This is a genomic window from Cupriavidus sp. 8B (genome assembly GCF_054589115.1).
This window is the reverse complement of sequence record NZ_BAAILO010000623.1, coordinates 1-57,671: the sequence shown is the minus strand read 5'-3', so window position 1 is coordinate 57,671 and position 57,671 is coordinate 1. Positions and strand designations below refer to the sequence as shown.

The 57,671-nt window shown below is 58.5% G+C and carries 41 protein-coding genes, 1 tRNA gene and 4 pseudogenes (1 of these 46 running past the window's edge); 22 read left to right on the top strand and 24 right to left on the bottom strand.

Going from position 1 to position 57,671, the window contains the following annotated elements:
- The 3 genes in view from imuA to ACYP5B_RS51225 are tightly spaced (at most 5 nt apart) and all read left to right on the top strand, a layout consistent with a single transcriptional unit that may run on beyond the window.
- A protein-coding gene (gene imuA / locus ACYP5B_RS51235) for a translesion DNA synthesis-associated protein ImuA (protein ID WP_459575172.1) crosses the window boundary here: on the top strand, nucleotides 1–282 show its final stretch. Its footprint begins 423 nt before the window's first position; the window shows 282 of its 705 coding nt (coding positions 424–705); its start codon lies off the left edge, out of view; it ends in the stop codon at nucleotides 280–282.
- A complete protein-coding gene (locus ACYP5B_RS51230; protein WP_459575171.1) occupies nucleotides 209–1,672 on the top strand; it encodes a Y-family DNA polymerase in 1,464 nt (487 codons plus the stop codon). Before imuA ends, ACYP5B_RS51230 begins: the two co-directional genes overlap by 74 nt.
- 5 nt (nucleotides 1,673–1,677) lie before the next feature.
- On the top strand, nucleotides 1,678–4,827 hold the full coding sequence (locus ACYP5B_RS51225; RefSeq protein ID WP_459575169.1) for an error-prone DNA polymerase: 3,150 nt from the start codon (nucleotides 1,678–1,680) through the stop codon (nucleotides 4,825–4,827).
- A 20-nt stretch (nucleotides 4,828–4,847) separates the two neighbouring features.
- Here ACYP5B_RS51225 and ACYP5B_RS51220 read toward each other — a convergent pair whose 3' ends face one another.
- Complete coding sequence (locus ACYP5B_RS51220) at nucleotides 4,848–5,300, bottom strand: zinc-finger-containing protein (RefSeq protein ID WP_459575168.1); 453 nt, start codon at nucleotides 5,298–5,300, stop codon at nucleotides 4,848–4,850.
- A gap of 64 nt (nucleotides 5,301–5,364) precedes the next feature.
- Nucleotides 5,365–6,330 (bottom strand): SOS response-associated peptidase family protein, encoded by a 966-nt coding sequence (locus ACYP5B_RS51215; RefSeq protein ID WP_459575167.1) that lies wholly within the window; start codon nucleotides 6,328–6,330, stop codon nucleotides 5,365–5,367.
- A gap of 369 nt (nucleotides 6,331–6,699) precedes the next feature.
- On the opposite strand from ACYP5B_RS51215, the gene ligD reads away from it, so the two are divergent.
- Genes ligD through ACYP5B_RS51200 form a run of 3 tightly spaced genes read left to right on the top strand, consistent with a single transcriptional unit; the run spans nucleotide 6,700 to nucleotide 10,956 of the window.
- Nucleotides 6,700–9,222 carry a DNA ligase D gene (ligD, locus tag ACYP5B_RS51210; RefSeq protein ID WP_459575166.1) on the top strand — a complete coding sequence of 841 codons (2,523 nt, stop codon included), beginning with the start codon at nucleotides 6,700–6,702 and terminating at the stop codon, nucleotides 9,220–9,222.
- A 31-nt stretch (nucleotides 9,223–9,253) separates the two neighbouring features.
- Nucleotides 9,254–10,144 (top strand): non-homologous end joining protein Ku, encoded by an 891-nt coding sequence (gene ku / locus ACYP5B_RS51205; protein WP_459575165.1) that lies wholly within the window; start codon nucleotides 9,254–9,256, stop codon nucleotides 10,142–10,144.
- On the top strand, nucleotides 10,141–10,956 hold the full coding sequence (locus ACYP5B_RS51200) for a tetratricopeptide repeat protein (protein ID WP_459575164.1): 816 nt from the start codon (nucleotides 10,141–10,143) through the stop codon (nucleotides 10,954–10,956). The genes ku and ACYP5B_RS51200 overlap by 4 nt, the downstream gene beginning before the upstream one ends.
- Before the next feature lie 531 nt (nucleotides 10,957–11,487).
- Here ACYP5B_RS51200 and ACYP5B_RS51195 read toward each other — a convergent pair.
- From ACYP5B_RS51195 to ACYP5B_RS51185, 3 genes are all read right to left on the bottom strand, one after another.
- Nucleotides 11,488–11,802: an H-NS histone family protein gene (locus ACYP5B_RS51195; protein ID WP_459575163.1), complete on the bottom strand. Its 315-nt coding sequence runs from the start codon at nucleotides 11,800–11,802 to the stop codon at nucleotides 11,488–11,490.
- Between the two features lie 336 nt (nucleotides 11,803–12,138).
- Nucleotides 12,139–12,217 (bottom strand) — tRNA-Ile (locus tag ACYP5B_RS51190).
- 119 nt (nucleotides 12,218–12,336) lie between these two features.
- A complete protein-coding gene (locus ACYP5B_RS51185) occupies nucleotides 12,337–12,807 on the bottom strand; it encodes a fumarate hydratase (protein ID WP_459575161.1) in 471 nt (156 codons plus the stop codon).
- A gap of 650 nt (nucleotides 12,808–13,457) precedes the next feature.
- On the opposite strand from ACYP5B_RS51185, the gene ACYP5B_RS51180 reads away from it, so the two are divergent.
- The 3 genes from ACYP5B_RS51180 to rpoD all read left to right on the top strand — a co-directional run bounded on the left by ACYP5B_RS51180 (nucleotide 13,458) and on the right by rpoD (nucleotide 17,091).
- Nucleotides 13,458–13,658 (top strand): hypothetical protein, encoded by a 201-nt coding sequence (locus ACYP5B_RS51180; RefSeq protein WP_459575160.1) that lies wholly within the window; start codon nucleotides 13,458–13,460, stop codon nucleotides 13,656–13,658.
- A 371-nt stretch (nucleotides 13,659–14,029) separates the two neighbouring features.
- The gene (locus ACYP5B_RS51175) at nucleotides 14,030–14,404 is read left to right on the top strand and encodes a PHA-granule associated protein 4 (protein ID WP_459575159.1); all 375 of its coding nucleotides are present in this window, start codon (nucleotides 14,030–14,032) and stop codon (nucleotides 14,402–14,404) included.
- Between the two features lie 656 nt (nucleotides 14,405–15,060).
- Nucleotides 15,061–17,091, top strand: a complete 2,031-nt coding sequence (rpoD, locus tag ACYP5B_RS51170) for an RNA polymerase sigma factor RpoD (protein WP_459575157.1) — start codon at nucleotides 15,061–15,063, stop codon at nucleotides 17,089–17,091.
- 109 nt (nucleotides 17,092–17,200) lie between these two features.
- On the opposite strand, the gene ACYP5B_RS51165 is transcribed toward rpoD, so the two are convergent.
- Complete coding sequence (locus tag ACYP5B_RS51165; protein ID WP_013954359.1) at nucleotides 17,201–17,404, bottom strand: cold-shock protein; 204 nt, start codon at nucleotides 17,402–17,404, stop codon at nucleotides 17,201–17,203.
- Nucleotides 17,405–18,342: 938 nt separating this feature from the next.
- Between ACYP5B_RS51165 and ACYP5B_RS51160 the strand changes: the two genes are divergently transcribed.
- Nucleotides 18,343–19,740, top strand: coding sequence for a hypothetical protein (locus tag ACYP5B_RS51160; protein WP_459575155.1), 1,398 nt, complete (start codon nucleotides 18,343–18,345; stop codon nucleotides 19,738–19,740).
- Between the two features lie 1,170 nt (nucleotides 19,741–20,910).
- Here ACYP5B_RS51160 and ACYP5B_RS51155 read toward each other — a convergent pair.
- From ACYP5B_RS51155 to ACYP5B_RS51145, 3 genes are read right to left on the bottom strand one after another with little or no spacing between them, the layout of a single operon-like run.
- Entirely contained in the window at nucleotides 20,911–21,306 is a 396-nt protein-coding gene (locus ACYP5B_RS51155) for a hypothetical protein (RefSeq protein WP_459575154.1), read from the bottom strand.
- 48 nt (nucleotides 21,307–21,354) lie between these two features.
- Nucleotides 21,355–22,569: a hypothetical protein gene (locus ACYP5B_RS51150; RefSeq protein ID WP_459575152.1), complete on the bottom strand. Its 1,215-nt coding sequence runs from the start codon at nucleotides 22,567–22,569 to the stop codon at nucleotides 21,355–21,357.
- The gene (locus ACYP5B_RS51145) at nucleotides 22,529–23,038 is read right to left on the bottom strand and encodes a hypothetical protein (RefSeq protein ID WP_459575151.1); all 510 of its coding nucleotides are present in this window, start codon (nucleotides 23,036–23,038) and stop codon (nucleotides 22,529–22,531) included. The genes ACYP5B_RS51150 and ACYP5B_RS51145 overlap by 41 nt, the downstream gene beginning before the upstream one ends.
- A 937-nt stretch (nucleotides 23,039–23,975) precedes the next feature.
- Between ACYP5B_RS51145 and ACYP5B_RS51140 the strand changes: the two genes are divergently transcribed.
- A complete protein-coding gene (locus ACYP5B_RS51140) occupies nucleotides 23,976–24,098 on the top strand; it encodes a hypothetical protein (protein ID WP_459575150.1) in 123 nt (40 codons plus the stop codon).
- 79 nt (nucleotides 24,099–24,177) lie between these two features.
- Nucleotides 24,178–25,059, top strand: coding sequence for a hypothetical protein (locus ACYP5B_RS51135; protein WP_459575149.1), 882 nt, complete (start codon nucleotides 24,178–24,180; stop codon nucleotides 25,057–25,059).
- Nucleotides 25,060–26,065: 1,006 nt separating this feature from the next.
- Here ACYP5B_RS51135 and ACYP5B_RS51130 read toward each other — a convergent pair.
- Together ACYP5B_RS51130 and ACYP5B_RS51125 are read right to left on the bottom strand one after the other, a co-directional pair.
- Nucleotides 26,066–28,063: a RiPP maturation radical SAM C-methyltransferase gene (locus tag ACYP5B_RS51130; RefSeq protein WP_459575147.1), complete on the bottom strand. Its 1,998-nt coding sequence runs from the start codon at nucleotides 28,061–28,063 to the stop codon at nucleotides 26,066–26,068.
- A gap of 171 nt (nucleotides 28,064–28,234) precedes the next feature.
- Nucleotides 28,235–28,684, bottom strand: a complete 450-nt coding sequence (locus ACYP5B_RS51125; RefSeq protein WP_459575146.1) for a hypothetical protein — start codon at nucleotides 28,682–28,684, stop codon at nucleotides 28,235–28,237.
- Nucleotides 28,685–29,171: 487 nt separating this feature from the next.
- On the opposite strand from ACYP5B_RS51125, the gene ACYP5B_RS51120 reads away from it, so the two are divergent.
- Nucleotides 29,172–29,573 carry a hypothetical protein gene (locus ACYP5B_RS51120; RefSeq protein WP_459575177.1) on the top strand — a complete coding sequence of 134 codons (402 nt, stop codon included), beginning with the start codon at nucleotides 29,172–29,174 and terminating at the stop codon, nucleotides 29,571–29,573.
- Here ACYP5B_RS51120 and ACYP5B_RS51115 read toward each other — a convergent pair.
- Nucleotides 29,468–30,106: pseudogene (locus tag ACYP5B_RS51115) on the bottom strand (Tn3 family transposase); the annotation flags it as partial. The gene ACYP5B_RS51120 and the pseudogene ACYP5B_RS51115 sit on opposite strands and share 106 nt — an antisense overlap.
- Nucleotides 30,107–30,399: 293 nt before the next feature.
- Here ACYP5B_RS51115 and ACYP5B_RS51110 point away from each other — a divergent pair.
- Nucleotides 30,400–31,872, top strand: coding sequence for a hypothetical protein (locus tag ACYP5B_RS51110; protein ID WP_459575144.1), 1,473 nt, complete (start codon nucleotides 30,400–30,402; stop codon nucleotides 31,870–31,872).
- Nucleotides 31,845–32,689, top strand: a pseudogene (locus ACYP5B_RS51105) (ISL3 family transposase). Before ACYP5B_RS51110 ends, ACYP5B_RS51105 begins: the two are co-directional and overlap by 28 nt.
- A gap of 30 nt (nucleotides 32,690–32,719) precedes the next feature.
- Here the strand turns inward: ACYP5B_RS51105 and ACYP5B_RS51100 are convergent.
- The 3 genes from ACYP5B_RS51100 to ACYP5B_RS51090 form a co-directional block, all read right to left on the bottom strand.
- Nucleotides 32,720–34,033 (bottom strand): trypsin-like peptidase domain-containing protein, encoded by a 1,314-nt coding sequence (locus tag ACYP5B_RS51100; protein WP_459575143.1) that lies wholly within the window; start codon nucleotides 34,031–34,033, stop codon nucleotides 32,720–32,722.
- 18 nt (nucleotides 34,034–34,051) lie between these two features.
- Nucleotides 34,052–35,056, bottom strand: coding sequence for a hypothetical protein (locus ACYP5B_RS51095; RefSeq protein ID WP_459575142.1), 1,005 nt, complete (start codon nucleotides 35,054–35,056; stop codon nucleotides 34,052–34,054).
- A gap of 494 nt (nucleotides 35,057–35,550) precedes the next feature.
- Nucleotides 35,551–36,741, bottom strand: coding sequence for a SpvB/TcaC N-terminal domain-containing protein (locus tag ACYP5B_RS51090; protein WP_459575140.1), 1,191 nt, complete (start codon nucleotides 36,739–36,741; stop codon nucleotides 35,551–35,553).
- 1,535 nt (nucleotides 36,742–38,276) lie between these two features.
- On the opposite strand from ACYP5B_RS51090, the pseudogene ACYP5B_RS51085 reads away from it, so the two are divergent.
- A pseudogene (locus tag ACYP5B_RS51085) lies at nucleotides 38,277–39,802 on the top strand (IS3 family transposase).
- Between the two features lie 267 nt (nucleotides 39,803–40,069).
- Here ACYP5B_RS51085 and ACYP5B_RS51080 read toward each other — a convergent pair.
- The 3 genes from ACYP5B_RS51080 to ACYP5B_RS51070 form a co-directional block, all read right to left on the bottom strand.
- Complete coding sequence (locus tag ACYP5B_RS51080; protein WP_459575139.1) at nucleotides 40,070–40,528, bottom strand: DUF262 domain-containing protein; 459 nt, start codon at nucleotides 40,526–40,528, stop codon at nucleotides 40,070–40,072.
- Nucleotides 40,529–40,739: 211 nt separating this feature from the next.
- Nucleotides 40,740–41,366 carry a CFI-box-CTERM domain-containing protein gene (locus tag ACYP5B_RS51075; protein WP_459575137.1) on the bottom strand — a complete coding sequence of 209 codons (627 nt, stop codon included), beginning with the start codon at nucleotides 41,364–41,366 and terminating at the stop codon, nucleotides 40,740–40,742.
- A 61-nt stretch (nucleotides 41,367–41,427) separates the two neighbouring features.
- Nucleotides 41,428–42,408 carry a CFI-box-CTERM domain-containing protein gene (locus ACYP5B_RS51070; protein ID WP_459575136.1) on the bottom strand — a complete coding sequence of 327 codons (981 nt, stop codon included), beginning with the start codon at nucleotides 42,406–42,408 and terminating at the stop codon, nucleotides 41,428–41,430.
- A 912-nt stretch (nucleotides 42,409–43,320) separates the two neighbouring features.
- Here ACYP5B_RS51070 and ACYP5B_RS51065 point away from each other — a divergent pair.
- The 5 genes from ACYP5B_RS51065 (at nucleotide 43,321) to ACYP5B_RS51045 (ending at nucleotide 48,072) form a co-directional block, all read left to right on the top strand.
- A complete protein-coding gene (locus tag ACYP5B_RS51065; protein WP_459575134.1) occupies nucleotides 43,321–43,767 on the top strand; it encodes a hypothetical protein in 447 nt (148 codons plus the stop codon).
- A gap of 46 nt (nucleotides 43,768–43,813) precedes the next feature.
- A complete protein-coding gene (locus tag ACYP5B_RS51060) occupies nucleotides 43,814–44,368 on the top strand; it encodes a hypothetical protein (RefSeq protein ID WP_459575133.1) in 555 nt (184 codons plus the stop codon).
- A 497-nt stretch (nucleotides 44,369–44,865) separates the two neighbouring features.
- Nucleotides 44,866–46,092: a tetratricopeptide repeat protein gene (locus tag ACYP5B_RS51055; protein ID WP_459575131.1), complete on the top strand. Its 1,227-nt coding sequence runs from the start codon at nucleotides 44,866–44,868 to the stop codon at nucleotides 46,090–46,092.
- A gap of 443 nt (nucleotides 46,093–46,535) precedes the next feature.
- Nucleotides 46,536–47,480, top strand: coding sequence for a hypothetical protein (locus ACYP5B_RS51050; protein WP_459575129.1), 945 nt, complete (start codon nucleotides 46,536–46,538; stop codon nucleotides 47,478–47,480).
- 178 nt (nucleotides 47,481–47,658) lie between these two features.
- Nucleotides 47,659–48,072 carry a hypothetical protein gene (locus ACYP5B_RS51045; RefSeq protein WP_459575128.1) on the top strand — a complete coding sequence of 138 codons (414 nt, stop codon included), beginning with the start codon at nucleotides 47,659–47,661 and terminating at the stop codon, nucleotides 48,070–48,072.
- Between the two features lie 784 nt (nucleotides 48,073–48,856).
- Here the strand turns inward: ACYP5B_RS51045 and ACYP5B_RS51040 are convergent.
- The 3 genes from ACYP5B_RS51040 to ACYP5B_RS51030 form a co-directional block, all read right to left on the bottom strand.
- Complete coding sequence (locus ACYP5B_RS51040) at nucleotides 48,857–49,450, bottom strand: hypothetical protein (protein ID WP_459575127.1); 594 nt, start codon at nucleotides 49,448–49,450, stop codon at nucleotides 48,857–48,859.
- A 243-nt stretch (nucleotides 49,451–49,693) separates the two neighbouring features.
- Complete coding sequence (locus ACYP5B_RS51035; RefSeq protein WP_459575126.1) at nucleotides 49,694–50,683, bottom strand: hypothetical protein; 990 nt, start codon at nucleotides 50,681–50,683, stop codon at nucleotides 49,694–49,696.
- A 358-nt stretch (nucleotides 50,684–51,041) separates the two neighbouring features.
- Complete coding sequence (locus ACYP5B_RS51030; protein WP_459575124.1) at nucleotides 51,042–51,674, bottom strand: hypothetical protein; 633 nt, start codon at nucleotides 51,672–51,674, stop codon at nucleotides 51,042–51,044.
- A gap of 176 nt (nucleotides 51,675–51,850) precedes the next feature.
- Between ACYP5B_RS51030 and ACYP5B_RS51025 the strand changes: the two genes are divergently transcribed.
- Nucleotides 51,851–53,032, top strand: a complete 1,182-nt coding sequence (locus ACYP5B_RS51025) for a hypothetical protein (protein ID WP_459575123.1) — start codon at nucleotides 51,851–51,853, stop codon at nucleotides 53,030–53,032.
- A 516-nt stretch (nucleotides 53,033–53,548) separates the two neighbouring features.
- On the opposite strand, the pseudogene ACYP5B_RS51020 reads toward ACYP5B_RS51025, so the two are convergent.
- The 3 genes and pseudogenes from ACYP5B_RS51020 to ACYP5B_RS51010 form a co-directional block, all read right to left on the bottom strand.
- Nucleotides 53,549–54,232, bottom strand: a pseudogene (locus ACYP5B_RS51020) (Tn3 family transposase); the annotation flags it as partial.
- A 52-nt stretch (nucleotides 54,233–54,284) separates the two neighbouring features.
- Nucleotides 54,285–56,189 (bottom strand): tyrosine-type recombinase/integrase, encoded by a 1,905-nt coding sequence (locus tag ACYP5B_RS51015; protein ID WP_459575120.1) that lies wholly within the window; start codon nucleotides 56,187–56,189, stop codon nucleotides 54,285–54,287.
- A gap of 158 nt (nucleotides 56,190–56,347) precedes the next feature.
- Nucleotides 56,348–57,517: a tyrosine-type recombinase/integrase gene (locus tag ACYP5B_RS51010; protein ID WP_459575119.1), complete on the bottom strand. Its 1,170-nt coding sequence runs from the start codon at nucleotides 57,515–57,517 to the stop codon at nucleotides 56,348–56,350.
- Between the last annotated feature and the right edge of the window lie 154 nt (nucleotides 57,518–57,671).

Below are 57,671 nucleotides of genomic sequence, written 5' to 3'. Positions count from 1 at the left end.
CTGCATCTTGCCGCCCAAGCCTCCGATGTCCTTTTCTTCGTTGTTCGTCCGACGGCCTGTGCACGCGATGCCTCGCCGGCGCCGCTGCGCCTGACATTGGAGCCCGCATCGGACGGAATTCGTGTGCAGTTCGTTAAGCGTCGAGGCCCGCAGCAGGAATCGCCGCTTAACGTAGCCCTGCAGCCCTCCCCCATTCTGTTGTATCGCCATGCTGCGCCTGTGGATCTGCCTGCGCCTGTCGTCCCTGCCCCTCGAAGTCTTCCGGCCGAACTGGTCCACTGAGCTGGCGGTTGCTGTCCTGGACAAGGAGCGCGTGCATTTGGCGTCGCCGCTGGCCATGGCGGCCGGCGTGAAGCCGGCAATGCGCCGCGGAGGCGTGCAGACGATCGCACCGCAGACCATTCTCTTTGACCGCGATGGTTGCGCAGAACTGGCGGCGCTCGAGCGTGTCACGATGGCGATGCTGCAGTTCTCACCCAATGTCGCTGCGTCCGAGGAGGCGGCGGTGCTTGTCGACATCAGCACCACGCTGCGACTCTTCGGCGGCGTCCGCAAGCTGCGGCAACGGATGCTGGCGGCCGTCAGGGCAATGGGGTTTAGCGCTGTCGCGGGATGCGCACCAACCGCAGAAGGCGCCTGGCTGCTTGCGCGCTCTGGCGGCGGCACTGCACTACGTCTGCCCACATTGGTGCGAACGCTGGCCGGCATGCCCGTTGCTATCCTGCCGGCGGCGCGCCCGTTTGATGAGTGGCTGGACGGCCTCGGCTGCCGGACGCTAGGAGACCTGCGCCGGCTGCCGCGCGCAGGCCTGCAGCGCCGATGCGGCGGCGCCATCCTTGAAGCGTTGGATCGCGCGCATGGGGAAGCACCGGAAGTCTTCGAATGGGTCGAAGCTCCCCCATCGTTTGACGCCGCTGTGGATCTTCCGGATAGGATGGAGAACGCTGAGTCCGCCCTTGCCTACCTTCGCGGCTTGCTGGTACAGATGGTCGGCTGGCTAACCGCCCGGCACCTGGCCATCAAGCGGTTTGCGGTCGAACTTCGCCACGAGCGCGGCCGCGCTGCCATCGCACCAACGAAGATTGAGATTGCGCTGGCCGAGCCCAACTGGCATGAAGAGCATTTGGTTCGCCTGCTCAAAGAGCGTCTGACGCGGCTGACTGTCGAGTCGCCGATGATCGCCGTCGCGGTGTCTGCCGTCGAGACCGAGCCGGTGGCACCGCCCAGCGATTCGTTGTTCCCTGAGCCTGGCGGCACACCAGAAGACCATGCACGCCTGCTCGAGTTGCTGGTTGCACGCCTTGGCGCTGACAATGTCCGCCAACCGTGCTTGCGTGCCGACTACCGCCCAGAAGTCGCCAACGGCTGGCAGCCGGCCACTGACAAGCCGGCCAGCGCAACGTTGCCCGCTGGCCTGCCACGTCCCGTTTGGCTGCTCGGCAAGCCGGTGCCGCTGATTGAACGCGACCACCGCCCCTTCTACGGCTCGCCACTGCGTATCGTCTCACCGCCCGAGCGCATAGAGTCGGGCTGGTGGGGAGGCCAGTTGGTGACACGCGACTATTTCGTTGCGGAGGCGAAGGACCACACCTGTTATTGGATCTTTCAGGAACGCATGGGCAGCCGCGAAGGCGACGAGGCCCGGTGGTATCTGCATGGCCTCTTCGGCTGAAAGCCATGGACATCAATGCCACGACGGGTCTGCCCGCCTACGCGGAACTGCACTGCCGCTCCAACTTCTCTTTCCTCGCCGGCGCCTCACGACCGGAAGAACTCGCTGAACGCGCCGCCCAGTTGGGCTACCACGCACTAGCCATCACCGACGAGTGCTCGCTCGCGGGCATCGTTCGCGCCCACACGGAGGCCAAGAATGCCGGCCTACGCCTGGTGGTCGGCGCGTGGTTCCGACTGCAGAACGCCGATGGCTCTCCCGCCCTCTCCTTCCTGGCGCTCGCCCGGAACCGTGAAGGCTATGGCAACCTGTGCGAACTGATCACGCTCGCGCGCATGCGTGCCGCCAAGGGATCCTATGTGCTGACCCCACGCGATCTGGCAGCGCCCGAAGCGCCGAACCAGCACCTGAAGGGGCTGCCAGACTGTCTGGTCGTGTTCACGCCGGACTATGGCGTGGCAGCCGAGAAGCTGGAGGCGCAATCGGCGTGGGTGAGCACGACCTTTGCAGGCAGGTCGTGGATGGGATTGAGTCTGCTCTACAAGCCGATGGACGATATTCACCGCGGTACCGTCGAAGCGGCCGCGGCGCGGCATCACCTGCGCATCGTCGCCACCGGCAACGTGACCATGCACGTCCGCTCGCGCAAGCCCATGCATGACGTGCTGACCGCCATCCGTGTGCATCGCCCGGTTCCCGAATGTGGGTATGACCTGCTGCCTAATGCCGAGCAGCACCTGCGCGCTCGATTGCGGCTCGCCAACATTTACCCGCATCGCTACCTGACCGAGTCGGTCCACATCGCAAACCTGTGCCAATTCTCGCTGGACGAGCTCCGTTACGAGTATCCCGAAGAAGTCGTGCCGGACGGCGTTATGCCATCCGACTACTTGCGGGAAGAGACCTATGTCGGCGCGCACCGCCGCTACCCGGCCGGCATCCCCCTTGCCGTTCAGCAGCAGCTCGAGCATGAACTCGCGCTGATCCGCGACATGGCGTACGAGCGATACTTTCTAACGGTCTACGATATCGTGAGTTTTGCCCGCTCCAACGGCATCCTCTGCCAGGGGCGCGGGTCCGCAGCCAATTCCGCCGTCTGCTACTGTCTGGGCATCACCGAAGTTGACCCGGCACGAGGAAACCTGCTGTTTGAGCGGTTCATTTCAAAGGAACGTGCCGAGCCGCCCGATATCGACGTCGACTTCGAACACCAGCGCCGCGAGGAAGTAATCCAGTACCTGTATCGGAAGTACGGACGCGATCGTGCCGCACTGGCTGCCGCGGTGACAACCTACCGCCCTCGCAGCGCACTGCGCGACACCGGCAAGGCGCTCGGCGTGGACCCTGCCATCGTCGACTTGGTCGCGAAGTCCCACCATTGGTTCGACAGCAAAGCGGATCTGCTCAAGCGTTTTGGCGAAAGCGGCGTGGATCCGGAAGCGGAGCTGTCCCAACGCTGGGCGCACATGGCCGTGGCGCTGCTTGGCTTCCCCCGGCACCTGTCCCAGCACACGGGCGGATTCGTGCTCGCCCGTGGCAAGCTTTCCAGGCTGGTGCCGATCGAAAACGCGGCCATGGCTGACCGCAGCGTGATCCAGTGGGACAAGGACGACCTTGACGCGCTGGGCCTGCTCAAGGTCGACGTCCTTGCGCTGGGGATGCTGTCTGCGATCCGACGGGCGTTGGATCTGGTATCGCAGCAGCGTGGCGAGGTCTTCGAGCTGCAGGACATCCCAGCGGAAGACCCGAAGACCTACGAGATGATCTCGCGAGCGGATACGGTCGGCGTGTTCCAGATCGAATCGCGCGCCCAGATGTCGATGCTGCCCCGCTTGAAACCACGTACGTTCTACGACCTCGTCGTCGAAGTGGCGATCGTTCGGCCCGGGCCGGTTCAAGGTGGCATGGTGCATCCCTACCTGCGCCGCCGGCAGGGGTTGGAGCCGGTCAGCTATCCGAGCCCTCAGATGCAGCAAGCCCTGTCCCGAACACTCGGTGTGCCGATCTTTCAGGAACAGGTGATGCAGGTAGCCATGCTGGCGGCTGGCTTCTCAGCTGGGGAAGCGGATCAACTGCGTCGCGCCATGGCGGCCTGGAAGCGAAAAGGTGGCTTGGAGCGATACCACGAACGCATTGTGACGGGCATGCTCGAGCGCGGCTACGATCCGGAGTTCGCGGAGAGCATCTTCCGGCAGATCCAGGGCTTTGGCGAGTACGGCTTTCCGGAAAGCCATGCGGCAAGCTTCGCACTTCTCGTCTACGCGAGTGCCTGGCTCAAGTGCCACGAACCTGCCGCCTTCCTCTGCGCCATGCTGAATAGCCAGCCGATGGGCTTCTACACGCCATCCCAGCTGGTGCAGGACGCAAAGCGCCATGGCGTCACGGTTCTTCCGGTTGATGTGACAGTGAGTGGCTGGGACGCCAGCCTGGAAAGTCACGAAGGCTCGGTGCTGGCCGTACGCCTGGGGCTCTCGCAGCTGAGGGGCATGCGCCGCGAAGCGGCCGAACGCATCGAAACGGCACGCGCACTCCGGCCCTTCGCCTCCGTCAAGGATCTCGCTCGCAGAGCGTCGCTAGACCGGCACGATGTCAATGTACTGGCCGCTGGCAATGCGTTGATTGGCCTTACGGGTAGTCGACGCCAGGCGATGTGGCAGGCGGCTGCAGCAGTCCCTGACAAGGATCTGCTGCGGCCCGCGGATCTGGACGAGCCAATGCCCGAACTCTCACAGCCAACGGAAGGCGAGGAGATCGTCAGCGACTATCGCTCGCTCGGCCTCACGCTGAACCGACATCCGCTTGCCCTGCTCCGCCACAAGCTTGCCGGGTTGCGCTTTGTGCCCGCCGATGTCCTTGCCACCTATGCCACGCGGCAAATTGCCCGTGGCTGCGGAATCGTGACGGTACGGCAGCGCCCGAGCACGGCTAATGGCGTGGTCTTCTTGTCATTGGAGGACGAGACTGGTACCGTCAGCGTCATCGTCTGGCCGTCCGTGATGGAGAAGTACCGACGCGAGGTATTGACGGCCTCCCTGCTCGGTGTCTATGGCCAGTGGCAATGCGAAGGCGAGGTGCGACACCTGATCGCGCAACGCTTTGTCGACTTGTCGCCCATGCTTGGATCCCTGGACACCGCGAGCAGGAATTTCTGCTAACGGTATCCTCGTTGCCCTCATCAGGAACCCGAAGGCTCTCGCCCACGTGAGGCCTGGAATTCGGCGATGAATTGGATTGCCTGTTCGCACTGATCAAGCGAAAGGGCATGGATGCTGGGGCTGTCGACTGGAATGTGGAGCGATGCAATCAGCCACTTCATTGCCTTGCCCCGCGCCTCAAAGGCATTGACACCGTCGCGCCGCATCTTCGCAGTGACCAAAGGCTCGAGGGCATCGTGCAGTCGGCTCTTCTTTTCGCGCAATGCCGCGTCGGCCAACTTTCCAAGCGGGGTGTGTTGCTTGCTTCGCGCACGCACGCCGATCCACGCCTGGCACGAGGAGCAGATCCACACAGGCCCGTGGTCCTCCAAATAGGGGTATGCCTCTTCTCCCACGCGGGCAAGAACCGCCTTCCCGCCGCAGTAATCACAGAGGGGCTGAGGAGGAGCAGGTATCGGTCGGCCAACACGCATCAATTACCCTGAGTGGCGCAATGCAGGAACGATTCTACGACATGGAATCGGGATCCTTCGTTCCCTACGCTGCCAACTGGTGCTCGTAGTAAGGCTGGTTCCGGTCGTCCAGGATTGCATCGAGCGCGGCCAAGTTCTTCGCGTCGGGATTCAACCAGGCTTCCACATGCTCGGGCTTGACTGGCACGATACAACGATCATGCCCTGTGGCCGACACCTCAGCGGGCGGCTCATCGGTAATGGCAGCGAAGGAATAGAGATCGGCCTCGCCCTCTCCTCCTTTGCTGATCGACCATAGACACGCCACCAACATGTCCTGCTGCGGCTCGGGCCTGAACTCCAAAACCACGTTCTCTTCCTGCTCGCCAGGCGCCAGCTCTCGCTGCTCCATCCGATGCCGTGCGACATTTTCGTAGAAAGCATTGACGATCATGATGCCGTGTCGATAGCCATATAGCTGTCGCCATGCCTTCTTCAAATTGTCGCGTCTGGCATTGTATGTACCAGGTTTCTGTCGCTCCATCGCGGGCGTCCACCCCGGCAGCCTGCATTGATAGCGCATCGGGATCACAACTCGCTGGCCATCCTGCACCACCATCACGGGCGCGTAATGGCCCGGGAAAATACGCGAGTCTCGATCCAGCAAATCAGTTCGCTGCAGGTCTGCAAGATTGCGCTGTGCCCTCGCGATCTTGTCAGTCGCGATGCGTTGATCGTTCTCCGCCTTCTTTGTCGGCTTGCCTGCCAATGTGCGCTCGGCGGTAGTCAGCCGGGTCTTCTGCTGGAACAGCTCCGTCTCCAAGGCTATCGCCTGATCTTTGTTACCCGCCGCAACAAGGTCGGCGACAGCGCGCTCCTTGTCGTTCGTGGCAGAAAGGAATGCGGCACGCATTTCTTTAGGCAGTTTGGACCAGCCGCCGTCTCTGCGCTTCTCCCAGAAGAGCTCGACAAAATGCTCAAAACTGACAGAGGCCCCGAATTCCCGAACGTACTTTCGATAGCTGGCGTGAATCTGTGCGGAATAGCACATCGCTGTCACCGTGGCGTTGTGGCTAAAGAAGCCATTCTAGTGGCGGCGGCCTGACCCTGCAGGGGCAGGCCCTTAACGGGTGAGCATGCCGGTTGCAAGGCAGGCCTTCCGGGCAGACGTGTAAGACGCTGCCTTCTACAGCGCATTGAGATAGCGGCCTAGACTGCAGAAAGATGGCAACCCGAGGAGCCGACATGTCAAACGTTTATGTAGTGCCACGCGGCGAACGACGGAATGTGAAGGTGGCGTATAGTGCACGTGTGCATTTCGACGGCTAGGACGCAGCGATTGCTCCGGGACGATGCTGGCAAGAGACAGAGGGGCCAGCTGATCGTCCATGGAAGGGAGCGATCCAGATGCGACACTCCTATGGCAACGACCCCGGGGACGTCAAAGGTTAGAGCTCGCACCGCGGAGCGGTTGCCTGATCTCGACCGCTATCAGAAGAAGCGCAACTTCAGCGTCACCCCAGAGCCAGCGGGAAGACGACAACGGCGTAAGAATGCCGATCCGTTACGCTTCGTGATCCAGAAGCATTGGGCGCGGCGGCTGCACTACGATTTCCGGCTCGAACTCGATGGCGTGCTGCTCAGCTGGGCGGTGCCCAAGGGACCTAGCTACGATCCCGGCGAAAAGCGCATCGCCGTCCATGTGGAGGAGCACCCGCTCGACTATATCAACTTCGAGGGTGAAATTCCGGCCAGACAGTATGGCGCCGGCTCGGTGATTGTCTGGGACCGTGGCACGTGGGAGCCGATCGGCGATCCGCGTGACGGTATGGCAGCAGGCAAGTTGCTCTTTGAACTTTACGGTGAAAAGTTGGCTGGCCGTTGGGAACTGGTACGCATCGCCAAGCCCGGCGACAGATCAGAGCAGTGGATCCTCTTCAAGAAGCGAGATGCCTGGGCGCGCCCGCTGGCAGAGTTTGACGTGTTGGCAGCTTTCCCGGATAGCGTCATCACAAAACCGCTGGGTGCGCTGACCCAGGCGTCAACGGGCTCTACCGAAATGGCGTCCGATACCGCCATCGCGAACGCCCCGCTCGTCCCCTTGCCGGCTAAGCTCGGGCCGCAGCTCGCCACCCCGGCACCCGCACTTCCGACTGGTACCGGGTGGGTCATCGAAACCAAGTTCGATGGCTACAGAATCTTGGCCAGAATCGAGGATGCCCGAGCGGCGCTCTTTACTCGTAATGGCCATGACTGGACGCGCAAGCTGGGATCCCTGGCGGCGGAGATCGAGAAGCTAGACATCTCGGAAGGCTGGCTGGATGGCGAGATTGTCGTGCTTCGCGATGGCATGCCGGATTTCAATGCCTTGCAGAACGCAATCGATGGGCATCGCAACGACGCAATCGTCTTTTTCGGCTTCGACCTACCCTTCTGGGAAGGCCGTGATTTGCGCAACGTGCCCCTGAGCCAGCGGCGCGCGAAGCTGGCGGGGCTTGTAGGAGATCGCTCCGAACGCGTGCGCTTCAGCAAGGCCTTCGATGCCCCCCCGGCGCAGATCTTCCAGGCGGCGTGCCAGCTCGGTCTCGAAGGCTTGATCTTCAAGCGGGCGGACTCCCCCTATGTTTCCGCGCGCACGCAGACGTGGCTGAAGGCCAAATGCAAACTGCGTCAGGAGTTTGTGATTGGCGGGTTCTCGGACCGCAGTGGTGCAGCAGCCGAGGTAGGCAAGCTCCTTCTTGGCGTGTACGCGGACGGGGAACTCCATTACGTCGGCGGCGTTGGAACCGGCTGGGACAGCGCGACGGCAACAGAACTCAAAAGGCGCTTGGCCGCCTTGGAAATGGAGCGAAGTCCATTTTCGACGGAGGCGCGTTCCAGCCGGCGATGGGGAGGAGGCCGAGAAACCGCTGTGCGTTGGGTGAAACCTACCCTCGTGGCAGAAGTCGAGTTTTCCGAGTGGACCCCTGAAGGCCAGGTACGCCAAGCCTCGTTCAAAGGCCTGCGCGCCGATCATCCGGCTAAGTCGATCCGGCGAGAAGCGATCCAGACTGCCGTGACGCCGCACGGCGTCAGCGCCATCAAGGTCACCAATCCCGACCGTGTCATCGACAAATCCACAGGCATCACGAAGGTCGAGCTGGTTCGCTACTACGCGAGCGTGGCGGAGCGGATGCTGCCCCACCTCAAGGATCGGCCGCTATCCTTGGTGCGCGCGCCGGAGGGCATCGATGCCCCGACGTTCTTTCAGAAGCACGCGGAAACGGCGATACCCGGCCTCACCGAGCAGCTCCCGTCCCTTTGGCCCGGCCATGCCGCATTACTCACTGCTGATTCGGCAGACGCAATCGTCGCCGCTGCCCAGATGAATGTGGTCGAGTTTCATACGTGGAATTCGACGGCCCACCACATAGATCGTCCCGATCGAGTCATTTTCGACCTGGATCCCGGCGAAGGGATTGCATGGGAGACGATGGTCGAAGCCGCCATGCTGGTGCGCACGCTGCTGGATGAACTGGGGCTAGAGTCCTGGTTGAAAACGAGCGGCGGCAAGGGGCTGCATGTCGTCGTGCCACTGGCGCCGCAGCGTTCCTACGACGAAGTAAAGGCGTTTTCGCGGGCCGCTGTGCAACACTTGGCTGCCACCCTGCCCCAGCGCTTCACCGCCCGCTCTGGGGCGTCCAACCGCAAGGGGCGGATCTTCGTGGATTATCTGCGCAACGGATTCTCCCAAACCACCGCAGCCGCGTTCTCGGCTCGAGCGAGGCCAGGACTCGGTGTCTCCATGCCGGTGTCCTGGGAGCAGCTTACAAAGTTGAAAAGTGGCGCACAGTGGACTATCCGCGATGCCCGGGAATACCTCAGTTTCCAAGTGGCGGATCCCTGGCACTCTTACTGGGAGGCACGCCAAAGTTTGACCGCCGCCATCGAACGATTAAGCTGAATTCTGGCGCATCTGCACTGTGGAGTATCCAATGCCTGCACGATCCCTCGCCTCTTTGTCCCTGTCTTTCGGCCTGGTGTCCATTCCCGTCAAGCTTTACACCGCCACCGAGACAAGCTCTGCTGTGCGCTTCAACTTACTGAGCAAAGAAGGCGAGCGGCTGAAACAACAGTACGTTTCCGAGCAGACCCAAAAGGTAGTCGAGCGTGCAGACATGGTGAAGGGCTACGAGTTTGAGAAAGACCGCTTCGTGACGTTCTCCCCCGATGAACTGAAAGCCTTGGAAGAGAGCGCCAGCCACATGGTCGATATCGTTGCGTTCATTCCCGAGCGCAGCGTGGATCCGCTGTATTACGACAAGGCGTACTTCATCGCTCCAGATAAGCGCGGCGGTAAGCCGTACAGCCTTTTACGCGACGCCATGTCGAAGACTGGCCGCTGTGCCATTGCGAAGTGGGCCTCGAAAGGCAAATCGCATATCGTGCAGATCCGGCCGGTCGAGGGCGGCCTGGTGTTCCAGCAACTGTTGTTCGCAGATGAAGTTCGCAACATCGCCGAACTGCATATCGAGGAAGTGGCAGTCTCGGATGCGGAGCTAAAGCTGGCGATCCAGCTGATCGAGCAAGCCTCGGAAGACCAATACGATCCGGCCCAGTACAAGGACGAGGAGAAAGTCAGGATTCTCGCCGCCATCGACGCAAAGATCGCCGGCAAGCAGATCGTATCGCCCGAACCGGTTGAAGTCACCGCCGGCGGGCAGGTCATCGATCTGATGGATGCACTTCGCGCGAGTCTGGCCAAGAAAGGGCCGCCCGCGACAAAAGCCAAAGCCGCCGAGCCATCAACTCGCAGAGCCGGTAAGCGGGGCACAGCGCCTTCCGAGCCAACACCGATCCGACGCACCACCAAGAAGTCGGCATGAGCCACGGCGAAGGGTTGACCACGCGCGAGCTGGAGACGCGCCTGGACGCTTCGCGCCGACTCATCTCCAGCCTGGTAGCCGCCGGGCTGGTCACGCCTGCACGAGGCCCACGCGGCCAGTATGTCTTCTCCTTTCGGGACGTGGTTCTGATTCGTACCGCCGAATCCCTGCACAGGTCGAGCGTTGCGCCCGCACGGATTCTGCGGGCGCTGCGTCGTCTCGAATGGCTCACACCAAACCGGCACCTATCGGCCCTGCGAATCTCCGCAAGCAGCGGAAAAGTATCGGCAAGGGACCGGCACGGCACGTGGCTTGTTGAGAGCGGCCAACGTCTGATCGAGTTCGGACCGGATGAAGCCGATGTGCGAGTCGTTGATCTAACGCGAACGCGTGCCAACGAAGCGACCGTCGAGGAAGCCTTTGCGCGAGGCTATGCACTTGAACCTGTCGACGCGGATGCAGCTGAAGCGGCGTACCGACGCGCCTTGGAGATCTCGCCAGGAATGCTGAACGCCTACCTGAACCTTGGGTGCATGTTGGCAGACCAAGAGCGCTTCGACGAAGCCATCATGCTCTATGAAGGAGCGTTGTCCGTCCTTCCGAACGCGCCGCAGTTGCATTTCAACTTGGGGGTTGCACGCGAGGATGTCGGCGCTCCGCAGTCAGCTCTGGCAGCGTACGAGCGATGCATCGAACTTGCACCGGGCGACGCCGATGCCCACTACAACGCAGCGCGTTTGCATCAGGAACTGGGCCGCTTCCAGAAGGCGCTGCGACACTTCAACGCATTCCGGAAGCTCGACCGACCGTAAAGCCAAGGCGCGGCATTATTCGGCGACCAACCAACCTGATGCGCCGCCTCAAGAGGGCCGCATAAGGCACTTGTCGTAAGAGGCTCAATCGATCACTTCCACGTGCAAAAGTGATGACCGCTCCATCCTAATAAGACGCGGAAGCCTTCTGCTGAAAAATAGCGCGTTAAATTCGGTCTAATTCAGACTTAAGCGTTTCTTGCGACGTCATATCATGCCTGGGTAGTCCTGCTACCGCCCGCTTCGCCGCCCTGGTGACGCGGGCTCTTTTTTGGGTAAAGCGAGCCTTTGCGCAACAGTGGGCAGGCCGATTGCCTGGCGCGGGGCGACTGGGCGATACTGGGCGCGGGAAACTCCACAAGTTGCCCGATTTCTTCATGGACGTTCTGCGGCTCTCTGCTACCGGTCGAGAGCCGTCTTTTTTCGGTCATCGCCCGATTTGACCGCGTGTGTTGCGCGGTCCGCCGCGGGGTGGCCATTCCCATGATGAGTTGCCTGCCCCGACCCGCTCACATTGGCGTTGCAAATAGCTCATTCCTGCTGGATAAGGAAACGCTCGGGCCGCTTGCCCAGCCAAGCCGGCGTCCGGCCACGTCCCGACCAGGTCTTGCCGGATTTGGGATCCATGTACTTCGGCGGCAGCGGCGCTTTCTCGGTGGCCGCGGACGCTGTACCGGCAGGCCGGCCCCGACGGCGCCGCGGCGCCACGTCTTCCGGCGACAGCTCATACCGAGTCATCAGCTCGCGAATCTGCTCGATGACGCCAGCGACCTCAGTCGAACGCGTCTCTTCGATCTGGGCTTCCAACGCTTGCTTCCGCGCCATCAGTTCTTGATACGTTGCCATCTTCGCCTCCAATTTTTCAGTCGCTTTTGACTTATACGCATTCTAAAGTCGGCCTGCAAGGTATTCGTTCTCTACCTTCATACGGAATTTAGCATTCCATTCACTTTAATGAATATTCGTATGGGCCAGTGACTTAGCCGTCGGCGGCGAATAAAGTGCCACGAAGATATCGCTCTCCCCAGGAATGGCCGACATTCGCCCTAAAGCCGTAGCTCGCAGAAACGGGTACGCTCGGCGGGCTGAAGTCCCACTGGGCGATGTAATGGGTCGGTGCAAACGATCCGCATACAGCGAAGGCTTCACGACAAAGTACGCTGCTTCGCATCTGCGGTTGAATGGTGGGCCTCCCGTGAGTCGAACACGGCACCAACGGATTATGGGTCCGCTGCTCGAACCAGGCATGAGCTAGAGGCCCAATTGGAAGCGGGGAACACCGCCAGCACAAAGTTCGTCGGCGTCAGCTTTCCTCAGCAGTGCCCCCATCTTGCATCAATCGGCTGGTTGGCGATATCGCGTTACCAGCCGAAGCAACGATCACGCCGACGCTTCAGGCGAAGCTACAGCCGGAACCACCTTCTTCGCCGAAGCCCGTTTCTTCGTCACGGAGTTCACTGCTGCCGCCTTCGGCGCTGCTTTCGCGGCGACCTTGCCCTTGGTACCGGGTGCGGCCTTTTTCGCGGCCCCTTTCGTTGCGGCAGCTTTGTTGCTCGTCGCCTTCTTGGCGCCTGCAGCCTTGGCCTTCTTCGCCGCGAGCTTGTCCTTTGCGGCTTGCTTTTCAAAGCGGGCCGCGGCCTTTGCGGCTTCCACGGCCTGGGCAATTTCGCGCTTTGCCGCTTCAATTGCCTTCTTCGTGTCGGCGCGCAATTTCAGCAAGCGCTTCTTCGCTGCCTGCGCCTCACGGGCGAGCACGCTGGCCTTTTTCGTCGGCACTGTCATCTTCTTCGCGGCAGACCTTTTCTTCGTGACTGCCTCTGCAAGAACAGTTCTTTTAGTTGCTGCGACCATTTTGATTACCCGTTAGTTGTGGAGAGCGGAGTATAACCGCAGGGCTGCCGTACCTAATAGCGGTCTGGCTCGTCCTTATGTCGCGACGCCTTTGGCAGCCGGCGCAATTAGCGGCGGCAAAAAAGCGGCTTCACGATCTAGCCAATACGGCTCTCTGGCGCAATTGGCGGGAACGACTCATCGTTCGCACCGGCTTCTCACGTGGCCCACCCCTTCCTCTGCTGCTAGCCTGCGCGACCGGCACCGCTACTCTCGATCATTTCGGCGCCGCCTTCCGGCGTTCAGCCGGGGGCATCACGAGGTAGCCAATCGCGTGACGCTCGAGTTGAGCGAGGGGTCACCATGATCAGGCCGTAGTGGCGTGCCTGACGCTCTTCCACATAGGCTCCGATCAGAGGGTCGGAGATGAGCAGCAGGCCGCCGATGGTAGGTGCCGCCTCGTTGCGTTGCGTCATGCTGCTGCGTTGCCGCATTCTTTTGGCTTGATGCCGGCGACAAAGAAGTTTATTGTGGCCGCTCGGTGTACGCTTCCCCGCCCTCCTCGCACCAATCCACCATTGCCCCGGCCACTGTCCACACTGTCGACTGGGGAATAGATCTCGCAGCAGCAGTAGTTCGTTTTTCCAAACCACGACAACGGAGGCCGACATATGCTAAGCCCGCATGAGATCGCCGCGCTACTGCTGCTCGGCGACGAGGAAGAGATCGACGACCTCGAACCTGAGCAATTGGACACCTTGTTGGTTCACAAGCTGGTCACGATGGAACATGGTCATGCCAGCGGCAATGCCTATCCTCGCCTGACAAGTCAGGGGCATTCCATTCTCGAAGCGGTGCGTCGAATTCGGTAGTCAGTCAGCTTGAGCCCAAAAGCAGACGACCGTCGCGGGCGAAGCCGCGAACTGGTTGATAAGCTGTGGCTCCCTCGCGTATGGCGCATGTGGCGGGATCCTGGTGCATTGTTCGGTGTCACATTGCCGTGGCCGTGGCCGCGGCTGGCGCGGGCGGCTGCGTGTTGCGCCTATGATCTTTCCCCCGCTTCCCCCGTTCCGCGGCTCCCGTGCCTAGACGCGGACCTCCAGCATTTTGCTCGGTTCAACCTGCTCCTGTGACGGGACCTGACAAAGACGGCCGCTCCCCGCTTACAATGCTGCTATGCAATATCGATCAGGGCTGAAGAAGCGCGAATAGCCACACGCCCTGCATGTAGTGGAGGAGAAAAATGGCGACAGCTCTGGCTGGGACCAAAAGCGAGGCGCTGAGGCTCCTGGAAACAGAGGGAGTAACGGTCGTGGATTTGAACTACGAGTCTGGTTGGCAAGATGCGATTGAACTTGGCAGGCTGGGCGAAAAGCTCGGCGTGCACGTCCAGTATCGCGGCCATGAGAGCATTGCCGTTAGCTCCCCGGCGGCACTCGTTGGCGGGCTGAGTCGTCCGAAGTTGACCTTCCGTCAGCGCAATCTTTACTGCCAATTTGAGCTCAGCAAGCTGCCAGCGGGTGAGCTAGAGCGCCTGGAGGCAAAGGCGGCGAGGCTTGGCGATTACATCCTCGCGGGACACCTAACGACGGGTGTAGATGCGGTGTGGACGGAGTAACGCATCGCCAGGCAGCCTTCGTGAAGCCGAAATCAGATTCAGCTCCCCGACACGCCTTGGTGCTCTGCCCCGCCCCAACAGACCCGCATGGGGCCGAGCACGGCCAGCGTAGTCGTACCTAGCCATGGGCCTTTCGAGCACGCTCAAAAATCTCTTTCGCGTGCTCAAGGTAGTGCCTTCTGCTCGGACAGCGTCGATGCCTTCGATTTGATCGCAGCCGGAGAAGGCCTGAGCCTCGGCAGCCTGCCGCTAGCGCTGAAAACGCGGGAGGATGCTGAGCTCGCCGAGTGCTTGTGTCCGAAGATGCACACTGCCGGTCCGGACGATTTCCGGACGTGCCCTTCGCAGAAACAGGTGATGGTATCGCCCGTGAGCGCCGGTACGGGATAGGCGCCTCGTCGAGCGAGCGCGGTGGCAACGAGCTCGAGCATGCTGGTGAACTGCGAGAACAGAACAGGAGATTCTTTCGGCCTTCCTCGACGAGTTCGGGCAACATCTCTACCCACCGCATATTGCGTCGCACAACGTCGTCCGGTATGATATACAGTTCGCCATTCTGCACACACCGGATTCCGCGAGAGGCATCCCGGCCTCGACTGTCCGTGCATCATTCCACGATTTCGTTCGCACCCCGACAGGCAAATTGACCTGCCGTCATGTCCGCGACGATCGTCGGCCAACCTGTCGAGGAGAGTGTATTGGCAAATCCAGTTCGCGACGATTCAGCATCCCGCACGAGCGCGGTCACGTCAAAGACCGGCCGCCGCTCTCCAAAAGGAAAGATCCAGGCGGTCGCAACACCGCTGGACATCGCGTCAATGGCGCGCCAGGACGAAGAGCGTCAACGCCAGATGCGCGCGCTGATCGCGCTTGGCCGTGAGCGCGGCTATCTCACCCACGCGGACATCAACGATCACCTGCCCGACAACTTTACGCAAACTGCTGCGATGGAGACGATCGTCAGCACATTCAGCGACATGGGGGTGGCCGTGTACGAGCAGGCGCCGGACGCGGAGACGCTCCTGTTAAGCAACGCCGCGCCTGCCGCGGCATCCGACGATCAGGCGGACGAGGAAGCGGAAGCTGCACTGTCGACCGTCGATTCCGAATTCGGCCGCACTACTGATCCGGTCCGGATGTACATGCGCGAAATGGGCGCCAGTGAACTGCTGACTCGCGCCGGCGAAATCGAGATCGCAAAACGCGTCGAAGGCGGCCTGCAGGACATGATTCAGGCAATCGCCGCGTGTCCGTCAGTCGTGTCCACGATTCTTGCCGATGTGGACCGCATCGTTGCCGGCGAACTGCGTATCGACGAACTGGTCGATGGCATCAGCGACGACGTGAACGAAAGCGAAATGGCGCTAGAGTCCGATGACGTTCAAGTGGAAGCAGACGCCTCCGACGATGACCCGGACGGTGATGACGCTGAAACGGACGCCGCGGATCCGGAGAAAGCGAACGCAGCCCGCCTCGAACAACTCACGATCGACAGTCTTGCGATTTTCGCGCGCGTGCGTGTACTGTTCGAGCAGTTGCCGGATGCACCCGTTACTGGAAAAGCCCGTTCCGCAGCCGTTGCGCATTTGCGCTCGGAGATCCAGCGCGAACTGGCTCCGATCCGCTTTACGGCCAAGACTATTGACCGCCTGTGTGCAAGTGTGCACGAACAGGTTGCCGAGGTTCGTGCAATCGAGCGCAGCATCCTGGAGATCGCCGTCGACCGTTGCGGCATGCCACGCGAGGCGTTTGTCGAGTCGTTCCTGGGCCACGAGACCGACCTTGAGTGGACCAGCCATCTGGCGGCGACTTCGCGGCAGTTTGGCGCAGCGCTCGAGCGACATCTGCCGGCCATTCAGGCCGGCCAGCAGAAACTCATAGACATCGAGGCCGGGGTCTCGCTGCCGCTGCAGCAGCTCAAGCGGATCAACCGCCAGATGAGTGCCGCGGAGTTGAAAATGCGGCAGGCCAAGCGAGAGCTGATCGAAGCGAATCTTCGTCTTGTCATTTCAATCGCCAAGAAATACGTGAACCGCGGCATGCAGTTCCTGGATCTAATCCAGGAAGGCAATATCGGCCTGATGAAGGCGGTGGACAAGTTCGAATACCGGCGCGGCTGGAAGTTTTCGACGTACGCCACTTGGTGGGTCCGGCAGGCTGTCACGCGTGCGCTTGCCGATCAGGCGCGGACCATTCGTGTGCCGGTCCACATGATCGAGATGATCAACAAGCTGAATCGGATTTCGCGCGAATTCCTGCAACAGACGGGACAGGAAGCGCATCCCTCCGTCCTCGCCGAGCGCATGGAGATGTCCGAGGAAAAAGTGCGCAGTATCCTCAGGATCGCGAGGCAACCTGTCTCGCTCGAGACCCCTGTGGGCGACGATGCCGACGCGACGCTGGGCGACATGATTGAGGATGTCTCTGCGAGTTCACCGACTGAGGCCGCGATTCACGCGAACATGCGCGCCGCGATCGAAGAGGCACTCGACGGGTTATCGCCGCGCGAGGCCAAGGTCCTGCGGATGCGATTCGGGCTCGATACGACCTCGGATCACACGCTTGAAGAGGTCGGCAAGCAGTTCGACGTGACCCGCGAGCGGATCCGTCAGATTGAGAGCAAGGCGATGCGCAAGCTGATGCATCCCAGTCGCGCTGACAAGTTGAGGCCCTTTCTCGAGCGCTGAGCAAAGGCGAGGAGTACGCGCCCGCTTTCGACGCCCTACTCCAGACCCACAGCGATCACGCATCGGCCCGATCGCTGCCTTGGCAGGACGCGTTTGCGGCGCGGAAAACTTACAGCGGTTTGATGTTCGCTGCCTGTTTCCCCTTGGGGCCTTGCTTGACTTCAAAACTGACCTTCTGGCCCTCCTGAAGTGATTTGAAGCCGTTTCCCTGAACCTCGGAGAAGTGCGCGAACAGGTCATCGCCGCCGTCGTCCGGCGTGATGAACCCAAAACCCTTCGCATCGTTAAACCACTTGACGGTACCTGTTGCCATGTTCTGAATGTTCCAAGGAAGACTAGATGTAGATGACGCCGCTGGCCTGCGCCAGACGTGCGGCTATTTGTATCACAGGTGAGCCGTCGCGGACAATCCAGGTTTTCTCGAACGGCTCCGACGCGCTGAACCATGACGTTGTGCGCGAAGGCTTGCGTCAACTCGCCGGTCAGCGTGGTTTCGACTTCCCTGGCCACCTGAACGACCAGTTGCCGCAGCGTGCGATCGCGCTGCAGCAGGATGCGATGTTCGTACAGCCACCCTTTGAGGTCCTGCCGCAAGCCATTGCGATCCTGTTTGCCCGAGATCGGGCGGCTAAATGCCCAGTTGCTCGTCCAGGTGTTGCCAGAGATTGCGCGGTAGGTACCGGCAGGCATCGAGTGTGTGCCCCGTCATGGAGGACTGAAGCCATGGCGACACAAGGGGATTCCGCCAATAGGAGGCCGCCACACAGAACAGTGGTCTGGGGGCAAGCGAACTGGTGGCGCGCGAGGCATCTGCGTGCTGATCACGGACAACAAGGCACCGGTTATCGTGCCCTATCGCAGCGTCCCGACTCGCCGTCCTCATGTTCTTTCTGACCCCCGTGCCAGGGCAACAGTTGCTGACAGGAATGGCGGATGCACAACGGCAGTAGCCAGCCATGAACGGACGCTCACGAATGTCAGCTTTTCCGTCTGATCTATACACCCCGGGGATCCTCCGATCGACAAGTGCGTGTTATCGCTACGTGGCTGCGCGCATGGCTGGCCGAACACTACTTCGCGGCTTCAGGTATTCGCGTCTTGATGAGCATCCGGTACCCGTTCGAGCGAGGCGGGTGGATTGCGTCGCTGCTCACGCACTATCGCATTCAGTAAAATCTCTGGTGCATCCCCGACTGCGTCAAGGGCCACCTAATGGACCAACAAATATCAAACGTACTTCTGGAGGACACGATGGAACAGCAAGAGTCTGACGAGCTGCAATCGGCTATTGCCACTTACATGCCCGACCGACAGATCATCACCTTTTCGGCGGCCATGCAGGTAGCGCCGCGCGAAAGCAGCGGGCCGGGGCACTTTACAGGCACGCATATCGGCTACTTCTTCCACGAGTGGATGCACTACCTCCACAATGTTTCTACAGGACACGGCATAACCGCTTTTGCCAATCTCGTCGAGCTATGGAGCGCATTCCGCTCGACCGCGGACAGCCATGGCTTCGGCCAAGGAGAGAGCCCCTCGGCACCTGTGGAGGAGTTCATGGTGAAGCAACGCTTGGAGTTATTGGTAACAACACGGGGAAGCAGGGGGGGAAAGTTGCCGGCCTGGGCGACTCCCGACCGCTGCAAAGTCATTTCGCATGCTCCTGCTTCCAGGGAAGGCTATGGCAGAGATCACATATCCATGACCGTGGAAGTCTCAAATGCGGAGGGTGCCGTCACCACGCTTTCGACGAGCCTCGGCGCACATGAGATCCTGGAGTCTGTTGCCTATCTCTTGGAAAAGCGACTCGTCAATGCGCTTGACGGCGAGCCTTCCCCCGTACCCGTTGTGCCTTACCACGCGCTTGTCCTACTGGCGAAGCACGTAGCCCCGGCGCTGACCGAGGAAGAGGTCCTAATCTGCGGACTGGGCAGCCTTCAATACACGTTCCCGGCCGACGCGATAGGACACCTGTTCTCGGAGTGCAATGCGGCGGCGGACGGTGCGCCGGTTCGGCCGCGTATGCACGAACTCATCGTCGATCATCTCAATGAACACCAGATGGGAATTCAGCGCTGCCTTGACGACATGGAGGTCACCTTTCCCTCGGATGCCGGATTTGGGAGAGCCGCGAGGGAGGTCGTCTCAACCATGCGTCGCAATATTAACGCTCGTCTGGTGAGCCCGTTCTTTGAATTTGACCTGATCGACAAGGTCAAAGCGGGTGGCATTCAAGGGTTTCACGTCCTGATGGACGAGTTCATGAAAGCGCACGGTGTGTGTAGTTGCAAACAGGAGCGGCCCGGGTTTCCAGACGATCTGGGCCGAGACGATCTGTTCGAATTTGCTGTCGCTGCTCGCGACGACGACTTGAACCAAGCTCGCCGCATCATGCAGGCATCATTCGAGTTCCTGGCGCGTCACTTCTCGATGGATGGGACACTTCGGTCCACGCAAGCCGCTAGGCTTGGACCATGCTTGTTCTATACGTCGTGTCGCGAATCCGTGCGACATGAGCGCGGGGACGACTGCCGCAACCAGCCCTGGCTGGCTGCAATAGCGGAAGGACACAAGTGCTGGTACGCACAAGGTGTGTTGCAGCTCAGGCCCGATCATCCTGCGCCTTCAACATGCTCAACAACGGCATAGGATCGGGACACCTATTTCTCTCCGGTAGTTGGCGTGGAACCTCGCTGACTAGCCTCATCCGGATCTAGCGCCGATGGCTGCTCGCAACTTGCGGCAATCATCGGCCGTGCTGACTATCGAAACTGTGGCTTGTTGATAGGAAGAGCTCCTGTCCGAATGGCTGCTATCGAATCCTAAACTAAAGATTTCGGCTGACTGCAAGGGGTCGGAAAATGCCGATCGGGGCAGCTGCGAAACTTTGCCGTCTGACGCATCGCCCTGCTCGACCCACCTCCGGTTTGTAACCCATGTCGCCGGCGGCAACCGTGGGAGACGGTCCCGGCTTGCTGCTGCAGACGGCAGCTTATGTCTAAGCCTTTCGTTGGGGCCGGGCCGTTGCACGCCACAGCAGCCACCGCCGCCTCTTAATTTCGTGATCGTGAAATTATCGGTTGGGCCCTGCTCGTCTGCCGAACTGTTGCTGGCCGGCCATATCGATGACTGCTATACCTTGGAAGCAACCTCTTTGGGGACCCGAACTCAACGCGTACGCGTCGTGTCCGGAAGAAACGGCCGGGAAGCGGCCTAGATTTCTTGCATCCAGGGGCAATCTGCAAGAATTTTTGCAAGGGTTTATACTCATCAACGTCTCCTCCCTCTCCGAAGGCGTTGGTTTGCATAAAATTGTTCCCGATTTTTGCAGAATTTTGTTCCCAGTGCTGAACTCGGAACTCCGCGCTGCGCAAATAGGGACGCCGTTTGCTACTCTGCCACCTTCGCTCGCTTCATGCTGCTTTGCTTCCACCTGAAGAGTGCCAGCCCGTGATCAGCTTCGCAAAGTCGGACGCAGTATTTTGGATCGTCGCGCTCAGAGGGTTTCGAGCCCCGGTCTATATCGTCCAGCCACGTCGTTAGTGCGTCAAGCGCGGATTCAATCTCCCATTCGGCCACGTAGTTCAATAATTCTAGCAGCGGACAGCGCTGGTGGAACTTGCGCCGGGCACCGCTGGCAAGCATCTTGAATTTCCAATGCAACACGTCGCCAAGGCAACCGAGGCAATCCTATTCCAGCTGGCCAGCGGTGGAGACTGGGAAGAAGTGACATGCTATAGGAACTGGCTGTGTGAACTTGCAAAAGCCAACTTCTCCGACCATATGAGGATTATCTCAGTCAGTAGCTGAAATGGTGGATTACCCGTCAGTCAACTGGTGGCCAGGAAATCTAAGGCCATACGAATCGAGACTTTCATTCCTGGCGCGATTCGCCGAACTGAATGGGCTCAGCGCTCGCGCCTGCTTCGGATGGGCAAACTCGAAGCGTGACGCCAGCAAGATCTGGTGCCAGAACCCCGCTTCGCTGGTCTGGCTGTCGGGACGCCGATTCCACCGATTCCACACCACCAAGGGCACCGCAGCGTTGAAGCGCTCTTCCAGCACCTTGGCAACGTACCACTGCACACAACGCGTCTTTCCCAGCCGAGAAGCGCCATAGACGTAGCCGCCGGGGCGCTGCTGTTCGATCCAGTCGCCCACCTGTTTAATCATCTCGTGCATCGGCGGCGTGTACACGGCGTACTGCTTGGTCACGATGCAGTGTCGGGGATCGATGCGTTCGGGCAGTGAGAATGTCATGGCCTATTTGGACTGAGCCATTCGGCGCGGAGGCAGCGTGGATTCGGACTCGTGGCCCCGCGCCGCGGGCCCAGCCTCTTGTGGAGAGCGCCGGCCGGTAACTTTTCCTCCAGACGGGCTATCGGTTCCCGGGGCACGGCCGGCGACGTCGCCCCGTGCCGCCGCGGCGTCAAACATGGTTGCCCCGATCGAGCTGTTTGCTGCTGCGGCCAGGATGCGCCTCGCCTCGAGGTAGGCGGGGTGGACCGGCAATCTGTGGTTCGTCTGGCTTTCCACATAGCGCAGGAATACTTCGATGGCGTCAGCGCCGGCAGGAATCGTGAACTGCCCACGGGCGCAGGCTTGGCAAACCGCAGCACGGACTGCCAGGCTGTGTGGCGACAAGTTCCAAGGCGGCGCTGCCCGCAGCACACCTAGCGACATGCCATCCAGGGTGGAAGCCAGTGCGATGCGACAGTCATCCTCCTGGTGACAGGTCACCCAGATCTCTGCGCCGACCAGGTCCTGCCGGTTGTGAAGCACCTCGTTGGTATAGCGGCTGTAATAGAACTCAACGAAAGGGGCACGCCCTACCTCCGCGCCACCTCGCACGCGACAGCGTTTGCGGACGCTAAACAGGGCTTGCACGACCGCGGGGTCGGCGTGACGGGGATTGCGCTCCCCATGTTGGGCTAGGAACCGGGCATAGGCTAGCGGCGTACGGTTAGCGATTCCCCGATGGGGCGTCGCGTTATAGTTGGCGATGAGCACGTCCAGCAATTCTTCCGCATACTCGTACTGGAAACGACTGGCAAGCGCGACCGCTTCCGGTTCTTTGCCCTTGCGATCGTGTGGTTTGGCGCCAGTCGTGCTGGATAGGCGCTGGAATCCCTGGCCGGCCAAGTTGCGGAAAAACGCCTCAATGAAGGGACGATCATCCTTGCTTCTCCGTTTCGAGAAAGAGGTTTTCGGATCCAGCAATGCCGAGCCGACCGCGTCTCGCAGCGCATCGCGAACATGTTGACAGGTCTCCGCCAGGGCGCCATCTACGCTGGTCTCGTCCCAGCACAGGCCCACGAAATCCTCGCCCGCTGCGGCAAGGAGTCCTGCATCGGGCAGATACGGCGTATCGCTGAAACTCACCGGACGGGGAGACCATCGCCCCAACGCCCGTTTGATGGCGCGCAGCACGTCGTCGCTAGAGACCTCGCGTCTTATGCTGAAGTAGTAGCCGACCACGGCGCGCGAGACGACCTCCAGGATAGTCGATGACCCAGAGGCGATGAACGATATTCTCCTGAAAGCCGCCACCCATCAGAGGCAGCGAGACGCAGAAGCGACCATCGAGCTTGTGCGCATCCATCTCGACGCGTTGCATGAATTTCAGGGCTGGTCGGCCGGTTCCGTCCCCTGTCTTGAGTTTGGAGACTAGATCCGGACCCCCCGTTGCCGCGGCCAGAGATCTGGGGTCAGTTGCCAGCAAACTGTCGATATACCGGCAAACCGAAAAGTAGCCCTGGCTGGATGTGTTGAATGGCCACTCGCTTCGCGCCTCGTATCCGAGCCCGCGAAGTTGCTCCAGAAACCATGCGCAATGCCGCCGTCGCGACCGCCTGGTTTCCACCAACCGCTTGCCCGAGACGCCGGCACGGATGCGGGCATCGAACGCTTCGCGCAAATCCGGATGGCAATCCAAGAGCGCCTGCATCGCCCCTACGGCCCCCCTACCAAACCGGTCCACTTGAATCTTTACGCGGCGCCGATAAGGCCGTACCCGGAACCAAGGTACGAGCCCACGCCAACCATATGGTCTTCCATCGGGGTGAGTTTCAAGGCAACGCTCCCGAATCAGTCGGTAGGCCTGTTTGGCTCCGAGGGATGTCTGCTGCTTCAGGACGCGTGTCGTAGCGCCGCTAAGGTACAGCTCCACTGCGAGCTTTCTCGCAAAGTAAAGGGCACGCCTATTGCCCTCAAGTGCCCCCTCGTCCGGGGTCGGCCACTGTGACGTGTCGATAGTGTTGCCGCCAACTATCCGGCGGGCGCAAGAGTCGCCGTGTCCAATATCGCCTGCTTCCATGGCAAATCCTCGAGTGGGGGCCGTTGAAACAACGAGAGGATCACAAGGAACGATAGAGCGGCAACGGTAGAGAGAGCAAGCCCGTGATCGGCCGATGCGTTGGGAAAGGAACAAAATTACTCAAAACGTCGACCGGAGGAACAATGTTCTGCAAAATTTCTTGACATAAAATTGTTCCCGGCGCCTCGGAAACGGCCAGCTGGAGAGCGCCCAGCAGGAACAAAATTATGCAAACCGACGACACCGGTTGCGCCCAAGGTCGTTGTACGGAACCGGAATTGACTGGACTAGATGCGCTCGCGCTGAACTGGAAATCCGAAATTGGCTGGATTGCCGCGCAACTGATGTGGATGCGTGCTGCTACAGGTGAGGAACACAGTCTCGTTTTCGACCCTTATCCACCGCTTGGACTGTGTGGCCGAAACGGCTGTATGGGCTTGGGTGCGCGCCGGGACAGCGCACGACTGTCGGCGAGGTCGGCGCAAGCGAGACGCCGGCGACGAACTCTTCAGATGCCACAAACAGCTAAGTTAGTATCGGAGGATCAAGACAAAGGATGAGGGATGGCATGGAAGCACTCGTAAAGATGCCGGACGACTTCCCAATGCAGGGGGTCATGGACATCGGAGACCACCTCCAGCAGATAGACGTGCTGGTGGCGGACTATCCCGATCCAAACTCTGAAGTCTAACGCTGGGCACCACCTCGGTGTCGGGCGACTGAACGGGATACAGACGACCCTCCTACCAGATCGCAATGTCGTCTCCAGGATGGCCCAGGCTGCCAAGGGGCAGTCCCTGGATAAGCACGGCAGGAATGCGGCGGCGATTCTCGCGTTCGCGCTGTGCTTGGACATCCAAATTGAGCCGTCGATTGCGTTCCACGAGATGGCCTTCAACGAAGGGAATCAGGCGGCCCTCGACGAGTTGGGCTGGTTCCGGGTGGCGGACAAGGGAAATCCGCACGAGTGGGTGGCTGCGGGGCTGGGGCAGCTAGACAGAATCCCCACCGTCGGCACACCGCCAGCGGTGGAACAACTGGATCTTGCGAAGCCGCTAAAGCGCTGGCGACGAAACTACATCGTCGCGATGAAGATGGGTGAGCTAGAACTCAATGAGAAGCTCAACGCCATCCAGAAAGTGACGGCGCTGATGGAGTGGATGCGGGATGACTTCATCCTAGCCGGCCCTGCGGCCATACTGGCATTTCTCTACTTTGCGCCCAACTCTCCTCCTCGGAAACGGCTGCTAAAGAGTCTCAAGTCGAACGACAGGCAAGAGGCCCTGGCCGGGGCCAGGAACGCAGCTTGGGACATCACCTATCTCAGCGACTTCGCACGACGCATCAACGAGGGGAGCGAGGGTCAGCAGACGCGATATATATTTGCGACCTTCGATAAGAGGCTCCGAGACCTTGCCCGATTTGTCATCGGCGAGGACGAAGAAATGGGCGTCGATGAGAATCTGGCGAAGTCCTTCGAGCGATGGTGGCCAACTAAGGATGCTCAAAGGATCGCCGACCTGTGGGCCAGTTGCGTGAAACGGTCCCGCTTCCCGGACTGGTGGGCTCAATACAAAGATCGGCCGGACTACGTGGGCGAGTTAATTACGCGGGGCGAGGCGGTGCTCTTGAACTGGAAACGCTCAGATTAGGGAGGGGGCTCCCGAAGCCAGCAAAGCATGACCTAGTGCTTCGAAGCTCTTCAACTTGGGGAACGCGATCAACTCGTACCGGCTGTCTTGCGTGCGACGTTGGGGCACGACCACGGGCGTGATCGGCGTTACCTTGGCGGTCATGTACTCCTCATCAAGGGCAATGTTTGCGTCGATGGGCGCAGAGCGCTTGTGATCGGTGCTGGTCCAAATTCCGGACAACATTCGAGCATGGCAGCTGAGTGTCCAGTAACCCGTGACGCGTCCTGCCAGATCCACCTCGTTCCAGTGGAGCGAATGCCTGCTGTCCGGCACCAATAGCAAGTCCTGCCACTGATCGCCCTAGTAATATCGCCCAATCGGCACGACGGGTTGATCGGCACTGAACCCTGTTAGCTCGCTAACTTCTGCGACTTCGAACGATAATGTCACCGGTGCATTGCCGATGTGTTCCCTCCAAGCACCCCCGCGAAAGCAGGCAAAAGGATCGTCTTCAGCCAAAGCGCAAGGCTGCCAGACCAATAGCACCAGAAACAGAGAGCAAACCAAAACAGACCGCCAGCGAGGAAACGGACACGATTTAGGAATAATGGGAAGTGGACGCACGGTGGCATAGATCTTCTCCTATCCCCCGTGGTAAGAGCGCATCACGCAGCAAGTGAGAATCTGCAACCGATGCGAATGGCGCCGAAGGGACAGCGTGCTCGTCCTACCACATAGTCATTCATGGCAACCGCTCTTGGCCGGGAGCGGTTGAAACAATCGTTCACGCGCGATCCGAAGTGAGGTAAGGCCGACCAACTGCCGGGGCGATTGTTTGCGCGGATGACCGTTGGACCCGGATAGCGGCCGTAGAGGTTGCGAAGACTTGAACGGCTAGAACGACCGATTTTCGGGTGTATGGGGAACTAACCGACACCGCCGGCTACGACCGATGGCTTCGCACGTCTGCCAGTCTCCCTTTCTCACACGATGTCGATCCCACCGGGGAGGCCGGATGAGCTACTCACGATACATAAAGTGACATCCATGAACGCGGCCATTGTGTATCACGGTGAGCGTCACATACGGATCTTGGAACGGCCAAGCCAAACACGAGATCCCCTTCCTTGAAAATTATTCGCCTTTCGTTGAGCTCGTCGATACACTCGGAAACCTGCATCGCGGACACTGCAAGATCCGAGGAGATGCGTGATACGATTCGATTGATGTTCACCGGAGCGCTGTCGCAGGCTAAATAAACCAAGGCAGCCGGCCCCGTGATGTTGTACGATACAGGTGCCCCAAATCGTGAATCTTCGATTTCAAGCCCGTCGTCTGTCTCTAAGTAGGAGAGCTCGACAAATCGATTCCGGTGCTGTGCTTTCCAATAGTCCATTTGATAAATTATTTCAGAATAAATCGTTTCAAGATCCGGCGCATACGAAAAATTTCGATCAAAATAATAGGCATAATCATCAAGCGAAAACCCGGTCTGGTTTCGCAACGCCCGTGAAAAAAGAACATCATAACAGCGATGATGCCGCGCCTCCGACATTATTCCGAAGCGTTCTGGATGGATTTGCAATGGAGCAAATCGCGTAATAACGGTTTCTGTCCTCGCGATCGGTGGCGTCAAGTGATATAACCGCGGAATGCTTTCGGCCATCTTTAGGTAGTCTTGATAATTGTCGTCCGGCAACCCGTAAAGGAAGTTATAGTTTATGATGATGCGATTGATGTAGCCCGCCTTAAGAAGACTTACATTATCGATAGCCCGAACCCCCTTATCCATGGACTTCAGAACACGAGTGGAAAATGACTCAATGCCTGGCTGAACTTCGATAAATCCTGCCTCGGAAAGTAGCTTCACGCGTTCTGGTGGATGATTCGCCTTTATCTCAGCTTCCAAGCGGAACTTGGCATTGTGCCCTGAAAGAAGTGGAAGTAGATCTGTGTAGTAATCCTTAGGCATAATATAGTCCGCAAAACGAAACACGTGATCCCCGTGGCATCCACGAATTTCCTCCAGCATGTCAAGTGTCCTGCGTGCAGACTTGTACCTATAATTCAGAGCGCCTTCGTCGATCCCACAGAAGACGCAGTGCTTGTGCTGCCCCCACCAGCAGCCACGCGAACTCTCTACAGGAAGTACTCGCGTGTGGATGGCAATCTTGTCATTAATCCGAAGGGCATTCAGGTCCTCGAACCAATCGTCATAGTTCGGAGTGGGTGACCAATTGAGATCGATGTTAGGCGCTCGCATGATCTTCTTAATAGGCAAATTTTCTATTTCAATTACCGAAGAATTAGAAACAGAGAATTCACCATCAATCTTCTTCAATTTAATGTATTGATTTTGCGCTAAGTTTCGACAATTTGCATCAAGCGGCAGCCCCGCGAGCGCAGCACGCGCCAAATCAATAATTACTTCTTCACCGTCGCCAAGCACTACAAGGTCAATCCAAGGAAACGACTTAGTGATTGTGACTCCGGCTCGCCCCTCAAGCGCATATCCACCTAGCGCTATGGGAAGATTAGAATTGTGCTTCTTCAAAATCTTCGCGAGAGCGACCGACGGGATCGTTTGATCGAACATGCACGTAAAACCGACAAGAGTGGGTGAATACTCGATTATTCTGTTGGCGCAGTGCTCTAGGAACTCGGGTACCACATCATCCCGCATCTTCAAGATCAATTCGCACATAGCCTCGACCGTCGGATATTTTGAATGTCCTCCGGCGGCGACATACTCCATGGCTCGTTCCACAATGCACTCCAACTGAGCATCATCGCACAGTGGTTCGAGTGGTGCGGTAAAGACGAATTCATCTATTCCCCAGCAGGAGGCGAGAAACTGATATGTCTCAAGGGAAATCCAATTCAGGAGCTTCGGTGCGAAGTGTAAGACCCTCGCATTAATGCCATTTCTTTCCAAGGATGCCTTGAGAATCCCTAGCCCAAGCGAGGGTTCGGTCGGTGCCGTCCACGGCATGCTGACTAAAATTACATCGGCGTGAGCCATATGGCCCCCGGTTGCGTAACGGTTGGCGACGCTGCCTACGGCACCGACAATCTGTGGCCGCTTTCGATAATGCCGTAGCACAAGCCGCGACGTAGCGGGACCCAATGCCGAACTCCGGCAAATGGGCGTGTGGAGTCGGGAAGTTGTTCCCTTGACAGAGTGGCAGAGTTCCTAGAGCTTGAGAGCGCCAGATTGATCCACGACGACGCGTTGGTTAGGATTGTGCGCAAGTACGAGAACGATGACTGCAACGGCAACAAGTTCGACACCATCCGAAGCGGCCGCCCCTCTAAATCCAGACGCCGTCTTCACAGCTTGGACGGCTGCAGGTGATAAAGTGAGGTTGAGCTTTTTAGCTACTCCATCAGGGTCGGATTTGAAGTCGTTGATAAATCGGCCGTCAGCAATGACAGCGTTGTAAACTTTCAGCGCCTCGTCGGCGACCGGCTTTGCTACAGTGAAATTTGCGGCGTGAGCCTCATCAGACGCTAATTTAACCGCAGCAGCCAGCTTGCTCGGTGACGTGATTAATTTATGCAAATTCGCAAAGTTTGCACCAAGATGATCGTGCGGGAACAGGTGCTGCTCGACACTGACATTGGGTGTTGTGGGGCCAGGCATGATTCTCTCCCGGTATCGCCGCGAGCGCACCTCGCAGACCATGATCAATTGACGCTGGTGATCTACGACGATGGGAAAGCCAAACTTTGTCTCTACAGTTGGGCGCGCCGTGATCCAGTGCCTTAAAAAATAGTCTATCGACTAAATTTTTCAAGGCATCTTTTAGTTTGTTTCTTCGGGAATCGGCTGATGATTATAGAAATAGAGATTTGTTATATCTGTTTTTAATTATATTTGTTACATGTGTGTAACGTTCGCGGTGCCTATGAGAATCAAACGCTACTCGCTGTGGAGAAAGTGTAATTCCTGGCAGTATTGGCAGTTCACTACAAGCAGCTTAACCGGCTGCTGAAATACGTCCTGCGCAACGCGCGAGTTTTCCCGCTCGCGATTCGACTCGGCAGCGCCTGGCAACTCGCTCTGGAGGGACAGAACCGTCAGCGGGCTCTGGCCGCTTTCGAGTGGGGCACGAAGCCAAGCGACCCTCTTGATCGGCGCCATCGATTGGAAGGCCAAACGCAACCACTTCTATGGCCATCTCAAGCTGCCGCAGGATGGTCAGGCATTCCTGGCGCCCGTGATCGCGCATCTGGACGAATGCCTCGCCAAGCTGAGGGACGCCGTCTTGTGTGGGAAGCTCAAGATTGACGATGCGATCCGCATCGATCCCTTGATGGCAAGCGCTCCGCCCGCATCTGTGGAGACATTACTCGCGCACTGGTCCTCTGCGCGCATCGTCTCGCCTCCGATCCTTTCAATGATGTCCCACCTGCGTTGCATTTACATCGTATTCCAAACCATTACTGCATTGGATAGCAAGGTCAAGGCTGACGACACGGCCGCCAGAGACTCGTCATGTCGCGCCAGTTCGAGCGGTATCTTGCCGTAATGGATCGCCCGCTGGACAATGTGCACCGCTTCACCGCGATTCAGCGCGTGCTGCATCTCATGGCGAAATGCGGTATTCGTGAAATAGTCGATCAGGAAGATCGTACGAAATAGCCGATCGAGATTCACGCCGGCCTCATAGACGAGCTGTCCGCGCGCCGCCACACCAAAGCGCCGTGAGTGCCTGGACTGCACCGCACTGCATCGCCCACTTTGCACGGATGCGGCAATCCGTACCAGTTCGTCCCAGGCGCGCTCAATGAGGCTCCGTCGAACATCGGCATCTGACGGCAGCCAGCTGGCTAGGCACGTCATGATCCCTGGGAACATGCAGGCGCCGGTCACACAGGTGGGAGAGTCGCGGACAGAGATCGAAACCCAATAGCCGCGAAAGGCTCATCGCGAAATCTGTAAGCCGTGCATATCCACTGCAAGTTGTGCCACGGCCTCCGAGCTACCTTGTCGGATCACGCCCTCGATAGCTGCGCCGGCCTGCCGCGCATTGAGCAGAATAGGTTGGTCATAGAAAACGCCCCCACCGATCGGCCCCGCCCCCGCCACCAGGCCCCTCCTGTGATCGGCATATCGGAGGATGCAGGACGATAGGCCAATCAGCAAGTGCTTGATTTTATGTGAATTTCGTGTGGATGCCAGCCGGAAAGCCGCACGAATGCTAGAGGCCGCTACCCCGGTAGATTGCATCGAAATATCAAACGGATACCGGATGAATACCCCACCTTAGTAGGGCGGGCGTTGATGCCAAAACGCACTATCACGGAAATGTCGTGCCGGTCGGACACCGGTGACCACATAGAGGACATCAACCCATGGCGCACCGATTCTCTGCCTGCCCTTTCGCGCGCGCGATCGCGATATGCACGCTGTTGGCAACCGTTACGGGCTGCGGCCATACCGTCACGGTGATGGGGGCGAATGATACCCCAGACAAGCCACAGGGCTACGTGCCACCACTCAGCGACCTGATCAAGCAGGCGGGGCGCGACGCGAACGTGTCCAAGGTAAAAGTGATATTCATTCACGGCGTAGGTGACCATTGCCCCGGCTACGCACTTGGTACTCCAGACAATAGGGATCATATCTGGTTGTCGCCGCAGAATATGTTAGCTATGAGATTGGAGCCCGCCGCGGGAGACAGCGGGACCACTGTTCACTGGTACAAGATCCCGGCACTCACACGCCGGCCAGAGCCGACCACGCCAGACGCTGCGTCGTGGTTTACCGTGGCAACGCGCGCTTACGCATATACTGTGGAGCCCGGACAAACGTTGCAGGTTGATGCGACCGAAATCACTTGGTCTGGGCTGACGCAATGGATCAAGTCCGAATATCTCGGCTACGACACGACAAACCAGGCGGCGTCCACTACACAGTGCGAAACGCGCAGACAGTCCGGTCCCGGCAGTCCGCCGGGTAGTCGGGAAATTCTTAACAAAGCCATCAAAGAAACGCTCTTTGACACAGCTCTTGCTGATGCGGTGCTGTACATGGGTCCATATCGCTCGCCTATGCAACTGGCCGTTGCATATGGACTGTGTCAGGCTATTGGTCACACGAATTCCGGCTGCTCCTGGCCCAGCCCTCTCCTCTCCCCAAAAGACAACGACACGCGCTACATCTTTGTCACACACAGCCTCGGTAGCCGGATACTCTACGATGTCCTACGCGGTCTGCACGGTGAAGGCGAGGTCTCGGCTCTAATGGAAAAATCTGGCGTACCGAAACCGCAGACGAGCACCATCGACCAAGTGCTGGATGCCACTCCGGCAATTTACATGATGGCGAATCAAGTTGCCCTCCTGGGACTCGCCAATCTTGACGCAACCCTGCAGCCGGGGCAGCAGCCTATTCCGTTTGATCTGCGAATTCCCTTGGACCTTAATACTTCTGGGCTGGCCTCATTGCCAGCACTGGTGCCGCAATCACAGAACGAAAGGCCGGCCGAAAAAGGGGGGCTGCAAGCGTTCTTGCGCTCGGAGCTCGTGCAACGTCGCTCCAACACTCTGAATATCATCGCCTTCAATGACGTCAACGATGTGTTGAGTTGGGGCATTCCCCCTCAATATCAACACGACGCCACGAGTCCAGACAGCATTGCCAGAGTCAGAATTACAAATGTCTACGTGCGCAACGAACCGCTGCTGCCATGGCTACTTGAAATGCCAGTCACAGCGCATACTGGGTATTTCGACAACAAGGAGGTGTGGCGCGTGATCAGTCAAGGCGCCTGCGGCCAGAACAAGTCACTGGCAAAATGCCAGAGGCAGGGTGTAGCCCCCTAGGAATCTCGAAATTGTCGGCCGAGATCGGCATCGACGAGACCAGTATCAGACGCGGCCATGATTACGCCATGGTGGTACATAACCTGGAAGCGAAACGCCTGCTATTCATGGCCGAGGGCAGCGACCACAAGACCGTCACCGAATTCAAGGCCGACCTGGTCGCACACGGCGGCAATCCTGACGAGATCAGGCACGTCCGCATGGATATGGGGGCAGCTTATATCAAGGGCGTCACCGAAGCCTTGCCGCACGCGCAGATCAGCTTCGACGGTTCCACGTGATCGCCCTGGCCAACGAGGCGATGGACGAGGTGCGGCGTGAAGAGATGCGAGAACAGCCGGACGTCGTGCGGGCTGCGCTGGCACGCAGCGCAAGACGATCAAAGGCTTGATGGGGGGCATGTGCCGGGATCACGCTGACTGGAACAGGGATCAAATCAATGCGATGCACCGGTTGCAGCGCTCAAACCTGAAGAGCGCCCGGGGCCTGGCGCCTGAAGGAGGGGTTGCGCACGACCTACAGCGTGGCGGTGAAGAGCAACTGCGGGCACAAAGCCCAGGAGATACTGAAGAGCTGGATCTCTTGGGCGAAACGTTGTCGGCTTGAGCCGTTTAAGCGGCTGGCCACCACGCTCAAGGAGTGCCTGTCTGGCGTCGTGCGCGGCATGCTCGACGGCCGCACCAATGCCTATGTCGAGGCGATGAATGGCATGCTCCAACAAATCAAGCGGGCGGCGCGCGGATTTCGATCCGTGACGCGTGATCAAGGGATTAAACGCTATCGCGCTGGCCGTCAAGTTCCACTCAAAACCGCATAGAGCCGTCGTGCGTACACCAATAGCATGCTCCTACAACCCGGAATCATTAAGCAAACTTATTACCCTATCGCTCACAATTGCCTTATTATAGCCTAAGGTATCCTCAAATCGATTAACACCCATCACGTGTAATCCAACCACACGCCCCGTATCCAAATCGATAATCGGGCTGCCTGAGTTCCCGCCCGCGGTATTTGCCCTGTGAACGAAATATCCGTCGGAAACTGGGTCCGTTCCGGTATACCCTTCTGATAATCGCTTATATCCGAATTGAGGCGATTTCGCAGTGGGGGTGTGGAAAAATTCAATTTGCTCTGCAACAGTCATATCCTCTGGCGGACCTGGATAGCCAATCAGAGCAACAATCAAATTCCCCTCATATTCTCGTGGATTAAGTTTGGAAAAACTTACTTTTTGTGGAAAATTAGAATCAGAAGATGTAATTAATATGGCAAGATCGTCGGAATTATTTGGTGTCGCGTAGACGGCGTTAATGAAATATGACGTTGGATTATTCGGCTCACTACACTTGTTGGCTACGCCTAACGCGTATTCTTTATCAAACGTCACTTTCGCGCTCTGGCGAATTTTCCACATCTTCGAGTCCGAATCATAATCTGACACCAACCGTAAGACGTGAATATTAGTAAGTATATGATGGGGTCCCACGGCGACGCCCGTCCCCGCTGGCCTATCTCCAAGGGTAATTAGTCCAACACTTCTCCCTAAGGTTGTTAATTTACTCGCAACGGGATTTATTTTTTCGCGCCATTTCAAGATGTCGTTAGGTGCCCAAAATTGATCCTTGCACATAAGGAAGTATGGATTCAAGACTGCAGCATAAGACTCGGCGGCGGCGGCGGTCGTTGACAAAGCTGTACCTTGAGCCAGTTCCAGCGCTTGCTTTTTAGCGGATATCGCATCATTTAGTGCGTCTATCTCAACCTTGGTGCTTGGCGTGACCGGTTTAGCGGCGAGCCGGCGATTGACCTGCGCCTCCAGTTCAGCAATCTGACCGGAAATGCTAGCTGCGACAGCACTTCGCTGTTCAGCAGATTGATTACTCACTGCATCCCGTATTGAGTTCGGAGTGGTAACTGGACGAGAAGGCAACGCCACAGCTTGAGAGGCAGACACTGCACCGTTCGCACCCAAAATAGGAGTGATTTTCGGTGTAGAATCAAGAGGCTGCATATTGTTCAACTTTTCCCGCTCAATGGCCGCCGTCACTTTTGCTGACTCCATAGCGAAGCTCGATATCACACCAAACGGTAATCCCGCTTCTGCGGCAATAGAGAGAAATAAGAGTGGAGTTGCCACTAACATAAGAATAGTGCGCTTCATGACTCGCCTCCACATTTATTATTTTATGCCGGCGGCGGCAGTAGCGGTCGGAATAGCCTTTGAAACCGCATCGTAGTCCTTCTTGGCTTCTTGAAGCTCAGAAGCAATTTCGGCGAGGAATTGCCTTAGATCTGCGATTGAAATCTTACCGTTCGCATAGTCATCAAGCTTTTCATTAATCACTTTGAACTGGGTTACAAGCTGCGCGGGAGGATTTTGATTTCTCAATGCATCATACTCGGAAAGATCCTGATTAATACGCTCCGCATATCTCAATATTGCGACACGATCTATTACCGATGACAATCTCATCATATCAATAAATTCATAATATGGAATTGCAATTGCTATCTGCCTGCGCCTCTCGAATGCATGAGCCAATTCATCGCTACTTAGATCCTCGGACAAAACCCTGGAGTACGCTTCTCGATTGTTTTTGATAAACTCCTTTAATGTTGCTTTCTGCTCCGCCTCTGTCGCCATTTTCAATCCATCCTTGGCAAGCTTATTGAGAGTCTCCAGAAGCGCCTGCAGCGCAGTTACGGCGGCGATCGCTACAGCTATCGACTCCTTTCGAGCAGTAACGGCGGTAATCCCTTTGGGCGGAAGGTCACCCTCAACACTTTGACGGCACGACTCGAATTGATTTTTCTTGACCTCCGGCGGTGAGAGCGGTTTGCCTTTACCTTTTAGTTCAGAGAGTGCCGCAATATATCCGGATATTGAATCTTCTGGTGAATCTGTAATGGACTTTACTGTCTTGGCATAGTCAGTCGTATAACTCAGCCCCGCCATTGTTATCTCAAAATCATCTGCGCCAGCACAGACGAAGTTTATAAAACTGCCTGGCTTTTTTTCCGCATTTATATTATCAGTTATAGGCAGTGTTGGATTGTTTATATATGCCACAACGGCACCAATCCGGCGCACCCTCTTTACCTCCTTTGCCTCGGATGCCACAGAATCAACCGCTGCTTGATTGGCTTTTTGATAATCCCCGCCTAAACTGGATGTGGCCTTCATGCTTGGGCATCCAGAAAGCAGAAAAGTAGCGACCGGCACGATCGAAAGACACCTATATTTATTTCGTAGCATATCGATACACCCCATATTTAGTTCGTAAATTGTAAAGCCAAAAGCGAAATGTTTATGCGAATGGCCTTCCTTTGAGTGGACTTAACGATAAGGACGACAAAAATAAACATGAATTTCTATGATTCACACTTTGTTCAACTAAAACAAAATCACCGCCGTTGCGATCAGGCAAAAACAAACTAAATTCGAAACAATGACCCCATCATTTTCAAAGACGATGCCACCAATCGTCGATCTGTAATTATAACGGCATCGGTTCTTTACCGCACGCAAGGTTATCCCATGTTCGAGGTGAAAATACGTCAACCTCACTCACCAACTTACTGCCGGCTCAAACACTTTTACTCGCTAGATTGTACTTATGGTTGATTTGCAAATAAATCACGAGTGCGCCTTCAATATACTTATAGTACTGAGCCAGGTTATCCGTAAGAATCATCTAAATTGGTTGTCGAGATCGTCACTGCTACCATCCATATTCCCGGCCACGGCGAAAGCTTGCCTGGCGCGTCGAAGACTAGTTGGGAAGCAAGATAGCCAGGCTGACCAGCCGTGGGAAGGTAAGCGTCTGTGGCCGAATGTTGCTGTTTCCAGCATTCCCAAAGCAAGTCGATGTAGCAATGGTGCAGAAAGTAAATTGGATGATTTGGTGATGCGGCATCAGCCATATTTCCACCCATCCAACGATGAACTGGGCTGTGCAAATTACCTTCTGAAAAGACCTTCCAGTTTTTTTGACTTGACGAATAGAGCGTAGCCGTCAAGTCAGATCCTACGCGTGTCGGCGTTGGTTGATATGAATTCGCGTCATCACGGAAGTCGCGACAAAGCCCGGAGTCACCGGTGTGATCTTCCCCGATTTGAACAAGAAATTGATCTGTAGAAAATGCGAACGGCCCGGTAGTCACGCGCTGGTTTTGTGCCTTGTCTCCGTCGCCTCCCATGAAATCCGAGGTTAATGGGTCGCTATCATCTGTGATCCCCCAATCCAAGTAGGGCATCGCCAAATTGGCATCACCGGCCACGGGCCAGTGGACATCCGCTGAATTCACCACATACGTCCATCGCTCAATCCGGGCAAAGAGGCCTTCGATGGGGGGGCCATAGCGGCGGATGCAGTAGCCATCAAGTTCGTTTTCGCGGATAACGACGCGGCCGGCGGCGTCCCGCACCCAGAAATCGACGCGGTCAAGCTTGAAGCGCTGATGGAGTCCCGTCCAAGTTCCGTCTGGGTCCAGTCGGTACATCGGCACCAGGTCTTCGGCGCAAGACAGAAGAAGGACGTCGGAGTCCTCGCCATCCTGATACCGAGGGAAGCCCTTGTCGGTCTTGCAGGTGATTGATGGAAGGGAGAGACTCCATCCGAAGCCGAATGGGCTGTTGCCCGCGCTCGAGTCATGGGAGAATGCAAGCCGGGGGCTAAGGTCCGAGCGGCCCGGACTGGCTGCGCTTGGAACCGATATCGAGGCGGTGACGGGGTTGGCCGCAAATTTCTCGCCAATCCCCCAGATCGCGCCTCCACCCTTGGGTAGTGATATCGACCCCGCGATCGCGCGCTGGCGCTCCTGATCGCCAGATGTCGTAACAACTGTCGCTCCCAAGCCTGTCTTCATCGCAGGCGCTCCCGGTATCGTTCTTCTTCTTTACACATCTTGCGCGGGGAAGCGCGTACAGGCACTCCGGGCAATGAGTGCATCGTAGAAGATGGCAGTCAAAGTGCAATTGCGCAACGTTTAACTCTCCTCTGCATAATATTTATCTCTGGCGCGGGATTGGGGAGGGAGGCCGCCCTACCTATGGGCCTATGCGCCGAGCTAGTTCGCGCGTGCCGAGCGCGCGACCCCGAGATTGAGAAAGGGCTCTCCTGCAGAGTCGCCTCAACCTTCGCGGCCAACGATCACGGCACTGGCTTTCGCGCCGGCGACCGTGTCTGCAAATAGCCATGCCTCGCTGTTGCCAAGGGTCTCACGTCGCGCTCTATAACGTTATGCCGACTCCTGGATTATGCCGCGTCATGGGCGCAGATGGCGCCGGTCATGTCCTCGTGTGATTGTTGAGTCGGCATAATCCGTATGATTTTTCCAGGCTAGCCGTCACGCTGGCCGGGAGAACTCACATGAAGGCGACAAACCCCCCCGCGGCAGAATAGATGTCGCCTCGTTAGAATTTGAACCCTGGGGGCGATAAGAGATAGAAGTGGCTCGTTACGGACAAGAATTCAGTGCGACACGTGTCGTCGTCCGCCGCGCGTCAAGCGGTATGTAGTAGAGGGTGGCAAAGCTCATTCTTGCCTTGTCACAGTTATTCGCGGTATGAGAATGACGCCGTGACCTGCTGTACGACCAGTAGTTGCCTACCCAGACATGCGCGACGGGTAACCATCGGGTATGAAGCTTTGGGGACAATGTACTTCTCGGATGACGGTTTCCTTGGTGACAAGGATGACTGACACTGCCAGCAGCCGCGCGGTGTGAAGGCTAGGCAAGTTCCACAAGCACAACGTAAGTGAACCGTCGTCAGAATCTTCGTGATGTCCAAAGAGCCAAAGCTGCTGTTAGGCTCTAACCAAAATGGTGGGTGGCCGGTTGTTCCCCTTGAATTTGGGAATACGTCGTCGAGGTGCCATCGGAGAATAGACGGGTGCTAAATGGATAGGCTCGCGGAGTAATGCGAGTCGGTAGGGATGGGAACGTGGTAAGCCCGATTTCCCGCCACGGATTCGGTAAATCGGATCCGTAGCAGGTGCCCCGCAAGGGAAGCTGATGGGGGAGCGGGTAAGAGAACGCGGAGAAAGCGAAAGGCATGCTGTAATGGCCTGCATAGGGGTTCAAACTTTGCCCCGACCTGAAAGGGTGCAGACTTCCGCGAAGTGTGGCTGTCGCAAACCAGTATCTGAGGTTCGACGTGGGGGAAGCTTGGGAGAGGCTGCCTCATGGCAGTTCAGCGCCCTCATCTCAGCGATGGGATGGGATGGACCAACGATATGACGAATGCGAAGGGTCTGTGCAGGACGACAAGCCCGGCATCACCAAGTTGATGCTTTAGCTGTGCTTGAGCCGTATGCGGTGAAAGTCGCTTGTGCGGTTCTTTGGGGAGGGAGCAGCGGAGACGTTGCTCTCTTACCCGCTAGGACCGGGCGGTAGCACGGTTGTTACCGCCAGAGAGTGCGGCGGTGGAAGTGGTTTCAAGGGAATTGGGTGTGGCAGTGGCCACGCTTGAGCGCTGGCGTGTGGACGCTATGTCCATGCCCGCTCGCGAGCGGGCATGGACAGCGTCGGCCCGGTTTGAGGCGGTGCTGGCGACGGCTGCGATGGACGAGGCCAGCAAGAACGCCTGGTGCCGTGAGAACGGTGTGTATCCGCAGGAGTTGGAGCAGTGGCGCACTGCCGCCACGCAGGCGCTGGCTGAGCCCGAGGATGCGCGCGCCACCCATCGTGAGACAAAGGCCGATCGGCGCCGCATCAAGGAACTCGAGCGCGAGCTGCGCCGCAAGGAGAAGGCCCTGGCCGAAGCCGCCGCCCTGTTGATACTCTCAAAAAAGCTCGAGGGGATCTTCCCGAAGGACAAGGACGAGGACGCATGATCGGCCTGGAAGATCGCCAAACGATGGTCCGCCATATCGAAACCGCTCACGCAGGCGGTGCTCGCCTGCGCCTGGCCTGCGAGGTAGCTGGCATAACCGTGCGCACGCTGCAACGCTGGAAGGCCCACGATGGCTTGGTGGTCGGCGACCGCCGCCCCGGGGCCGAGCGGCCCACGCCCGCGCATGCGCTGAGCAACGAGGAGCGCGAACGCATTCTGGCTGTTGCCAACGAGCCGCGCTTCGCCGACATGCCGCCGGCGCGCATCGTGCCCATGTTGGCCGATGAGGGTGTCTACCTGGCCAGCGAATCGAGCTTCGGTCGGGTGCTGCGCGCCCATGGGCAGACCCGACATCGAGGACGCGCCAAGGCACCGCGCCAAAGCCGCCCACCCACCACGCACGTGGCCACGGGGCCACGCCAACTGTGGTGCTGGGACATGACCTATTTGCCGGCCGAGGTCGCCGGGCGCTGATTTTATCTGTACCTCATCCTGGACGTGTACAGTCGCAAGATCGTGGGCTTCGAGGTCCACGATCGGGACGACGCCAACCACGCGGCGCATCTGGTCAAGCGCACGGCGCTGGCCGAGGGTATTCACGCCATGGCGGCCAAGCCGGTGCTGCATGGTGACAACGGCGCCACGCTCAAGGCCACCACGGTGCTGGCGATGTTGCACTGGCTGGGCGTCAAGCCTTCGTATTCGCGTCCACGAGTGAGTGACGATAATGCCTTCGTGGAGAGCCTCTTCCGCACCGCCAAGTACCGACCGGAGTTCCCCTTTACGGGCTTCGCGGATCTGACTGCGGCGCGCACCTGGGCGGCGCAATTCGTGCACTGGTACAACCATGAGCATCGGCACAGCGGCATCCGCTATGTGAGCCCGGCACAGCGCCACGCCGGACAAGATGACACGATTCTCGCCGCGCGCCATGAGCTGTACGCCCAGGCCCGTGAGCGCAACCCGCGTCGCTGGTCACGCCAGACTCGAGACTGGTCGCCAATCGACACGGTCACGCTCAATCCGGAGCGCGAGATTGCCGTGCCCACCAGTATCAAGCCGGGCGCCGAAAACCAGCGTTTGGCTGCATGAATGAGGCGACATCTACCTTGACGCGCGCCGCGGTCGCGCGCCTGTGGCCAATATCCGGAAATCTGTGCAAGGGCCAGTTCGGCGTCCGTAAGAGCGACTCCGCTAGCATTTACCTTATAGAAGATATCGATCGCCTCACGAACGCTAGCCCTAACGGGAATTGTTTGCTCAGGGAACTCACGAGAAAGAATATTTTCGATTGCACGCGTGTTGTCGTCGATCTTGTCCTCTCGTTCGCGCGACACGGTTTCGCCACGCTCCGCTAGACTAGACTAGAGATCTAATGACATCCCTTGCACGAATCTTTCGCTGAAACACATCGGTAATGTTTTGCCAGAGCGGATTATTCTCCATCCGCGTCTTCATGTAGTAGGAGAGCTCCAGGGACTCCAGATTCACATGTAGTCCGCGGGTGTCATTCATAATTTCGGTGTGCGTGTAGTAGGGCGGAATTTCGCCCTTGATCAACATGTAAAGCGTTGTCACACCCTGCTGGCCATCCAATAGGATACGAACCGCACCCTGCTTCTCATGGTATCTATGCGTCCCCTTCAGTTCTGGCGGCTTGTCGGTTTCCCATGTAAGCATTGTCCCCGTTGGGTATTCTTTGATCAGTGAATCAATTAGCTGCTTGGCATCGTCGCGCTTCCAAACATATTCGCGCTGAAATGCGGGAACAAAAAGCTGCTTCTCATCATTCTTTTCAAGAATCGCGGATATCTTCATAGTTCCCCTTCAGAGTCAGTGGTTTGAGTCGCGGCTCCTCGAGTCAGGTTGAGCCAGCCCTGTTGCGCTGTTGGTTGGGGCGGCAACCAAGCGATGTGTGGTCGGCAAACGGCCAATCAGCCTGTTTGCACTTGAGTGCAGCAGCGCGACCCAGTGAAGAGATTTCGGGCCTTGCCATGGGGTGGGCGATAGTTGAATGCCCTCGCCGGAGTCAGCCGCGGCTGGCTGGATCCCGCCAGCACAAGCGCAGCCCGCGCACGAGCAGGCGCAAGGCCGCCCGCGACGCGCGCCGCAGCTGCTCGCGCGAGGCAACGACCCGCGCCAGCTTCGGCCCGACCCGCCAATACCATTCGATGAAGGCCCGGCCGAATTTGCGATGCTGCAGCCAGCCATCGCGGAACGCCCGCAAGAACCGCACATCCGGGTGGTCGGCGCCGCCGTATGCGGCCGTGGCGACGAAGCAGGTCGCGCCCGACTTGCTCTCCACCCGCATGTTGCCTGCGCCGGTCTTGATGTCCGACGTCACGTTCTGCCGGGTCAGATGGCCGCGCTTGTCGAGCATGTCGAAAGCCTCGATGTGGTCTTCGAGCGCCTTCTTCCCCGCGACATAGTCCAGGTTCTGTTCGCGGGCCTTCACCTCGAGCTGAAGGGCCGCGTCGGCAGCCTTCCCCATCAGAGCTTGCGCCTGGCTTTGGGTCAGGTTGGAGAGGGCCACGTCGATCAATTGCCCCGGCTGCAGCCCTCCATCGCGCAGTTGCACCACCCGCGAGTCGCCAGGCCCGGTCGACACGATCTGGCCATTGCCGCCACCCTGATTTTGCTTCCGTTCTTCTGCCATGGGTCTTTCTCCCGTTGCCCAGCCTGGCGCCCTAGTGGCGCTGAATCTCGTGCCGCGCTCGCTATTCCCCCCGCATTCTTCCACAGCGGGCAGCCGCGCGGCCAGCGCCGCGGGCCTCCCGCCGCTCGAGGTGGCCCGCGAAGCGGCGCAGCAACCAGCGGACGACCGGGAGCCCGCCTGGCATGGCCTCGGCGAGGCGGGCCAGGGCTGGACCGTTGCGGTAATACCACGCAATGAAGCGCCTGCCCGGCTCCGACCCGATGAGCGCGCTGTCGCGCCATCGACGGAACGTCTCGGTCTCCTGCGCCTCGGCGCCGAAGCAGGCGGTGGCAACAAAGCAGCTCGACGTCTTGTGGACGGACACTGAGAGGTTTCCAGCCGGCATCCGGACGGAGTATGAGGCCCGCTGGACCTGGCCGGCGCGAATCGTCCGCTTGAGGAGCGCGACCTCCCGGATCGCGCTCGTCCTGAGGGTCTCATTCTCCTTGCCCTCGGAGGCCGCGAGCAGGGCTCGGGCTGCAGTCATGTCGTTATCGCAGAGCCAGTTGGCGGCGGAGAGGACGTTCTCCGGGACGTGGGCGAGCAGGTCCTCCTTGCGCATCGCGTCGAGGGCGGCGTCGATCTTCGCGAACCCCTCCTCGGGCTTCTTGGGGTCGACGTGAACACTGAGGTAGGGCGTTCCTGGGCGGTGCTTCTCAACTACCGCTCGCATGATCTCGAAGCGCTGCTCAGGGGAGAGATAGGGCGGGACCAGGGAGACCAGGCGCTCCATGGTCTGGCCTGAGAGCCCCGTCTCGCCGCTGCGCCATTTTGGGTAGGCCTTGCGCGCGTAGCGCTCCGCGGCGTCGCCGTGAATCTCGCCGTAATCAAATAGCAGCTCGTCGACGGCCTCCTCGTCGAGCGTTAGGAATGCGCCGCGTATCGAGCCCACTGCGGCCCCGAAGAGCCTGGCCAGCTCTTGATACTTCGGGGGCCCGACCGAGCGCCCGCTCCATCCCCGATAGCGGCTGCGCCGGCCCCTTCCGTATCCGTAGTAGGCCATCAGACACGCCCCAAAGCTCGGTGCGCGAACGCCTCATCCACTAACGACGTCTTGTAGACAGGGAAAGGACGGCAATGGGAGCACCCTAAGGGCGCGGCCGTGAATCCATGGTAGGCAAACACCAGGCGCTCGCTTTTGCCAACGAAAGTTGGCAAGGGTTGAAGCCGAACATTCTAACGGGGCGCCCGCTGGCTGCATACCCTCCGTTTTGGGGCAAGGACCATTAGCTACCGTTCGTCATCTCCCCCGAGCTAGCGGATGCAAGGCTATTGCGCGCATCAACGGATTTGAGAAGGTGGGTGACGAACAACAAGAAAAATGCAGCCATGCCCACCGTCGGCGAACGGGGCGACTGTAAGCATCTCCGCATTGACGACGTGGAATGCTTGTCGATTTCCGGGTAGGCTCTCAACGGGTTGCTTCCATCGCGCCGTGACCGTAACAACACTGGGGTTCGACTTTCAAGGGCATCATTCAGGGGGGAGACAGGGGTAAGCCATTTGGCTGATATGACGAGAAGCCTTCTTGCGACTAGGCTTCCGGGAAAACAAGACAAAGATCGGGGAGGGGGTTATGAGGTCAGTTCTGCTTGCGGGTGCTCTCGCATGCCAGTCGGAAGCTCGCACTGACGGCCACCACCGCACGGAGCTCCGCATGAAATCAATTGCTACGGCCTTCTGTCTCTCACTAGCCGTCCTCGGCTGCCATCAACGGGAAACAATTGCTGCGGCCAGTTCTACGGCCCCGCCCCGGACTGCGGAGGGCGCACAAACCTCGCCCGCGATCCAATCTCCGGGGCAAGTGAGGCAAGCGACTCAGCCGTCATGGGACGGTCCATTTGGCCTCCGGATGGGGCTAACCAAGGCAGAAGTACGTGCTGCCCTGAGTGTCTTGCAGGAAGCGGACGACAGCATGATTCTGGAAACTGTTCCGAAGCCATATCCGTTGTTCGAAGGGTATGGGCTGGTATTTGGGAGCCCTGGCCTTTGCAAGGTTGCCGGCATCGTAACCAATCTGCAGACGGACTCCGGTGGCTTCGCGGCGAGGCAACGCATAGACACCCTTGCCAATGAACTCGAGGCGCGTTACGGCAAGCCAAAGAAGAGTGATTTTCTGATGGCCGGGTCAATCTGGAAGGAGCCACAGGAGTGGGTGACCGCGCTACGCAAACAAGAGCGGGTCTATGCCTACTATTGGCTCCGATCTTCAGGTGCAAAGCTGCCCGCTGACATCGAGTCAATCGCCATCAGCACAAAGGCAGATCAGCGGGACCAAGTCCAAGTGACACTTAACTATGAGTTCACGAACTTCTCGCAATGCGTGAAGGATATGAAGGCGAAGGAGCAGGCAGGCCTCTAACGCATTGCAGTCATACCCCATGTCTCCCTATTGCACCGAGCACCAAATGCAAACCAAAGATAAGAAGCTACTGTCGATTGTTGCGGCTGTCGCTGGGGTTGCCGTGTTGGTGGTGACCGCGAACTATTTCACGCTGGCTCGCCCGCTTTCTAGCGCCATGAGCATAGACGGCAGGAATGAGGGGATCTCGGTGCGCGTCCACTATCAATACCTAGTCAACCCGTCGGAAATCGAGTTCGATCTGCGCGAAGTCCGTGGTGACAAGTCGGCGGCCGATGTCACGCGTGTACTACTTCAGTTTGCGGCCGCAGTGAAAGATCGCAGTTTCAAGACCATTAGGCTTGCACACGGGGGCGTCGAGAAGTTTGAACTGGATGGCGCCTACTTCCACACACTTGGCGTGGAATTTGGCGAGCAAAACCCGATCTACACGATCCGGACGATGCCTGAGCATGTTGTCAACCTAGACGGTTCGCCAGCATTCGGGACTTGGACCGGTGGCTGGCTTGGTGTGGTGAGCAAACAGATGGAAGACGTTCACAAGTTCCATCGACGTTGGTACATCGACGATTTGGCTCAGGGGGGCGGGAGCTCTCGGTGACTTGTGCATGCCGATTGAACACAGTGTGCCGACCAGTGTCCCCTTTCCCTGCAGACAGGAATCAGATGGGGCTTAGGGCTTCCTTTATAGGCGTCCGTGGCGAGATGTCCATACCCTCCCTTAGTTGGGTGGCCGCATCGCCCGGCCCTTATTTGTCTGCCATATTTGCAACGCCACGTGAGATGGATCATCCATCTGGCGGATTTCGCTACGGTGTGGATAGCAACAATGTCCTCAGGTAGCGACAGTTGTAGGAATGGTAGTGGCATTAAGTGGGGTCGGGCTGTACTCGCTGGTGCGGGCAACCGGCGCGCCCCCGGTCACCGCCCCGATCTCACAGTCGACGCCACCACGCGCCGCGCAGTTCCGAAAAGTCTTTTATGGGTCTGTCGTCAAGGGAGAGCGAGCGCTGTGTGGCTACGTCAATGCCCGCGATAAAGTGAGGTGTCGGCCTCAACAAAGCGCCCAGGCATAACAAGGGTATTAAGAGGAAAGCCATGCGAGTACTAGGGCTTATTGTCATTGTAGCGCTCATCTCCGGGTGCCAATCCAAGGTGGATGAGGGCATCGAGGCCTACAAGAAGAAGGATTATCGAGCGGCAAGAATTGCGTTCGAGGGGAGCCATGGGAACGGAGCTGTCCTGTACTACCTAGGGGACATGTATCTCAACGGTAGGGGTGTCCCCAAGGATGTCGAGAAAGGCCTGACGTTGTACAAGGAGGCCGAATCCCACGACTACGCGATGGCGTACTTCCAGCACGGAAGACTGCTCGTTGACGGCAATATTGTGGCGAAGGATGCCAAGACTGGTCTCGCGTTGCTCGAGCAAGCGGCGGCCAAGGGTGTCAACGATGCGTATTTTGACATTGGCATGTACTACACGTCGAAGGACGGCGGTCGGCGAGGCGATCTGGCGGAAGAAGCGTTTAAAAAGAGCAATAGTATCTTTGGGCAGCATCGACTCGCTCTGCTCTACGAGAAAGGCACGCCGAATTTCCCGGACAATCCAGCGCTGGCTCGGATCACGCTTGAATCGGCGCTGGAGCATCCGGACCGAGAACATCAAACCTATCTAGCAGACGTAGCGGCCACTCTCGCGGAATACTATTTCTGGGGATTTGGCGGTCCGGCCGACGAAAGCAAAGCGATCGCCCTGCTCGAAAAGTATCCTGGGGACAAGTCCGACGAGTTTCGCGCCTGGCTTATGTTCTCGAAGGCGTCACGTCAGCCGGGGGACGCAGAGGCGGCCGTTAAGATCTGGACGGATCTGGCTCAGCGAGCCAAAGAGGAAAAGTTCTTGGATCCGACGTATACCTATATCGGACTAGCCGCCGCCTATTACGCAGGAATGGGCGCGCCGGCGTCGGACATCCAGGGCGCGGTGTACCGCGAACAGATCATTCCTATCGGCGTGGGCCCTTACCTTCTGCCTGCTATGTGGGCACAAGGTGTTTTCGGGCCTCCCGTGTGTGCCATGCCTGTCCGATCTGGGAATCCTGGACGATATCGGGCATTGCTCCTGGCGGCATATCAGATCAAGGTCGAGTGTTTCCGCAAGGGACGGGAGTACTCAGTGGCTCACTCCACGGCGTTCGATGCCGAGTTGGCTGGCTTTGGCGTCGCTCGCGCGTGGCAGAGAGAGATTGAGCGCTATATGAGTCCGGCAGAGTTGGAGCGAACAAGAAAGTACGAGCAGTTTTTTGCAGCGCGTGAGAAAAACTAACTGCACGCCCCTCAGCAAGCCAGCTCACCGCGGCCGCGGGGTGCGGTTTGTATCCAATCGCTTACGACCGGATCGCACCAAGCCTCGACGGCCTCACGCCGCCTATAAGGCTTGTTGAGGCCTATCTTGTCCGGGTAGCCCCAAGAGCCCAGCGCCCATTGGGTTCGTTTGGGAGCAACTGAAGCGCTACAATTCCGCATTCAATTGAGGACAACGTTGTCCTCAGCCGCGTGGCTGCAATAGCGCATTCAACGCCGGCTGGCTGATCGCACCGCCCCCTCTGATGCGCCCCCCCCAGAGACGCCACCATTCCTACGGCAGGCAGCTTATCGGCCGTCTGGATGATTGCATCCCATGTGTTCCGCATCTGACAATGGTGATGTACGCACCTGCATCGCTACGTCACACACCGTATTGTGGACCGGGGGGGACACATGGAGAAGATGACTGATTCAAGCGGAACACAGTCAACTCACCGGGTTCTTAAGGGGGTGCCGCTTGTCGTTGCCGTTATCTGGATCTGGTTTGTCCTCTACAAGATCTTGGCGCAGGTAAACCCGATCTATCTGCTTCTGGTCGCCATCACAGCCGTCGCCTTAATTTTTCGGTCCCTCATGCACTCGTGGCTCGGTAACCACTGGAAGACCGTCACGGCCATGTTTGCGGTTGCGTCTTTGGCGGTCATTACCACGCAACCATGGTTACGACAGGAACAGGCGGAACGCGCGGCAGCGGAAAAGCAAAGTCGCCTAGTCGCGCTTCGCGCGACCGATCCCTCAGCCTACCTGACCGAGCTCAAGACTGCGAATTCACAGGAATACGAGCCCGAATTGAAAGAGCTGGATCCAGCCGGGTATGCCGCGCTGATGGCGAGCCGAGCCGTAGAGGAGGAACGCAAGCGCGTCGTGGAGATCGCCGAATTGAGGACTGAGGCGGCGCGCGGCAACCTTAGCCGTGAGCGCGAGGTCATCGTATACCGGCAGCTGGCCGAACTTGATCCAACTGACAAAGCAGTTGTGGAAAAGGCAGATCGTCTCGTAAGGGAGGATTTCCAGCGGAGGGCTGCGGCCAGCTTGCTGGAGCGCCAACGGACACGTCCGAAGGACTTCGTCTCGATTGTCAAAAAAACGTACAGAAAGGTCGCGTTTGACACCGTCCTGCAGGTGGATTTCACGATCAAAAACGACCTCCCGTGGGCAATCAAGGACATCACCGTCACCTGCGAGCTTTACGGCCCAAGTCTGACGAAGATTGACCAAAACACCCGAACAATCTATGAGCGCATCGAGGCTGGGAAAACAAGGATATTCCGCAACTTCGACATGGGATTCATCCACAGCCAGACGGCGAAGGGGCGGTGCGACATCGATAAAGTGGTAGAAGGCTAATACCATTGCGCGGCGCGAGCTATAGGAACCTTGCGGACCTTGGCATCGTTTGGCGCAGCGAGCCGTGGATGCCGATGCGCAATCCGCTCGGAGGTCGGAGCCCTCCCATTTGCCGGGGTGTAGTAGTCCGAATCTCAGCGCAATTGATTGCGCCAGATGACCGCTCCGGGAGAACATCATGCCAACAATGAACCCGCTCAGGGTGCTGGTTTACGTCCCCCTCGCCGGGGTGATCATGGGTACGTTTGTTTTTCTGGCCTTCGACCCGACCCAGCACAGTGATAGCCGTGCCACGGAGTCGCTCCCAGCCTTGCGGGGGCCAGCGGGTGCAGAAGACTGCGGCGACAGGATATTCTGCCCACCCATGAAAACAGACGTGCTCAAGATGATCGCCCCCTACGTCAAGAACGACTCGGCCACGTTTCCGGTGGTATACCGAGGCAAATACAATGCGCTGTGTGGTTCGGTCAACTACACCGATAAGTGGGGTCATCCTAAGTATGAACGCTTCGTGGCAATGTCACACGGGGATGTCGAGTTCAATGGCATGACCATGTTCGGCCAGTATTACCGGGAAAACTGCGAGCGGTGAGATGTTTGACAATGCGGTCAAAAACCGGTTAGTTGGACTCAGCCAAAGACCCGGACTTGCGTCGCGTCATGCAGATGGTGAACGTGCTGCGTGCGGAGCATGGAACCGAGCGGCCGGGCGGTGACAAGGCAGAACGGAGCTGGTTGCCTTAGGCGCTGGACGGCTACATGATCAGCTACCTGTACGGCGGTGACTCCGAAACAATTTCGGAAGAGAAAGCCAAGGCGCTAGCCGGGAAGCTGTGCCCGGATCAAGATGCGCCGTTCGACCGACTTCTACCGCAATTGATTGCGACAGCCAACGGACACCACTTCCCCCCGAGCGCCGGCAGGAAATTTGAGCGTGCTTCTACCGCGACCTCTACGAGGACTATATCGACTTGAGTACGACCACCTGTAGCCCTACGGGCGGAGCGAGGGAGGCTCGTGAATTCTCCGTTGCAACCCGTCCTTCCCTCGCAATGCGCTCGGCCTCGCCTTTGCCGGGTCTTCAACTCCCGCTATTGCGTATGGATCCCAAAATTCGGATGGCTCGAGGGGCCGCCCGCCGCCTGCGCAGTGGACACCCGACCGAGACCGGCCATGACCGGCTATGAGGAGCCACTCGCCCACACCGCCACCTCGTCATTCCGGCGTCGGCTATGCCCAGGTTGAAACCGCTCCGCCCTACTCCTCCAACCATCCCAGTCCGGGGGATCGTGCTTTCAGTGCAGATTGATACGCTGAGATGCGAAATCTCCAATGCCACCAACGACTTACGGCATAGGAAAAATACCACTCCGGGACTATCGCAAGTCAGTGATACAACGGAATATTTTCCCTTCAACCGTATCAACTTTCACGGAAAGGACGATTACCCCAACCAGCAAACTAACGAGTCTGCTGCTTTGGAGCAAGACAAGCTTGAGCTCCCTCAAGCCTTCCTCCGACGCCACGAATTCTGCTTGGGCACGACGCCCATCTTCGAAGACCTTGACCATGCCTCTGAGCACCTCGAGTTCTGCGAGTGTCTTTTCGCGTTGCTGGTCAAGGTAGTCCGCAACCTCGCGAGTTCTATCCCGAGATTTTATGTCCCATCTCGGGAGGAGGTGATGAATCAGCTCGTTCCGCTCCGCAACGATGTCAGCAAGCCCTGCCCTGCGTTGCTCATAAAATGGCTCGCCCGCTTCCACGTTGAAGCGAAAGGAGAACCACACTTCACGAAGTTCTGTTGGCGCTTCTCGCCCTGAGCTTTCAGGTCCGAGGTGCCCGTTGACGAAGTCGCCTATCAGTTGTCCCATCGTCTTTTTGCTGACGGCGGCGCGCTTCTCCTCCTGTAGCTTCCGCAGTTCGCCCCTATAGCCTTCGGCCGCCCCATTGGCCACGACGAACTTGAGCATTCCCTCCACCTGTTGGAAAAGGAGCAGGTTGCGGCCAATCTTCCGCAGGCCTGTTCAACAAGCGAGACTATCCGACCGTCGAACTGCGACGTCTTGCGACGTGTATTGTCGACGGTGTTATGCCAGCGTTCGTGTGGCAGTCCGTTCGATTTTCTCTCGCCATGACGCGAGAATTCCGTCAAAACAAGCGAGAGGTTAATTGCACCGACCGAGGCAACTTGATGAACTAGTCTACCTAATAGGTTAAAATAGCTTGTTAACCCCGAAAGTTCGCTTGAGGTGGTCACCTTGACTTTGGATTATTTCGACAATCTCAGTTCTTGAGACGGACAGCGGTCGTTTGGAGTCGATGTAACTGGTATTAAATACAAAAGTCCCCAATGAGTGCAGGAGGCTGGTGGTATGAATGATCTGCTGGAAGAACCATCGCCGCATATTATCTGCATCATCGAAAATGAAAGGAGAAATACGTTCAGCCTCCTCTAGTTCTTCGTTAGTCTCTTGCACGCGGCTCCCTCTCAGCAAAAGTCGAATCGACAAGTTATTTAGCATTAAATCTTTCGGATCGGCTGCAAGCCCGCGGATCTTTGCAATCTCGAACGGATCGCAGACGATTATCTGTGGACCATGCTTTATTTTGTTGTAACAAGCAGCTAAAAGTGACCCGCGTGGATCCAAGAGTGGAGTGACTCCTTCTTTTATAAAACGAGCGAGGTTTTGCCACAGCGGCAGGACATCCCTTGGAATTAATTTAACGCTTGGATTGCGCTTCCACGCGATCCCGAAAGATCCGGGAAGGAACTCATCTCTTCGCGTCAAGAGTTCGCTCAAATACTCTCTCGGATGGACGTCGACGCGCTTGCTACTTTTCAATATCTTTTGTTGAATGCTTTCTACATAGCCAGGACCGATTGGGGACTTAGAGGATACAGACAAGCGCAGTTGAAGTCTTTCGACGATATCAGCAAGACTCTGCTGCTTATCTGTACCCCAGATTGACCACGCGACCAACATCGTGAGGGCGTCTTCGACGACTTGCCCCGCCAACTGATAAAACGATCCAAGCGACGCTAGTGACTCGAGTTCGCGTGCGTTTTCACGCTCAAAAGCCTGCAAATGAGTCCAAGCTGCGAGCGGTCGGAGCCAGCAACCATATTCGAGAAACGAGTCCAAGAATTGCTTACTCGTTATCGGCGGCTCTGCAACCGGACCTCGAGCCAGGCTTGCGGTCATGACTGTTGCTACACTGCGTGAAGACGTCATCTCGCCATTCTTCAATTTAGGTTTCTGTTAAATAGCATTTCAATTATGCCTGTCAAGTAACGACCGTTGCATGACTGATTCATAAAAACTTGCGTGCCGGTGCTAACGGCGCGATTTTCCAAAGCTTGAGCAACGATGTCGATCTCGCTACTACGGACGGCAGCAATGGACCTCGACAAACCGAAAATGGAGCAACTTCGGCCGAACATGGATGACCGCAGAGTGAGCGGAGCAGCCTGCTCGCAGGTCATGGCGACGTAGACGGCGAACGATCCTGGCTGGATGCGACGTTCGCCTGCTTCCGGTCGGCCGTTCAAGTCCGTTTCGGTCAACCGTCACCTTGGTCGGACGTCCGAATTTGGCCGTCCGACCTCATCCGCATGGCCGATTTCCTTGGCGACGGCCGGCAAGGACACTGTTTGTACAATGCTAGGCAAAGCGGGGACAACGGATGAGCGGACTGAAAGCGATTTGCGAGGCCCAGCGTGAGTGGGCCGCGGCGAATGGTGTCGGGCTTGACGATGGCTACGCTGCCACAGTAGTCAGGTCGAAAGAAGACGAAGTCTGGTCGCTTGCCTGTCGTCGGCGCACCGCAGTCTTCCCAGTGTGCGCCCCAGATATAGCCAGCTGCTGTCATCTGTAAGAGTGCCAGGCCCGCGCCGAGAGTACCCGAGAAGCTCGTCTTGTTGAAGTCCTTAACGAACCCAAGTTCAGGACTCATAATCCAGCCCTTTCGATCCTCGTGCGGTAAGCAAACCGTTAAAGCGGCCGACGCCGTCGCATGCGCGGCTTTGTAGCCGTTGCCACCAAGCGTCGGACCGAGCTGGGTGGCCCGTACCATGGCCAGGTGCAGCAACGGCTCATTCACCATCGCGCCGCTTTTCGATAAGAATGTTTGCCAGCTCCAGGTAGGTATTGCCGAGAGCAGGTGGAATTCCTGGTGGACCGGGACAGGCAACATGCGCGCAGTCGTGGGAAGTCGGGACGGCTTATTGTCCTCGAGTGCGGACCCACCGTCACGTAGAACGCACCGTCTGTCGGCGAGGTTCATTAGAATGTACTCGCCAGCACTGGCCGGCGATAGGCGCACTCCGCCTCGTCTGGTTTGACCTCCCGAACAAGAACAGGAGTCCACGCATGGACAGTCCTCTGTTTGCCACCGCGCCCAACGACGCGGCCGATTACATCGACCCCACCGTTGGCTGGCTGCTGCGATACGAGGAGCATGACGAATCGGGCACGGCGACGGGGCGCGGCGCGTCCATTGTCGGCGTCGAGTTTGCGCCGCGCCATTATGCCGACCTTGCCCACGTGAAGCTTAACCAGCCGCTGACGATTCCGTTGAACTGGCGCCATGCCCGGATTCTGCAGAGCAACATTCCAGGGTTCGACGTTGAGTCAGTGGCAGACGGTCAGATGACCGTCGAAAGCCCGTTCTCGGTTCGCACCATTGGTCTAGTACCGGGCGGCTGGCTGCCTGCCGGCCTGGCCCTGCGGGCCAACATGACCGTGCTACTGGATCGCTGCACAATCAGCGAATTAGCCGGGCGCTTTCGCGATGGACGCAAGACGAAGCCCGCCGACCAAGACTTCCTCGACCTGTTCGCTGGGCAGCGCGTGCGCATCAATCCTCTGCTCTTCGCGCTCGAAGGCAATACCGGGCAGGCCCCGACGCGCGAGCTTGTGGTGCAGCAACTCGAGGAAGCGCGCGCCAGGATCCGGGCGGCGCTGCCCGACGCCGAACTGGTGCCTGCGGGCACCGACAGTCTCGCTGGCATCCTTGGCCTGCTGCAGGACACGCAGGCCGGCATGGCGCGCGCTAACGAATTCCTGCGTCGGCTCGCCCCGCAACTGAACGTGCCGGTCGGCGTCGCCAGACGATCCGAGATGTGGGACCTGGTGCTTGCCACGGCGACCGACTGTGGCCTGCGCCGCGACTCGCTGGTCGTCGTCGCGGCGCTCAGCGCGGTCGCGGTGCCGAATGGCAAGAGCCCGGCCAAGCGCCTGCTGAAGTGGAAGACCAGCTATAGCGAGCGGGATGCCTACAACGCGCTGGTCGATCTGCGCGCCCTGGAATTGCTGATCGGCATGTTCGCATTGTTCCCCCGCGAGCGCCTCATGCTGTGCACAGGCGACAAGGATCTGGCGCTGTTCTGGGCCGGGATTCGTGCGAGCGAGATGGTCTGGCGCGACGGTCGCCTGCATTGCACGCTGTCCCCGTGCGAGGCGTTGCTTCCGCGCGTGAGCGAACGGGAATGGGCATCGGTTTGCGAAAGGCCCGGCGCCGGGCGCGTCGCGCGGCACTTGACGCGACGGTAGAGCGATGTCCGAGACCGTACGCAGAATTCGGTCGTTCAAGGACGTGGCGGCGTAGCCGAGGCGCGGGACGGGCGCTGCCTGACAGCGCAGCCCGCATACTGTGGGAATCCGTGCCGGCGGGAGGACGCGGCCGCCCTCGCTGCTTAAATTTTAGTCAAATCCGCAGGAGCCGTCGGCACTCGACCCCCGCGCGGCTTGTCCACCGGCTTGTCCCCGCGCGCGGTGGATAAATGCCATCCGACACTTCCCCCTCGGGGTAATCGTACTTTTGGTGCAAAATCTGGCGGTTTGCACGGAATTATCATTTAGAATCAATCGCTTGAGAGGTAGCCGTTTTCGCGCGGCCACGCCCTTGATGCAGAATCTGGCGCTTTCACCCTCCACTACATGGATGGCTCGTCCGCAGCCGTTAGATTCAAATAAAGCATCGCAAGGATCACTTCGTCCGCCGCCTCGGTATTGATTTCCATCCCATCCTCCCGGAAGGCCGCCTTTACGAGCCGGCCGCACGCTCCAAGGTGCCGCTTCGAGCAGCATCTCTTGGTACCGGTGGACCGGAAAGCTTAGCGTTCCCCGGAAATTCACATGGGAAAAATGTGCCGGCCCCATACGGCGTAGCCAGTCGTCGTCAACCTGTTGCCCCTTGTGCCGCCAATGCTCGACCGTGTCCTGCATGCGCTGCGTGTTCCACGCGATCACCAGGTTCGTCAACAGCGTCAGAGAGCCAGAGATCGCGATCATCTCGTCGCGCCGCCGTCCGCGCTCCGGCGCGACCTTACCGGTGTATATCGCACGCTGGAGCTGGTGAACTGATTCGCCCCGGTTCAGTAGTGTATGCAGCTCACGACGAAACCCGGTATTGCTGAAGTAATCACACAGGAAAAGCGTGCGCAACAGCTTGCCAAGATGGTCGGCCGCGCGATGAATCGGGTCACCGTGTGCCGCGCTGCCGAATCGCTCCAACGCGAAAATAGCGCTTAGACGTCCGGATTTGATCGATGCCGCCAGCCGCAGCAAACCATCCCATCCGTCACGGATTGCCTTGAGCGATATGTCCTGGCAGACAACTGGGGCGACGCCTTCCGGGGCCATCCATCCCCGCGGTAGATACAGCTTGCGCTCCGAGAGGTTGCGCAAGCGGGGGCAGAGATCAAAGCCGAGCATTTTCGATAGCGCCATGCCCACGTTCGTATTTATATGGACAAGTCGCGTTTTTTCAAGTCAGGCGCGTTTCGTCCCAACCGGATCCGCGTCAGTCTGAGCCCGTGCCTGACTCCCCCAAATCGATCAGAAGTCGCGCGATGCGTTTGGCGATGGACAAATGCCGCTCTCGTTCCTTGGGCCAACCGCGTGCCTGTGCATCCTTAGCCAGCGTCATTTCGAGCTTGCGGCGCTCTTTCAGTCGTGGCATGTATGCAGGGGTCGTCACGAACTTCGCGCACGTCAAGTACATATCGCACTCGCATGGCCCCTCGGCCGGTAAGCGCAAGCAATGACCGAGTTCCAGTTCGGTCTTGAAGAAGTTGCACTTTAGCCAGTCTACCGAAGACCTTGGCAAGGTGCCGCTGCGGAGTTGCTCCGCCGCGGGACCTGCAAGGATCGCCCCGGGTTCCAGAACGGACTTGTAGTCGCGCAACACCTCGCGATCACTGATCTGTGCATAGACAAGCGACATCGATGCACTGCGATGCCCCAGTATGCTCATGATCGTATGCAGCTTCGCTCCGCGTTCGGCCAGTTGCGTACCGACCGTGTGACGGAAGCGATGAGGACTAATGGTCCGACGCCCATTCTCGTCGACAGTGCCGGCGACTTCGCAGGCGCGTTTCAACGAAGCCTGGAAGAGGTATGCGCATGAGAGCAGTCTGCCGTGTGCCATGAACACGTATCGCGTTGGCGTTCCCGTCAGTTCATCGGTCAGTGCACGCTCGCGTCCCTGAGTCCGTGCTGCGATCAACTTCCTCAGTTCAATTGCCGCTTCTTCATGCAACGGCACGACGCGTTCCCGGAAGGTCTTGCCCGCTGGCAGGCGCAGACGGGCCGTGCCGTCAGGATAGCTATCAAGGCAATCGACCGACAGTCGCTGGATCTCTCCCTTTCTAGCCCCGGTCCATCGAGCGATGAGCAACGCAGTACGTTGATACGGACACTCCAGATTTCCGACGGCAACCATCAGACGCGCAAGCTCATCTGCTGGAATAAATCGTGGCACTCGTACCGGCATCTTTGGCAGATCCCCGATGCCGAGCAACGGTCGCCCCGGGGTGTCATCCCACTCCCACGCGGCTGTGTTACGAAAGAATTGTGACAGCGCGGAAACATGCGCGCGTCGAGCCAGTGTGCCCAAGGGCTGCCCCGTTCGCGGGCTCGGCTGCGTCGATAATGCCACCAGATATTCCAGGACATCGTCTCGCGTGACCTGCGCAAAGCTCCCCACCGCCGGCCGCTCATTGTTCAGCCACACCATAAATCGATATAGCGCGAGCTCGAACTTCTGCACGCTTAGCGGACGATCCGTCGCGCTACGCGCCACGAGCCAGCGGTCCACCACGTCCTGCATGCGCGGCACAACGGGCTTTCGTTCCTTAATGCTGCGCATGAACTTCTTCGGCTGTGCATCCAGTTGTCCTCGATGGAACAGCAGCAACTCAAGCTGATTCACACGCAATGTCCAGCTCTTGCGAAACGCCTCGAAGTTGCCTGAGGCGCTCGGATAGAACTCGTGCAGGTCGCGACTGGCAAGGAACGCCGCGATCCCTGCGCGAAGTCCGTGCATATGCTCACCGCCGAACGTGGAGGCGTCGATGCACCCGGTGTGCAATATCACCCGGCTCACGGTCCAGCGCAACGTCGCGTCGATCCCAAACTTGCCAAAACCCAGTCGCTGGGCATCACTCCGAAGGGCGTCGATGCCCAGATCCAGCCCCATTTCTCGCGCCATCTCCGGAACGTACAGTGGGCTGCTGGCGAAGAGCCATGGATAGTCGAACTGCAACAAGCCGCGAAGCCCCAGGAACAGAAGAAACGGCCGTCCGGTGTGGGAAATTTCGGCATCAAGCCCATACTGCCTTCTCGCAGGCACACTGCCGACGCGGACGGCAAGGGGCTCCGCAAACCAGGCTCGAAGGTCTGGCCAGCGACGTACGAAGCGGCGCATATCATTAAGCCTGCGGCGGCATCGGGTGGGAGACCCGGGCAGCGCATTGGCAAACTCTGCATATTCAGACTCGGAGCAATACGAACAAGCTCGATGTGGTGTATCGAGCGGTTTCGCTGCAACGTTTGTTGGTCGCGGCATCGATCATCCTAGATCGCTCAGGTGGTCACCGGAACGCCGCTCACCGGTTCGACATCATCAAGGCCCAGCGCTTGTCGATAATCGGCGACGACCTGTCGATCGGAGATGCGGGTGTAGATGCGCGTCGACTCTGGGGATGCATGGCCGAGCCGCTTCTGGAGCGTCAGCTCACGCATCCCCGCCTCCCACATACGGGTGGCATGGGTGTGGCGCAGGCTGTGCGGCGTTACCCATGGCTCCCGAATTTTGGCTCGCTCACAGGCCCTGATAAATAGCTTGAACAAGGCAGGATAGCCGGGTGGTTCGAGCCGGCGTCTCCCGGCGCCACCGATGAGAAATACGAAGGGACTGTCTCCGTCGTTCGGCCTTTCGGTCATGACGTACATGTTTACAATTTCCAGCGTGGTGGGATCGTGCAGATCAACAACGCGTTCGAAGCGAGACTTAGCCCGTACGCCCTTCGGATGATCATTGCGATATCGCACCATGACGAGACGCTGGCCGTACCGGACGTCTTCCAAATGCAGGCCCAACGCCTCTCCTGGTCGTAACCCACCATCCAGCATCAATCGCAGAATTGCCCGGTCACGCTGGCAATGAAGCTCCCCGAAGAGCGCGTCGATCTGTTCATCGGACATCGGGCGAGGCAACCGGTCCACGGTCTTTACGGACACCCGCCTGCGCAACGGCCTTTGACGGCTCGCGCCGTCCATGAAAGGTCGATGCCTACTGGTCACGCGCTGCTGTTGGTGATCAAGCGTCTTCTCAAGCGGGTTAGCGCTGTCCAGTTGGGCCGAGAGAATTGCGAAATCATAGAACGACGAGACGGCTGCAAGTATCCGGTTGACAGTAGCCGGGGCCAGTTGCGCCATTGCCCTTCCGTCGATCGTCAGCGCCTCGGCGATCGAACGCCGGCGAGGCGACAATGGAATCCGTAGCGATCTCAGATAACCAAGAAGTTCGACGGTATGCCACACCCTAAACTCTTGCCACTTCAGTCGCTGTTGCGTGAGGAAGCGCCACAGGTGTTGCAGATCGTGGGCATAGGCAATCAGCGTATTTGGCGAACAGTTTCGCGCCGCAAGGTGTCGCAGGTAGTCATTGACGACCTGGACAGGTCCGCCAGCGTCATCCAGCAGCAAGACGCTTCTTTGCCCATTTGGCAAAAGGGTGTTGCGAACGACCATGGCAGGCTCCTTTCGAAGCACTGGTTAGTTCCCGACTATGGACAAGGCATCGGCACATATCGCAGGAGCCCCCTGGTTCGCCGTTTGTCGGTCGGTAGTGTCGACTGGCTGGCAGGCCCGCTTCGGGCTACGCCCTGCGCAGGCCTGCCAGCCA

Excerpts from the sequence above, each read along its gene's own strand:
- ACYP5B_RS51230 (WP_459575171.1), top strand. The coding sequence starts at position 209 with ATGCTGCGCCTGTGGATCTGCCTGCGCCTGTCGTCCCTGCCCCTCGAA.
- ACYP5B_RS51225 (WP_459575169.1), top strand. The coding sequence starts at position 1,678 with ATGGACATCAATGCCACGACGGGTCTGCCCGCCTACGCGGAACTGCAC.
- ACYP5B_RS51220 (WP_459575168.1), bottom strand. The coding sequence starts at position 5,300 with ATGCGTGTTGGCCGACCGATACCTGCTCCTCCTCAGCCCCTCTGTGAT.
- ACYP5B_RS51215 (WP_459575167.1), bottom strand. The coding sequence starts at position 6,330 with ATGTGCTATTCCGCACAGATTCACGCCAGCTATCGAAAGTACGTTCGG.
- ligD (WP_459575166.1), top strand. The coding sequence starts at position 6,700 with ATGGCAACGACCCCGGGGACGTCAAAGGTTAGAGCTCGCACCGCGGAG.
- ku (WP_459575165.1), top strand. The coding sequence starts at position 9,254 with ATGCCTGCACGATCCCTCGCCTCTTTGTCCCTGTCTTTCGGCCTGGTG.
- ACYP5B_RS51200 (WP_459575164.1), top strand. The coding sequence starts at position 10,141 with ATGAGCCACGGCGAAGGGTTGACCACGCGCGAGCTGGAGACGCGCCTG.
- ACYP5B_RS51195 (WP_459575163.1), bottom strand. The coding sequence starts at position 11,802 with ATGGCAACGTATCAAGAACTGATGGCGCGGAAGCAAGCGTTGGAAGCC.
- ACYP5B_RS51185 (WP_459575161.1), bottom strand. The coding sequence starts at position 12,807 with ATGGTCGCAGCAACTAAAAGAACTGTTCTTGCAGAGGCAGTCACGAAG.
- ACYP5B_RS51180 (WP_459575160.1), top strand. The coding sequence starts at position 13,458 with ATGCTAAGCCCGCATGAGATCGCCGCGCTACTGCTGCTCGGCGACGAG.
- ACYP5B_RS51175 (WP_459575159.1), top strand. The coding sequence starts at position 14,030 with ATGGCGACAGCTCTGGCTGGGACCAAAAGCGAGGCGCTGAGGCTCCTG.
- rpoD (WP_459575157.1), top strand. The coding sequence starts at position 15,061 with ATGTCCGCGACGATCGTCGGCCAACCTGTCGAGGAGAGTGTATTGGCA.
- ACYP5B_RS51165 (WP_013954359.1), bottom strand. The coding sequence starts at position 17,404 with ATGGCAACAGGTACCGTCAAGTGGTTTAACGATGCGAAGGGTTTTGGG.
- ACYP5B_RS51160 (WP_459575155.1), top strand. The coding sequence starts at position 18,343 with ATGGAACAGCAAGAGTCTGACGAGCTGCAATCGGCTATTGCCACTTAC.
- ACYP5B_RS51145 (WP_459575151.1), bottom strand. The coding sequence starts at position 23,038 with ATGCAGGCGCTCTTGGATTGCCATCCGGATTTGCGCGAAGCGTTCGAT.
- ACYP5B_RS51140 (WP_459575150.1), top strand. The coding sequence starts at position 23,976 with ATGGAAGCACTCGTAAAGATGCCGGACGACTTCCCAATGCAGGGGGTC.
- ACYP5B_RS51135 (WP_459575149.1), top strand. The coding sequence starts at position 24,178 with ATGGCCCAGGCTGCCAAGGGGCAGTCCCTGGATAAGCACGGCAGGAAT.
- ACYP5B_RS51130 (WP_459575147.1), bottom strand. The coding sequence starts at position 28,063 with ATGGCTCACGCCGATGTAATTTTAGTCAGCATGCCGTGGACGGCACCG.
- ACYP5B_RS51125 (WP_459575146.1), bottom strand. The coding sequence starts at position 28,684 with ATGCCTGGCCCCACAACACCCAATGTCAGTGTCGAGCAGCACCTGTTC.
- ACYP5B_RS51110 (WP_459575144.1), top strand. The coding sequence starts at position 30,400 with ATGGCGCACCGATTCTCTGCCTGCCCTTTCGCGCGCGCGATCGCGATA.
- ACYP5B_RS51100 (WP_459575143.1), bottom strand. The coding sequence starts at position 34,033 with ATGAAGCGCACTATTCTTATGTTAGTGGCAACTCCACTCTTATTTCTC.
- ACYP5B_RS51095 (WP_459575142.1), bottom strand. The coding sequence starts at position 35,056 with ATGAAGGCCACATCCAGTTTAGGCGGGGATTATCAAAAAGCCAATCAA.
- ACYP5B_RS51090 (WP_459575140.1), bottom strand. The coding sequence starts at position 36,741 with ATGAAGACAGGCTTGGGAGCGACAGTTGTTACGACATCTGGCGATCAG.
- ACYP5B_RS51080 (WP_459575139.1), bottom strand. The coding sequence starts at position 40,528 with ATGAAGATATCCGCGATTCTTGAAAAGAATGATGAGAAGCAGCTTTTT.
- ACYP5B_RS51075 (WP_459575137.1), bottom strand. The coding sequence starts at position 41,366 with ATGGCAGAAGAACGGAAGCAAAATCAGGGTGGCGGCAATGGCCAGATC.
- ACYP5B_RS51070 (WP_459575136.1), bottom strand. The coding sequence starts at position 42,408 with ATGGCCTACTACGGATACGGAAGGGGCCGGCGCAGCCGCTATCGGGGA.
- ACYP5B_RS51065 (WP_459575134.1), top strand. The coding sequence starts at position 43,321 with ATGATTCTGGAAACTGTTCCGAAGCCATATCCGTTGTTCGAAGGGTAT.
- ACYP5B_RS51060 (WP_459575133.1), top strand. The coding sequence starts at position 43,814 with ATGCAAACCAAAGATAAGAAGCTACTGTCGATTGTTGCGGCTGTCGCT.
- ACYP5B_RS51055 (WP_459575131.1), top strand. The coding sequence starts at position 44,866 with ATGCGAGTACTAGGGCTTATTGTCATTGTAGCGCTCATCTCCGGGTGC.
- ACYP5B_RS51050 (WP_459575129.1), top strand. The coding sequence starts at position 46,536 with ATGACTGATTCAAGCGGAACACAGTCAACTCACCGGGTTCTTAAGGGG.
- ACYP5B_RS51045 (WP_459575128.1), top strand. The coding sequence starts at position 47,659 with ATGCCAACAATGAACCCGCTCAGGGTGCTGGTTTACGTCCCCCTCGCC.
- ACYP5B_RS51040 (WP_459575127.1), bottom strand. The coding sequence starts at position 49,450 with ATGCTCAAGTTCGTCGTGGCCAATGGGGCGGCCGAAGGCTATAGGGGC.
- ACYP5B_RS51035 (WP_459575126.1), bottom strand. The coding sequence starts at position 50,683 with ATGACCGCAAGCCTGGCTCGAGGTCCGGTTGCAGAGCCGCCGATAACG.
- ACYP5B_RS51030 (WP_459575124.1), bottom strand. The coding sequence starts at position 51,674 with ATGTTGCCTGTCCCGGTCCACCAGGAATTCCACCTGCTCTCGGCAATA.
- ACYP5B_RS51025 (WP_459575123.1), top strand. The coding sequence starts at position 51,851 with ATGGACAGTCCTCTGTTTGCCACCGCGCCCAACGACGCGGCCGATTAC.
- ACYP5B_RS51015 (WP_459575120.1), bottom strand. The coding sequence starts at position 56,189 with ATGCGCCGCTTCGTACGTCGCTGGCCAGACCTTCGAGCCTGGTTTGCG.
- ACYP5B_RS51010 (WP_459575119.1), bottom strand. The coding sequence starts at position 57,517 with ATGGTCGTTCGCAACACCCTTTTGCCAAATGGGCAAAGAAGCGTCTTG.